This window comes from Bradyrhizobium sp. NDS-1 (assembly GCF_032918005.1).
GTDB lineage: Bacteria > Pseudomonadota > Alphaproteobacteria > Rhizobiales > Xanthobacteraceae > Bradyrhizobium > Bradyrhizobium tunisiense.
On the sequence record NZ_CP136628.1, the window covers coordinates 5,107,963 to 5,165,633 of the forward strand.

At 63.5% G+C, this 57,671-nt stretch carries 24 protein-coding genes (2 of these 24 only partly in view); 8 read left to right on the plus strand and 16 right to left on the minus strand.

Annotated elements, in window-relative coordinates; translation table 11 throughout:
* The 8 genes from RX330_RS24160 to treZ all read right to left on the minus strand — a co-directional run.
* Positions 1-15,945, minus strand: partial view of a non-ribosomal peptide synthase/polyketide synthase gene (locus RX330_RS24160; protein WP_317240085.1) — the 5' portion only. Its footprint begins 492 nt before the window's first position; the window shows 15,945 of its 16,437 coding nt (coding positions 1-15,945); its start codon is at positions 15,943-15,945; the stop codon falls past the left edge of the window.
* Positions 15,938-22,498 (minus strand): non-ribosomal peptide synthetase, encoded by a 6,561-nt coding sequence (locus RX330_RS24165; RefSeq protein WP_317240086.1) that lies wholly within the window; start codon positions 22,496-22,498, stop codon positions 15,938-15,940. Before RX330_RS24165 ends, RX330_RS24160 begins: the two co-directional genes overlap by 8 nt.
* A gap of 2 nt (positions 22,499-22,500) precedes the next feature.
* On the minus strand, positions 22,501-32,247 hold the full coding sequence (locus tag RX330_RS24170) for a non-ribosomal peptide synthetase (RefSeq protein WP_317240087.1): 9,747 nt from the start codon (positions 32,245-32,247) through the stop codon (positions 22,501-22,503).
* A 65-nt stretch (positions 32,248-32,312) separates the two neighbouring features.
* Positions 32,313-33,281 (minus strand): TauD/TfdA family dioxygenase, encoded by a 969-nt coding sequence (locus RX330_RS24175; protein ID WP_317240088.1) that lies wholly within the window; start codon positions 33,279-33,281, stop codon positions 32,313-32,315.
* Entirely contained in the window at positions 33,250-34,005 is a 756-nt protein-coding gene (locus RX330_RS24180) for a thioesterase II family protein (protein WP_317240089.1), read from the minus strand. The genes RX330_RS24175 and RX330_RS24180 overlap by 32 nt, the downstream gene beginning before the upstream one ends.
* A gap of 21 nt (positions 34,006-34,026) precedes the next feature.
* On the minus strand, positions 34,027-34,254 hold the full coding sequence (locus tag RX330_RS24185; RefSeq protein WP_317240090.1) for an MbtH family protein: 228 nt from the start codon (positions 34,252-34,254) through the stop codon (positions 34,027-34,029).
* 360 nt (positions 34,255-34,614) lie between these two features.
* Positions 34,615-36,975, minus strand: coding sequence for a TonB-dependent receptor (locus RX330_RS24190; protein ID WP_317240091.1), 2,361 nt, complete (start codon positions 36,973-36,975; stop codon positions 34,615-34,617).
* 275 nt (positions 36,976-37,250) lie between these two features.
* A complete protein-coding gene (gene treZ / locus RX330_RS24195) occupies positions 37,251-39,293 on the minus strand; it encodes a malto-oligosyltrehalose trehalohydrolase (RefSeq protein ID WP_317240092.1) in 2,043 nt (680 codons plus the stop codon).
* Between the two features lie 187 nt (positions 39,294-39,480).
* Here treZ and RX330_RS24200 point away from each other — a divergent pair, with 187 nt between their 5' ends.
* Both RX330_RS24200 and glgX read left to right on the plus strand, forming a co-directional pair.
* A complete protein-coding gene (locus tag RX330_RS24200; RefSeq protein ID WP_317240093.1) occupies positions 39,481-39,762 on the plus strand; it encodes a hypothetical protein in 282 nt (93 codons plus the stop codon).
* A 25-nt stretch (positions 39,763-39,787) separates the two neighbouring features.
* Entirely contained in the window at positions 39,788-42,025 is a 2,238-nt protein-coding gene (gene glgX, locus RX330_RS24205) for a glycogen debranching protein GlgX (RefSeq protein WP_317240094.1), read from the plus strand.
* A 68-nt stretch (positions 42,026-42,093) separates the two neighbouring features.
* On the opposite strand, the gene RX330_RS24210 is transcribed toward glgX, so the two are convergent.
* Positions 42,094-42,894, minus strand: coding sequence for an SDR family NAD(P)-dependent oxidoreductase (locus tag RX330_RS24210; protein ID WP_317240095.1), 801 nt, complete (start codon positions 42,892-42,894; stop codon positions 42,094-42,096).
* A 68-nt stretch (positions 42,895-42,962) separates the two neighbouring features.
* The gene (locus RX330_RS24215; RefSeq protein WP_317240096.1) at positions 42,963-43,541 is read right to left on the minus strand and encodes a TetR/AcrR family transcriptional regulator; all 579 of its coding nucleotides are present in this window, start codon (positions 43,539-43,541) and stop codon (positions 42,963-42,965) included.
* A 204-nt stretch (positions 43,542-43,745) separates the two neighbouring features.
* Between RX330_RS24215 and RX330_RS24220 the strand changes: the two genes are divergently transcribed.
* The 5 genes from RX330_RS24220 (at position 43,746) to RX330_RS24235 (ending at position 50,568) form a co-directional block, all read left to right on the plus strand.
* Complete coding sequence (locus RX330_RS24220) at positions 43,746-44,849, plus strand: efflux RND transporter periplasmic adaptor subunit (RefSeq protein WP_317240097.1); 1,104 nt, start codon at positions 43,746-43,748, stop codon at positions 44,847-44,849.
* Positions 44,849-47,959, plus strand: a complete 3,111-nt coding sequence (locus tag RX330_RS24225; protein ID WP_317240098.1) for an efflux RND transporter permease subunit — start codon at positions 44,849-44,851, stop codon at positions 47,957-47,959. Before RX330_RS24220 ends, RX330_RS24225 begins: the two co-directional genes overlap by 1 nt.
* Positions 47,960-48,229, plus strand: a complete 270-nt coding sequence (locus tag RX330_RS35795; protein ID WP_375848938.1) for a DUF3551 domain-containing protein — start codon at positions 47,960-47,962, stop codon at positions 48,227-48,229. It abuts the gene before it with no gap.
* A 167-nt stretch (positions 48,230-48,396) separates the two neighbouring features.
* Entirely contained in the window at positions 48,397-49,557 is a 1,161-nt protein-coding gene (locus RX330_RS24230) for an iron-containing alcohol dehydrogenase (RefSeq protein ID WP_317240099.1), read from the plus strand.
* Between the two features lie 132 nt (positions 49,558-49,689).
* On the plus strand, positions 49,690-50,568 hold the full coding sequence (locus tag RX330_RS24235) for an alpha/beta fold hydrolase (RefSeq protein ID WP_317240100.1): 879 nt from the start codon (positions 49,690-49,692) through the stop codon (positions 50,566-50,568).
* Here RX330_RS24235 and RX330_RS24240 read toward each other — a convergent pair whose 3' ends face one another.
* From RX330_RS24240 to RX330_RS24260, 5 genes are all read right to left on the minus strand, one after another.
* Positions 50,569-51,732, minus strand: coding sequence for a lactate 2-monooxygenase (locus RX330_RS24240; RefSeq protein ID WP_317240101.1), 1,164 nt, complete (start codon positions 51,730-51,732; stop codon positions 50,569-50,571). It lies immediately after the preceding gene.
* 160 nt (positions 51,733-51,892) lie between these two features.
* Positions 51,893-52,822: a 2-dehydropantoate 2-reductase gene (gene panE, locus RX330_RS24245; RefSeq protein ID WP_317240102.1), complete on the minus strand. Its 930-nt coding sequence runs from the start codon at positions 52,820-52,822 to the stop codon at positions 51,893-51,895.
* Between the two features lie 120 nt (positions 52,823-52,942).
* Complete coding sequence (locus RX330_RS24250; protein WP_317240103.1) at positions 52,943-54,133, minus strand: ABC transporter substrate-binding protein; 1,191 nt, start codon at positions 54,131-54,133, stop codon at positions 52,943-52,945.
* Between the two features lie 258 nt (positions 54,134-54,391).
* Entirely contained in the window at positions 54,392-55,183 is a 792-nt protein-coding gene (locus tag RX330_RS24255; RefSeq protein ID WP_317240104.1) for a class II aldolase/adducin family protein, read from the minus strand.
* 37 nt (positions 55,184-55,220) lie between these two features.
* On the minus strand, positions 55,221-56,042 hold the full coding sequence (locus RX330_RS24260) for a class II aldolase/adducin family protein (RefSeq protein ID WP_317240105.1): 822 nt from the start codon (positions 56,040-56,042) through the stop codon (positions 55,221-55,223).
* Positions 56,043-56,205: 163 nt separating this feature from the next.
* Between RX330_RS24260 and RX330_RS24265 the strand changes: the two genes are divergently transcribed.
* Positions 56,206-57,153 (plus strand): LysR substrate-binding domain-containing protein, encoded by a 948-nt coding sequence (locus tag RX330_RS24265; protein WP_317240106.1) that lies wholly within the window; start codon positions 56,206-56,208, stop codon positions 57,151-57,153.
* A 44-nt stretch (positions 57,154-57,197) separates the two neighbouring features.
* Here the strand turns inward: RX330_RS24265 and RX330_RS24270 are convergent, their stop codons facing one another.
* Positions 57,198-57,671: the 3' portion of a TetR/AcrR family transcriptional regulator gene (locus RX330_RS24270; RefSeq protein ID WP_317240107.1), read on the minus strand. The gene runs 195 nt beyond the window's last position; only the last 474 of its 669 coding nucleotides appear in the window; its start codon lies off the right edge, out of view; its stop codon occupies positions 57,198-57,200.

Consider the following 57,671-nt stretch of genomic DNA (forward strand, 5'->3'; position numbering starts at 1 on the left):
CGCCTCCTGCCGGCTCGATCCGTCCGGCTGTCGCGGCACGAAGCTGTCGACCAACGCGAGGCGATCGACACGCTCACCGCCACGTTCGAGCTCGGCCGCAACGAGACTTGCCAGCAGCCCTCCCAGCGACCAGCCGACCAGGCTATAGGGGCCGCGCAGCTGACTCCGCCTGATCTCGGCTGCATAGTCCACCGCCATCGCCTCGAGCGAACTGTCGCTCCAGGACGGGTCGACCAGCATCCTCGATTGCAGCCCGATCACCTGCCGCCGCCCTTCGAGCCGACGCCCCAATGGACCATAGTCGAACACCGTGCCGAAGCCGCCATGCACGCAGAACACCGGATTGGCGGTGCGAACTGCGGCGTTGAGAGGCAGCAGCGCCGAAGGTGCGGCCGACGCGGCGGCCCCGCCGTCCGCGAGCAGCGCACGGATCGTGGGCTTCTGAAGAAGATCACGCAGCTTGATCTCGATCCCGAACGTCTTGTCCTGTCGCAGCCGCGCTACGACCTTGAGACACAGAATCGAATTGCCGCCGAGCTCGAAGAAATTGTCGGTGGCGCCGACCTGCGGCACGTCCAAGATGTCGGACCACAGGCGCGCCATCGCGATCTCTGCCGGGCCTTGCGGGGCGACGAAGCTCCGCATCGACGCATCGGGAGCGGGCAATGCACGCCGATCGACCTTGCCGCTCGACAATGTGGGCAATTGCTTGAGCACCATGATCCGCGCCGGCACCATATAGGCCGGCAGGATCTGCTTCAGGAAACCGGACAAGCGCTCGACCAGCGCCTCGGCCGCGCCAGCCGCTGCGTTGCCGGCGACCTTCGGGGCGACATAGGCGACGAGCTGATTTCCGGCCGCCGCCGGCGCAGCCACGACCGCCGCCTGCGCGACCGCTTCGTGACGGAGCAGCGAGGTCTGAATCTCCCCGAGCTCGATTCGGAAGCCGTTGACCTTGACCTGATCGTCGCTACGGCCAAGATATTCCACTGTACCGTCATCGCGCCAACGTGCCAGATCGCCGGTGCGGTACAGCCGCGCGCCCGACACCGCGGAAAAAGGATCAGGCACGAAGCGCTCGGCCGTCATGCCCGCTTTGCCGTGATATCCGCGCGCCAGCCCGACGCCGCCGAGATACAGCTCGCCAGCGACGCCGGCGGGAACGATGTCGAGCCCGCCATCGAGGATGTAGGCGCGGCGGTCTCCGACCGGGACGCCGATCGGCGCATAGGGCGTGTCGCACTCGCCCGCACCGTCGACCTTCCAGACCAGGGGCGTGACAACGGTTTCCGTGGGGCCGTAGCCATTGATTAGGATGCGCGGCTGGAGGAAGCGCTTGACCTTGTCGAACCCCGCCTTCGGCATCGCCTCGCCGCCAAACGAATAGAGCTTGACCGGCGGCGGGTTGCCGCTTCGCTCGACGCATTCCGCCACCTGCTGAAGATAGGCCGGCGGCAACCCGATATGGCTGACGCGATGGGCGTGCAGGTTCTCGACGGTCTGCTCCGGCGTCCACAATTCGGCGTCACGCATCAGCAGCCGCGCGCCGTGAGACAGAACCGTCAGCCAGCGCTCATGAGCGCCATCGAAGGCCAGCGACAGGAAATGCAGCTCGCACGAGCTTTCGTCGATCTCGTAGAGGCCGCCTGTGACGTGACAGTGCATCGCCAGCGGCCCGTGCGCGACGGCGACCCCCTTCGGTGTGCCCGTCGAGCCCGAGGTGTAGATCAGATAGGCGAGATTTTCCGGATGCAGTTCAGGTTGCGGCGGATGGTCGGGTCCCGCGTCGAAGTCGAACGTGGACAGCGCGATCCTTTCGATGCCATCCGGGCTGTCTTCAGTTTCCAGCCGTCCCGTCAGCAGGAATGCGATCGCGGCATCGCGCATGACGAAGGCATGCCGCTCGGGTGGCAACTCCGGATCGAGTGGAATGTAAGCGCCGCCCGCCTTGAGGACAGCCAGCAGCGCAATCATCGTGACTGCGGTTCGCTCGACCACGACGCCGACGCGCTGCTCGGGCTTGAGACCCCGGGCGATGAGGTAATGAGCCAGACGGTTGGCCTTGTGCTCGAGTTTTCCGAAAGAGAGCACCGTGCTGCCAATGGTCAGCGCTGTCCGATCCGGATGACGCTGCGCGTGGTTGCTGATCGCTTCGTGCACCATAGGCAGCGGTGCGCTCGACGTCGCGTGACGATTGCAAAGATCCGCAGGAGCGACATCGAGCTCCGTGACGGGATCGATGCTGCCGAGCAATGCCGTGGCGTCCCGCGTCAGCGCAGCCAGCAGATGCTCGAACTGCGTCTTGATCTGCGCCGCCTGCTCTGTCGTGAAATGGCTCGGCATATAGGTATATTCAACCTGAAGCGTGTCTTCTACGAGAACCGACAGGTCCATGGGATAGTTAGTCACATCGACGTTCTTCAGACCGCTGAACTGGAGAGCACCGGCGCCGCGGTGCATGCTGCGTTCGATCGGATAGTTCTCGAACACGATGATACTGTCGAACATGGTCTGGCCGGCACGACCGGCCCAGCCCTGGATGTCATAGAGCGGTGTGTGCTCGTAATCCCGGATCGCCGAATTGCGGTCCTGCAGCGCGCGCAACCAGTCGCCGATGGAGCTGGCCGGCGGAAGCGTTTCGATCGCGGGCAGTGTGTTGATGAAGAGCCCGAGCATCTGCTGCGATCCGTCGAGACTGGCCGGACGACCAGCGACCGTCACACCGAACGTCACGGTGCTCTGGCCGGTATAGCGCTGAAGCAGCAAGGCCCACACGCCCTGCACAATCGTGTTCAGCGTGATCCGTTCGCGCCGCGCGAACGCCTTCAGCTCAGCGGTCGCCGTCTCTCCGAGACGCGTGTAGCAGCGCTCGTGACCGGAGGCCTGATGGCGGCGCGCACCGAAGGCGTCGGCCAGCTGCGTCGGCTGGTCGAAGCCTCTGAGCTGCTCGCGCCAGAAACTTTCCGCAGCTTTCGCATCCTGAGCCAGCAGCCAGGCGATGTAGTCGCGGTAGCGCGTCGCATTTGCGGCGGGCCTGCCGCCATAATAGCACTCCAGGATTTCTCCGACGAGCCTGGCTGAACTCCAGCCATCCATCAGGATGTGATGATACGTCCAGATCAGCCGGTACAGATCGTCCTGCAGCCGCAGCAGCCGTACCCGCTGGAGCGGCGGTGTCTGGAGATCGAACTCGGCGGCGCGCTCGTCGGCAAGGGCGGCCGCGATCCGTTCGTCACCGACGACCTGCCCGCGCCAGTCCTCCTGTTCGAACGGCGTGACGGCATCATGATAGACGACCTGGAGCGGAGAGCCGGAGAGCTCCCGCCACAAAAAGCCGGTGCGAAGCATCTGATGGCGCTCGCTCACCTCGCGCCATGCTTTGCCGAGACGCTCGGGATCGAGACCTCTGATCTCGACGCTGACCTGATTGACGTAGACGCCACTGCCGGCATCACGCAGGCTGTGAAACAGCATGCCCTGCTGCATCGGCGACAACGGATAGACGTCCTCGATGCGGTTCCAGTCCAGGTCGAGGCGCTCAAGCTGCTCGGCGGACATCCCCGCGAGCGAACCGCGCTCGGATGCCGAGGTGTCCTTGCTGGAGCCGACATCGCGGCCCAACGCAGCCAGCGCCTCGATGGTCTGATGCCGGAACACGTCGCGTGGCTCGATGAGCACGCCTTCGCGCCACGCCCGGCTCACCATCTGCAACGAGGTGATGGAATCCCCGCCGAGCTCGAAGAAATTGTCGGTGACGCCGATGTCGGGCTGGCGCAGCAGGTCGGCCCAGATCGCGGCCAGCGCAACTTCCTCCGGCGTGCGCGGCGCGACATGCGCGATTGATGCCGTGAGCTGATCCGGCGCCGGCAGCGCCTTGCGGTCGATCTTGCCGTTCGGCGTCAGCGGCAGGCGCTCCAGCACCACGACCCGCGCGGGGACCATGTAGTCCGGCAGAGTTGACGACAACGCCGCCCTGAGCGCCGCGCCATCCAAGGCTTCGCCGCTGACATAGCCGAGCAGCTGGCGGCCGGCGCCGGCCTCGCGCGCCACCACCACGGCCGCACGAACGCCAGGCTGGGCCATGAGCCGCGCCTCGATCTCGCCCAGCTCGATGCGGAAACCGCGGATCTTCACCTGGTGATCGGCGCGGCCGACATAGTCGAGCACACCGTCGGACCGCCACCGCGCCACGTCGCCGGTGCGGTACAGCCGCGCGCCCGGTGGCCCGAACGGATCCGGGATGAAACGCTCCGCCGTCAGCCCGCCGCGCCGCCAATAGCCGCGCGCCAGCCCGGCGCCGCCGATATAGAGCTCGCCGGCAACGCCGACCGGCGCAAGGTTGAGATCGCGATCGAGAATGTGCAGCGTGGTGTTGCCGATCGGCCCGCCGAGCAGCGGACGATCGTCCGCCGCATCGAGCCGGTGACGGGCCGACCACACCGTGGTCTCGGTCGGACCATACAGGTTCCAGACCTCGCCGGCCTGCGCCACCAGCCGCCGCGCCAAATCCGGCGGCAGCGCCTCGCCGCCGCACAGCACCCGGCAGCTGGCCGGCAGCGACGGGCCGTCATGATCGAGCAGCATACGCCAGGTCGATGGCGTGGCCTGGATCATGGAGACGCCGTGCCGCTCCACGATCGCCTTGAGCCTGGTCGGATCATGCGCCGCCGCACGATCGGCCAGCACCACGCAGGCGCCGATCGTCAGCGGCAGCCACAGCTCGAGGACTGCGATGTCGAAGGACAGTGAGGTCAAGCCGAGCACGCGGTCGGCAGCCGTCATGCCGGGCTGTTCCGCCATGGTCGCCAGGAAATTAGTCACGGCGTCGTGGCGGACCATCACGCCCTTGGGCAGGCCGGTCGAGCCCGAGGTGTAGATCACATAGGCTAGGCTCTCGCCGTGAACGGCGACATCGAGATTGCCGGCATCGCCGCCCTCGCCGTCCTGCCCGTCGAGCAGCCAGGCCTCGGCTCCGGTCTCCGCCAGCACGGCGGCGAACTGACCTTGCAAGTCCTGCTGCGTCAGCACCAGCGCCGCGCCGCTGTCGCGCAGCATGTGCGCCAGCCGCTCCGGCGGGTAATCCGGATCGATCGGCAGATAGGCCCCGCCCGCCTTCAGCACGGCCAACAGCGCGACCAGCATCCCGGCACCGCGGTCGAGCGCCAACCCGACCACGACGTCGGCCCCGACGCCGCGGTCGCGCAATCGCCGCGCCAGCCGGTTGGCACGCGCGTTCAGTGCCGCGTAACTCAGCTCCGTCTCGCCGGACACCAGCGCGATCGCTTCCGGCGACCTCCGCACCTGCGCCTCGAACTGCGCGACAGTCCCCTTGCGCTGTTCAGATCGTCGCGTGTCATTCGCCCGGGCGAGCAGGACGTCATCCGCGGGATCGCACGCCGCAATCGTGCCGACCGGTCGATCGGCATCGATGCTCAGCGCTTCGATCAGCCGCACGAAGGCCTGCTGTAGCCGCGCGATCTGCGCCTCGTCGAAATGCTTGCGCTGATAGTTGAACACGAGGCGCAGGTGCTCATCGACGCCGACGCTTGCGAACAACGGATAATTACTGGTCTCGACGATCCGGGTTTCGCCGACCTGGATCTGCCGGTTGTTTCCGAGCAGCGCGCGGTCAACCGGATAGTTCTCGAACACCAGGATGCTGTCGAACAGCGGCCGTCCGGGACGCCCCGCGAGGCGCTGGATTTCGTAGAGCGGAGTCGAGCCGAACTCGCGCAAGGCCAAATTGCGGTCCTGCAGCTCGCGCAGCCATGCTCCGACGGTCTGCTGTGGACTGACGTCGTCAACGACCGGCAACGTGTTGATGAACAGGCCGACCATCTCTTCGGCGCCGGCAAGCTCAGGCGGCCTGCCCGACACGGTGACACCGAAGCAGACCGTCCCTTGTCCGGTATGCTGTCGAAGCAGCTGCGCCCATGCCGCCTGCACCAGCGTGTTCATCGTGATCCGCTCGCGCGCGGCAAAGTCCTGCAACCGCCCGGTCAAGGCAGGGTCCAGCTCCAGCGCAAGCATTCCATGGCCGGACGTTTCCGCATCCACTCGCTCGGCCAGGCTGTCCGCCAGGAAACTCGGCTCGTCCAGGCCGGCCGTTGCATCGTGCCAGAATGCCGCCGCCGCGTCGCCGTCGCGCCCCTTCAGCCACGCGATATAGTCGCAGTAACGATGTTGCAAGGCCGGCAGTCGCCCCTCGCCGCTGTGCTGCATCACCTCGGCGATCAACCGCGCCGAGCTCCATCCGTCGAGGAGGATGTGATGGTGCGTCCAGATCAGCCAATGCCTGTCGTCGTCGAGCCGGATCAGCCGGACCCGCTGCAAGGGCGGCTGTGACAGGTCGAACCCGGCGGCCCGGTCCCGCCGCGAAACATCCGCCAGCGCCGCGTCCAATTGCGCCTGGTCCCACGCGACAATCCGAGTCCGCCAGTCCTCCTCCGCAAAAGGCACTTCGGCCCGTCGATAAACGACCTGTTGCGGCGCGCCGGACAGGTCACGCCAGACAAATCCGGTCCGCAGCACGGCATGGCGATCGCTGGCAGCTTGCCAGGCGCGGCACAACCTCTGGGCATCCAGGCCACGGATTTCCGCCGCCACCTGATTGACATAGAGGCCACTCTCGCCGTCGTGCATCGCATGGAACAACATGCCCTGCTGCATCGGCGACAATGGATAGATGTCCTCGATCTCGTGCCAATCGAGCGCAAGCCTGTCGAGCTCGGCCTGATCGAGACCCGACAATGCCACGTCTGATGGCGTCAGGCCGCACACGCCGCCGGTGCAATGACCGACCAGCTCACGCAGTGCATCCTCGTACAACGCGGCCAATCGCTCGACGGTCTCGCGCCGATAGCGCTTGCGGCCGAAACTGAAGGACAGAAGCAGCCGGCCATCGCGCACCGTCCCGTTCACGCTCAGCCAGCGCCGCAGCGCGCTCGATGCATCGCGCGACGGGCCAGCGCTCTCCGCCGCCATCGCGAACAGCGCCGCGTCGGCGTCACCGCTGTCGATCCGTCCGAGATAATTGAAAGCAATCTTCGGCTCTCCGACATGCGCCAGCGCCATGCGTTGCTCTTCGGTGCCGAGATAGCGCAACACGCCGTAGCCCAGCCCGCGGCCGGGAATGCAGCGAAGCTCCTCCTTCACCGACTTGATCAATAGCGAAGGCTCTTGCGAGCCGTCGCGAAGCCGCACGGGAAAGGCCGTCGTGAACCAGCCGATCGTACGCGAGAGGTCGAGATCGCCCGACAGGTGTTCGCGGCCGTGCCCCTCCAGCTCGACGAGGACGTCGTCCTGCCCGCTCCATTGCCAGACGGCGCGGGCGAGGCCGGCGAGAAGAAGATCGTTGATTTGCGTGCGGTAGGCCGACGGAGCGTCCGTGAGCAGCCGCTGCGTCCACTCGCTTTCGAATGACAGCTGGACCTCATCGGCGTCCGCCATGCGATCGACGCCGGGATGATCGTCGTCGCAGGGAATATCCGCGTTCGCGGTGCGGTTTGTCCAGTACGATAGTTCGGACGCCAGTTCGGGCGACGTTGCGTAAGCCTGCAAGCGCTGACCCCACAGCGCGTAAGCGTGGCTCTTCGGCGGTAACGTGACCGTGGCGGCGCCCTGCGCAAGCTGCGTGTAAGCAGAAGCGACGTCCTCCAGCAGAATTCGCCATGACACGCCGTCGACCACGAGATGGTGGATCGCGATCAGAAGCCGCTGACTGCCATCAGCGACGTCGATTCCGACCGCGCGCAACAGCAACCCGCCGGAGATCGACAAGCTCGCCTGCGCCGATGATGCCAGCGCCGTCACGGCATTGCGGTCGATCCCGTGCCGGACCCAGAGCAGCGGGTCCGCGGCCGGAGCGGTGCCATGCTCGGCATGCCAGCTCCCCTGCCTCTGCTCGAAGCGCAGGCGCAGCGCGTCGTGATGATCGACCACAGCACCGAGTGCGCGCCGCATCACGTCCCAGTCGATTCGATCTCTCGGCTGCAGCAGGACCGCCTGGTTCCAATGATCCCGATTCTGCATGTCCTCCGCAAAGAAGCGGGACTGGATCGGCAAGAGCGGATGCGGGCCGATGATCTGCCCTTGGTCGGCGAGCGTCTCCGTGCGCTGCACGGTCCGCGCCGCCTGCGCCAGCGATTCCAGCGTCTGATGCTGAAACACGTCGCGGGGCTCGATCAGATATCCGGAGCGCCGCGCGCGACTCACCATCTGGAGCGAGATGATGGAATCGCCACCGAGCTCGAAGAAATTGTCAGTGAGGCCGACGGCGGGCCGGCCGAGCAGCTCGGCCCAGATCGCCGCGAAGACAATCTCGGCCGGCGTGCGTGGCGCCTGATGCTCCGCACTCCCATGGACCATCTCGGGCGCCGGCAGGGCATGGCGATCCACCTTGCCGCTCGGCATCAAAGGCAGTCGCTCCAACACCGCTATTCTGGACGGCACCATGTAGTCCGGCAAGACGGCCGACAGCGCGGTCCGTAAGCCTGCCTCCGCCAACTCGCCGCTGCCGCTGACGTAACCAACGAGTTGGCGGCTCACGCCGACAGCGCGCGCCACCACGACGGCAGAGCGAACGCCGGGTTGCTCGAGCAGCCGCGCCTCGATCTCTCCGAGCTCGACGCGGAAGCCGCGAATCTTGATCTGATGATCCGCGCGCCCGATATAGTCGATAGCGCCATCAGGCCGCCAGCGCGCCAGATCTCCCGATCGATAGAGACGCTCACCGGTATGCCCGAATGGATCGGGTATGAAACGCTCAGCCGTCAGCTTCTCGCGCCGCCAATAGCCCCGCGCCAGACCCGCCCCGCCGATGAACAGCTCACCGGTCACGCCCGCCGGAACCATGTTCAGATCGGTGTCGAGAATACGAATCGTCACGCCGGGAATAGGCCGCCCGATCGGCACGCGCGCCGCCCCCTCGTCACGGCAGGTCCAATAGGTTGCATTGATCAGGGCTTCTGTCGGGCCATAGCGGTTGTCGAACCGGACACCGGGGAATGCCTGGAGGACGCGCCTCATCAAGTCGAGCGACAGCGCCTCACCGCCGGCAAACAGGCGCTTGAGCGAAGTGCAGCGTGCCACGCTCGGCTCGGTCACGAAATGCTCGAGCATCTGCGGCACGAAATGCAGCGTCGTCACGTCATGAGCGATGACGGCGTCCACCAGCAGCCGAGGCTCGCGATGCGCACCTGGAGCCGCGATCGCAAGCCGCGCGCCGGTAGCGAGCGGCCACAAGATCTCCCAGACCGAGACATCAAAGCTGAACGGCGTCTTGTGCAGCAAGGTTTCGCCGGGATCGAGACAATACTCCGCTTGCATCCAGCCGAGTCGCGCCACAAGCGCGCGATGCAAACAGGCCACTCCCTTGGGCACGCCGGTCGAGCCCGACGTGTACATCACATAGGCCAGGCTGTCCGGATGAAGCTCCGTGCCCAGATTGTCAGAAAGCTCCACGAGGCGAGCGCCGGCCTCTCCGTCGATGGTCCAGGCCTCAGCGCCCGCCTCCCCGATCACCGGCGCCAGGTGCGGAAGCAACTGCTCTTGCGTCAGCACCAGTGCTGTTCCGCTGTCGCGCAGCATGTGCAGCAGCCGATCGGAGGGGTAGTCGGGATCGAGCGGCAGATAGGCACCGCCCGCCTTCAGCACGGCCAGCACGCCGACGATCAGCTCGACGCTGCGCTCGAGTGCCAAGCCGATCAGCCGATCGCGACCAATTCCATGCTGCAGCAACCGCCACGCCAGCCGATTGGCACGCGCATTCAACTCGCCATAATTGATCTGCTGGTCGCCGAAGATCAATGCGGCCGACGACGGCGAAGCCGCGGCCCGAGATTCGATCTGCGCGACGATGCTGTCGTTAAATGACCGCCTTCTTTCGGCACTGCCACTCCAGCCGAGCACTCTCTGCTTCTCGTCGGCATCGAGACCGTCGAGCGCACCAACGGGCCGCGACACGTTCTCCACGATCCTGACCAGCAGCCGCGACAGCGAGGCCTGCAAATATCTGATCTGGTCGTCGTCGAAGCGACCGCGGTCGTAACGAAAGCCCAGATTGATGCCGTCGGACTTCGCGAACACGGCCACCGTGAGCGCATAATTGGTAATCGAGACCTGCTCCGCCCGGCCGAGCCGGCGTCCGCTTTCGCTCTCGCCCCGAAGCGCCTGATCGATCGGGTAGTTCTCGAACACGAGAATATTGTCGAACAGCGCACGCCCGGAGCGGCCGGCAAGGCCCTGAATGTCATAGAGCGGCATCCAGCCGTGGTCGCGCAGATCGATGTTGCGCGCCTGGAGGTCGCGCAGCCACGCTCCCACTTCAGTTTGCGGGCTGGCCTGGTCGACGACGGGCAGCGTGTTGATGAACAGGCCGACCATGTCCTCCGACCCGTCGAGCTCGGCCGGACGGCCCGAGACCGTCGCACCGAAACAGACTGCGCGCTGCCCGGTGTGACGACGCAACAACTGCGCCCAGGCGCCCTGCACCATGGTGTTGAGCGTGACGCGCTCCCGCCTGGCAAACGCCTGCAGGCTTGCCGTCAACTCCGCCGTCAGCAGCAGGTCCAGCGAGCCATGGCCGGAGGCACCGCCGGTTACGGGTCCTCCCAGCGCGTCTGCGAGGAAACTGGGCTCCTCCAATTCCGACAACGCCGTGCGCCAGAACGAAGTCGATGCATCGCGGTCTTGCCCTTGCAGCCACGCGATGTAATCGCGATAGCGGCCTTTGACGACCGGCAAGCGTTCGCCGCGCTCGTGCTGCAAGATCTCGGCCATCAAGCGTGCTGCGCTCCAGCCGTCGAGCAGGATATGGTGGTGCGTCCAGATCAGCCAGTGGCGCGCCTCGTCGAGCCGGATCAGCCGCACTCGCTGCAGCGGCGCCTGCGACAGATCGAACGCTTCTGCGCGCTCTGCTTGCGAGACGCGGGACAGCGCGGCTCGGAGCTCTTCGTCGTCCAGGGCTGCCGCCCGCGCGCGCCAGTCTTCCTCCTCGAATGCCAGATGTGCGGAGCGATAGACGACCTGCTGCGCGGCGCCCGACAGTTCACGCCATGCAAATCCAGTTCGCAACACGGCGTGCCGCGCGCTGACTTCGTGCCAGGCCGCGCGCAGCTTGCCGCCATCGAGGCCGCGGACCTCCAGTCCGATCTGGTTGACGTAATTCCCACTCTCGCCATCACGCAGGGCATGGAACAGCATGCCCTGCTGCATCGGCGAGAGCGGATAGATATCCTCGATCTCGTGGCAATCGGTCGTTGCGACCAGTACGTCGAGATCAGCCTGGTTCAGGTTCGACAACGCGAAGTCGGATGGCGTTACGCCGCGACCGCCACCGGTGCAGTGGTCAACGAGCTCGCGCAGGGCCGCAGCATAATGCGCCGCCAGACGTTCGATCGTTGCCCGCCGATAGCGCCTGCGGCCATAGCTGAACGACAGGCGCAATTGTCCTTCACCGACCTGCCCGTTGATGCTCACCCAGCGGCCCAGCGGCGCGCTATCGCTGCGCATCGGTCCCGCGCTCTCGGGCGCGAGGCGGAACGGTGCGGCCTCTCCCATGCTGGAATCGAACTGGCCGAGATAGTTGAAGACGATGCGCGGTTCGGGACCTGCCGCCAGCGCGCTGCGCTGCGTCTCGTTGCCGAGATGACGCAGAACGCCGTAACCCAGCCCGCGGCTCGGAACGGCGCGAAGTTCCTCCTTGACGGCTTTGATCAGCGCGGCATCGTCTCCCGAACCGCCCGGCAACCGCACCGGAAAGGCCGTGGTGAACCAGCCGATGGTGCGGGATATGTCGGCACCGTCGAACACGTCCTCGCGGCCATGACCTTCGAGCTCGACGACCAAATCCTCGATTCCGCTCCAGCGCGACACCGCTCGTGCAAGTGCTGCCAGCAGGAGATCGTTGACCTGCGTACGGTAGGCGGACGGAGTTTCCTTCAACAACCGCGCCGTCAAGCCAGCGTCAAATGCCAGCAGGACCTGCTCGCCATCGGCAACCCGGTCGACCCCGTCATGATCATCGTCGCAGGGAACCGCAGCATGCGCTCCGCGCTCGAACCAATAATCGAGCTCGGCGGCCAGCTCGTCCGTTCGAGCATAGGCCTGCAACCGCGCGCCCCAGGATGCATAGGAGTCGCTCCTCGCCAGCGCAACCGAACCTGCGCCTTGGCCGAACTGATCGTACGCCGTCGCCAAGTCTTCGAGGAGCACGCGCCATGACACGCCGTCGATGACGAGATGATGCACGATCACCAGAAGCCGCTGGCTGCCGCCCGCGAGATCCATGCCGACCACGCGCAGCAGCGGCCCGGCCAGCGACAGGCTGGCCTGGGCCGACGCTGCAACTTCCGTGACCTCGGCTGCATCGCGAACGTCGGGTCGAATCCAAAGCAATTCCGACACCGCCAGCGACGAGCCATAGGTCGCGCGCCAGCCGCCATCAATCCTCTCAAAGCGCAGACGCAGAGCCGCATGATGAGCGACGAGAGCGGCGACCGAGGACTCGACAACTTTCCAGTCGAGCCGCGACTTCGGCATCAACAGGACGGCCTGGTTCCAATGATGACGGTCCCCCGCATCTTCGCCGAAGAACCGCAACTGAACCGGCAGCAGCGGATGCTCATGGCCTTCGATCTCGACTTCCGGGGCGACATGACCCGCCCTGCTCTCACTTCGCGCGACCCGCGCCAAATCCTGCAAGGTCTGATGCCGGAACACGTCACGCGGTTCGATCAATAAGCCCGCCTGGCGGGCGCGGCCGACCAGTTGTAGCGAGATGATGGAATCGCCGCCGAGCTCGAAGAAATTGTCCTCGACACCGATGACGGGCTGGCCGAGCAGTTCGGCCCAGATCGCAGCGAGCACCATCTCGGCCGCAGAGCGCGGCGCCACGTGCGCAGCGATTGCGGTGGGCATCTCGGGGGCCGGCAGGGCATCGCGATCGACCTTGCCGTGCGCGGTGAGCGGCAGCCGCTCCAGCGGCACGATACGGGCTGGCACCATGTAATCAGGCAGCTCGTCCGAGAGCGCCGCGCGCATGGTTGCCTCGTCGAACGGTCCGTCGCCGGCGACATATCCGACCAGTTGGCGACTGACGCCGGCGTCGCGGGCAACGACGACAGCCGACTGCACGCCGGCCTGCCGCATCAGCCATGCCTCGATCTCGCCGAGCTCGATCCGGAAGCCGCGGATTTTCACCTGGTGATCGGAGCGGCCGACATATTCGATCACCCCGTCGGCGCGCCACCGCGCCAGATCGCCGGTGCGATAGAGCCGCGCCCCCGGCGCACCGAACGGATCAGGGACGAAGCGTTCAGCCGTCAGCTCGGCGCGCCGCCAGTAACCACGCGCCAGTCCCTCGCCGCCGATGAACAGCTCACCGGTCACGCCGACCGGGACGATGTTGAGATCACTGTCCAGGATATAGGCAGAGCGGCGGCCCACGGGGCGGCCTATCGGCGCGTAATTGCCTTCAATCTCTTCGTCGGCATCGACCTTCCAGACCAGCGGCGTCACCACGGTTTCGGTCGGCCCGTAGCCGTTGATCAATGTGCGCGGTTTGAGCGCGCGCTTGACCTTGTCGAAGCCCGCCTTGACCATCGCCTCGCCGCCGAACGAATAGAGCTCCACGGGCGGCGGATCGCCGCGCCACATTGCGAAGTCGGCGAGCTGTTGCAGATAGGTAGGCGGGAATCCGGCGTTGGTGACGCGCTGCCGGCGGAGAACGTCGAGGGTCTGCTCGGCCGACCACAGATCGGCATCGCGCATCACGAGCGCTGCGCCGCAGGTCAGCGCGGTCCAAAGTCGCTCATGGGCCCCGTCAAAGGTGAAGGACAGGAAATGCAGCTCGCGCGAGTGCCGGTCCATATCGTAGAGCCCGGCCGTCACCTCGCAATGCATCGCGAACGGGCCGTGCTCGACCGCAACACCCTTCGGGATACCGGTCGAGCCGGAGGTGTAGATCACATAGGCAAGGCTCGTTGGCGCCACCGCGATCTCGGGATCGCTCTCGCTCTCCTGCACGAGGTGGGTCGCATCGAGTGGGATGACGTCGATGCCGGCGGGCGGCGGCGTCAATACCGAGCCATCCGCGTCAACCAGAACGACATTCGCGCCCGCATCGCTCAGGGTGCCGATCTGTCGCCTGGCCGGATGTTCGGGATCGAGCGGCAGATAGGCCGCCCCCGTCTTCAAGATCGCGAGCAGCGCCACGATGAGATGCGGCGAGCGTCGTGCCGAGACGCCGACGAGGTCGGTGGGCCCGACACCCCGGCCGATCAAGTGATGCGCGAGGCGGTTGGCGCGACGGTTGAGCTCGGAATAGCTGATGTCATCATCGCCGAAGACCAGCGCCGTCGCGTCGGGCCTTGCGGCCGCCAGCCGTGCCACCGTCAGGTGCACCGGTGTGAACGGTGCATCCTTCGTTCCAGCATCCGCATCGTTCCATTGGCGCAGCTTCTCCAGCTCCTCTTCGGAGAGCAACGGCACATCGGCGATGGATTGCATGTCGTCGGCAACCATCGCCTTCAGAATCGTGGTCCAGTGCGCCGCCAAGCGCTCGATCGTCGCGCCTTCGAACAGCGCCGTCGCGTAGGTGAGGATCGCCCGGATCTCGCCCGATGGCCCCTCGTCCGTGTCGAGCGCGAGGTCGAACTTGACCGTATCGACCTCGGCATCGATGGTTTCGATCTGAAGTCCGGTCCGATCGGGCGGACCGCCCGACGCCCGACGGCGCTGGTGATTGTAGAGGACCTGGAAGAGCGGATTCTGGCTCAAGCTGCGCGTGGGCTGGAGGATCTCCAGCAGCCGCTCGAACGGAAGGTCCTGGTTCTCCTGTGCCTCTACTGTGGCCGAATGGACTGCCGCAATGAAGGCGCCGATCGCCGCCCGGCCGTCGATCTGCGTACGAAGCACCTGGGTGTTGACGAACAAGCCGATCACGTTGCGTGTTTCGTCGCGGTGCCGATTGGCGACCGGCACGCCGATGTTGATGTCGGATTGGCCCGTATAGCGGTAGAGCAGCAGCTTGAAGCTCGCCAGCATCACGACGAACGGTGTCGTGCGGTGGCGCCGCGCCAGCGCGCGCAAACCGTCTGCCAGCACCGGATCAAGTGGAATGCGGCGCGCTGCGCCCGCAAGATCGGGCACCGCCGGCCGCGACCGGTCGATCGGCAGTTGGAGCACGGCCGGGTCGGCAAGACGTTTGGTCCAGTAATCGACCTGCCGCGCGCCGTCGACCGCACTCATCCAGAGCCGTTGCCATTCGGCGTAGTCGGCATATTCGATCTCCGGCTCCGGCAAGGCCGGCGTTTCACCGCAGGCAAATGCCGCGTACAGCGTCCAGAATTCATCGACCAGCACGCCCATCGACCAGCCGTCGGTCACGATATGGTGCAGGCTGACGACGAGGAAGTGGTCGTCCTCGTTCAGCGTCAGCAACGCCGCGCGCATGAGCGGACCGGATTCAAGATCGAACGGCAGCGAGGCTTCCTGTCGCGCCAGCAAACGCGCCCGTCCTTCCCGGTCATCGCCATCGAGGGTCACGTGTCGCAATGCGACCGGTTGCGGATCGCCTATGAATTGCTCGGCGACTTCTTCTCCTTCCTGTCGAAATACGGTACGGAACGCTGTGTGACGCGCAACGAGCGCATCGAACGCCTGTCGCAGCGCGCGTGGTTGCAGCTGGCCGCGCACGCGCAGCGTCGCCGAGATGTTATAGGCGGCACTGCCCGGGTCCATCCGCCACAGGAACCAAAGGCGGGATTGCGCAAAGGACAGCGGCGCACGTTTGCGCTCCTGGCGCACGATCGGCAACATGGCGAGGTTGACGCCCTTCGCCGCAAGCTGCGAGAGGAACGCGTGCTGCTTGCCGGCATCGAGGCGCATCAAGCGCCGTGAGATGTCGCACAGCTGCTGCTTTTGCGTGCTTGCCATGTCACTCATCAGACAGTTCGACTTCCTTCAACATGTCGAGCATCGCGGCGATGTCGTCGCCTCGCTTGTCGGTTTCGCTCTCCTGGCCCAGCGCAGCCGCCATGGTTTCAACCGTCGTCATTTCGAATAGACGGTTGAGCGGCAGGTCGTGGCCGAGATCGCGCTTGATGCGGCTGACGAGCTGGACGGCGATCAGGGAATCCCCGCCGAGCTCGAAGAAATTGTCGGTGACGCCGATGTCGGGCTGGCGCAGCAGGTCGGCCCAGATCGCAGCCAGCGCAACTTCCTTCGGCGTGCGCGGCGCGACATGCTCGGCTGACGTTACAAGCCGGTCCGGCGCCGGCAGCGCCTTGCGGTCGATCTTGCCGTTCGGCGTCAGCGGCAGGCGCTCCAGCACCACGACCCGCGCCGGCACCATGTGGTCCGGCAGGGTTGACGACAACGCCGTCTTGAGCGCCGCACCATCCAAGGCTTCGCCGCTGACATAACCGAGAAGCTGGCGGCCGGCGCCGGCCTCGCGCGCCACCACCACGGCCGCGCGAACGCCAGGCTGGGCCATGAGCCGCGCCTCGATCTCGCCCAGCTCGATGCGGAAACCGCGGATCTTCACCTGGTGATCGGCGCGGCCGACATAGTCGAGCACACCGTCGGACCGCCACCGCGCCACGTCGCCGGTGCGGTACAGCCGCGCGCCCGGTGGACCGAACGGATCCGGGATGAAACGCTCCGCCGTCAGCCCGCCGCGCCGCCAATAGCCGCGCGCCAGCCCGGCGCCGCCGATATAGAGCTCGCCGGCAACGCCGACCGGCGCAAGGTTGAGATCGCGATCGAGAATGTGCAGCGTGGTGTTGCCGATCGGCCCGCCGAGCAGCGGACGATCGTCCGCCGCATCGAGCCGGTGACGGGCCGACCACACCGTGGTCTCGGTCGGACCATACAGGTTCCAGACCTCGCCGGCCTGCGCCACCAGCCGCCGCGCCAAATCCGGCGGCAGCGCCTCGCCGCCGCACAGCACCCGGCAGCTGGCCGGCAGCGACGGGCCGTCATGATCGAGCAGCATACGCCAGGTCGATGGCGTGGCCTGGATCATGGAGACGCCGTGCCGCTCCACGATCGCCTTGAGCCTGGTCGGATCATGCGCCGCCGCACGATCGGCCAGCACCACGCAGGCGCCGATCGTCAGCGGCAGCCACAGCTCGAGGACTGCGATGTCGAAGGACAGTGAGGTCAAGCCGAGCACGCGGTCGGCAGCCGTCATGCCGGGCTGTTCCGCCATGGTCGCCAGGAAATTAGTCACGGCGTCGTGGCGGACCATCACGCCCTTGGGCAGGCCGGTCGAGCCCGAGGTGTAGATCACATAGGCTAGGCTCTCGCCGTGAACGGCGACATCGAGATTGCCGGCATCGCCGCCCTCGCCGTCCTGCCCGTCGAGCAGCCAGGCCTCGGCTCCGGTCTCCGCCAGCACGGCGGCGAACTGACCTTGCAAGTCCTGCTGCGTCAGCACCAGCGCCGCGCCGCTGTCGCGCAGCATGTGCGCCAGCCGCTCCGGCGGGTAATCCGGATCGATCGGCAGATAGGCCCCGCCCGCCTTCAGCACGGCCAACAGCGCGACCAGCATCCCGGCACCGCGGTCGAGCGCCAACCCGACCACGACGTCGGCCCCGACGCCGCGGTCGCGCAATCGCCGCGCCAGCTGGTTGGCACGCGCGTTCAGTGCCGCGTAACTCAGCTCCGTCTCGCCGGACACCAGCGCGATCGCTTCCGGCGACCTCCGCACCTGCGCCTCGAACTGCGCGACAAACGACCCGACTCCCGGATATTGCGCCCGCGTCAGATTCCACGCCTCCAGCAAAAGCTGTCGTTCCTCGGGAGGCAGAATGTCGAGTTGTCGGACCGGCGTGCGCGGCGCATGTTCCAGCACCTCCGCCAATTGATCGAGTGCCTGCTGCATCAAGGCGCAGATGCGATCGGCCGAATGCGGACGGATGATCTGAGCGGTTAAGCCAAGCGTCTGGCCGTAATCCTCGACAGCCAGCATCAAGGGATAATTGGTGCGCTCTTCGCCTCCGATCCATTCGGTGCCGGAGCCGTCCTTGTCGGTCAACTCGGCTCGCGGCACATTGTGTCGATAGTTCAGGATGGCGCTGAACAGAGGCGCCGGCGCCGCGACGCCACTGCATCGTTGCGCAAGCGCCAGCGAAGCGTGCTCATGCGCCATCAGCTCGGTCAGCCGATGATGTGCATCGCGAACACTGTCCTCGACCGCGGTGTCATCGAGATCGAGGCGCAGCGGCAAGGTGTTGATGAACAGGCCCATGGTGCGATCGCCGCCGGCGCCAGCCCGCATGCGGCCGAACAGAACGGTCCCGAACACGACACGATCGCGCCCGCTGGTTCGCGCCACCACCTGTCCCCAGGCGAGATGGCAAAGGCCGGCGAGGCTGACGCCGAGCCGCCGCGCCTGAGCACGAAGCCTTACACTCAAGATTTCGGGCAAGACCCGCCGCGCTTCCACGACGCCGCCGCCGTCGCCGTGCACCCGGTCCAGCCCAAACGGCGTGGTCGGTTCGTCGATGTCGGCGAGCATGCCGCGGAAGAAGCACTCATGATCCGCCGTCGCCGCCGATCCGCGCGCCTGCGCCACCAGATTCCGGAACGGATATGGCGGCGGCAGTTCGTGACCTCGCCCGGACAAGATCTTCCCGACCTCATCGTGCATCACCTCCAGCGTGGAGTGGTCACCGATCAAGTGGTGCATCAGGACGAGAAGCAGCCAGCGCTCTCCACGGGGATCAGCCGCAACGGCAAATCGCAGCAGCGGCGGCTGTCCGAGATCAATCCGATGGTGACGCGGATCGAATCGCCGCCTGAGCTGCTCGTCAGCGCCGCTTTCGCCGTCCAGCACGACCTCGCTGACGACCAAAGGCGCATTCCTCCAAACCACCTGCGCTGGCGTGGACAAGCCGTTCCACACGATGGACGTTCGCAGAATGTCGTGGCGGTCCACCACCTGCCTGACCGCATCGAGATAGCGGTCGAGCAGATCGCGGCTGGCAAATGCCATCCGGCCGACCAGCAGGTAAGGATCACCGTCCTTCGACAACAGGTGATGGAAGAGGATGCCATCCTGAAGCGGCGACAGTCCGTAAATGTCCTGGATGTTGGCGGCGCCGCCGGGAACGCCGGCCACGATGCCGTCGATGTCAGATTGCGTCAAAGCGACCAGCGGCAAAAGTTCGGGCGTGATTGCCGTCGTCTGCGGCAAGATCCGGTTCACGGGAACGTCGGCTTCTCCGCCATCGTCGAGGCCGGCCGCAAAATCGGCCAGCACCGGCTTTGCGAACAGCATGCGCGCGTCCGCGCTGAGTGCATGCCGTTGCAGCCTTTCCAGCATGCGGACTGCGAGCAACGAGTGGCCACCGAGCTCGAAGAAGTGGTCGCTGCGCCCAATCCGATCGACGCGCAAAAGCTCGGCCCAGACCTGCGCGACGATCTGCTCAACCTCGCCTCGCGGCGGCTCGAAACCGCGTCGCGCAAACGCATCATCCTCCGGCGCCGGCAACGCCTTGCGATCGATCTTGCCGTTCGGCGTGAGCGGCAATGCATCGAGGCGCACGAAGACCGACGGCACCATGTAGTCCGGCAGGCACGTACGCAGGTGATTGCGCATCGCGCCGGCAAATTCATTGGCATCGAGCCCCGCGCCATTGCCACGGCGTACGGCGACATAGGCGACCAGCCGCGCGTCACCACCGTGATCCCGTTGCACCAGCACGACGGAATCGGTCACGTCGGTATGCTCGTTGAGCCGGAACGTGATCTCGTCGAGCTCGATGCGGAAACCACGAATCTTGACCTGGTGGTCGTTGCGGCCCAGAAACGCGATATTGCCGTCTGGCAGATAACGCCCGAGATCGCCGGTGCGATACATGCGCGCATCCGCATCGCCGCAGAAGGGATCGCGCACGAAGCGCTCCGCCGTCAGATCGGCGCGATTGAGATAACCGCGCGCAACGCCAACGCCGCCGATGTAGATCTCACCCGCCGCACCGATCGGAACGGGCGCACCAAATCGATCCAGAAGATAGATCCGCGCATTCGGCAGCGGACGACCGATCGGAGCAGCGCCGCTGTCAAAGCCCTGATGCCGCAACCAGCTCGTCGCGCAGACCGTTGCTTCCGTCGGACCATAACAGTTGAAGACGGCGATGCCAGCAGGCAAATCCTTGACTAGCTCGGCCCTCGGTAGTTCGCCGGCCAGGACAAGGACTCGCAGAGAGGCAAGGCGATCGAGATCGGTCCGCCCGTGCAGCATGGCCGGTGGCAGGGTCGCATGCGTGATCGCCTTGTCCGCGAGGAAGCCGAGCAACTCCGAAACGTCCTGATGCTCTCGCGGGCCGGCCAGGAACAGCACGGCACCCGAGCACAGCGCCATGACGATTTCCCAAATGCTGGCATCGAAGCTGAATGAGGCAAACTGCACGACGCGGCTGTGCGAATTGAGCTCGAACAGCGCCCGCTGCGCCAGTGCCAAATTCACCAGGCCACGGTGCTCGACCATCACCCCCTTGGGCCGGCCGGTCGAACCGGACGTGTAGATGATGTAAGCGAGGTTTCGCGAGGTTAGCCCTGTGACGAGATCCCCAAGGCCCGACGTCGCCTGCGGTGTGACGGTCGATACGTCCGCTTCGGGGTCGATGATCTCGCAAGCCCTATCCGGGAATATCGCGCTTCCCGCTTCGTCGGCGATCAGCACGCGCGGCCTGGCATCCTCGACAATCTGACGCAGTCGCGCCGCCGGATAAGCGGGATCGAGCGGCAGATACGCACCGCCCGCCTTCAGCACGGCCAGCAGGCTCACGACCATGGCGATACCACGCGGCAAGCAGATCGCGACCGGCTGGTCCGGCACCACACCCAAAACCATCAAGCGCCGCGCAAGCCGGTCGGCGCGGGCATCGAGTTCGCGATAGCTTAGGCGAACGTCATCGTAGGCCAGCGCAATGGCGGCCGGCGTCCTTCTCACCTGCTCCGCAAATAGTTCGTGGATGCAGCTTTCGGCGGGAAACGGTGTGGCGGTCTCATTCCACGTGTCGAGAACGCGCCTGGACTCCTCGGCGCCAACAACGTCGATTCGATCGACTATCTGGTCCGCATCGGCAACCATGGCCCGGAGCAAGGTCAATAGATAGTCCCGATGGCGCCTGATCGTCGCCTCGTCGAAAAGCGCCGTCGCATAGTTGAGGGAGCCGACGATACGTCCGTCCATCTCGCCGAGACCAAGCTCGAGATCGAACCTGACCTGCTGGAGCGGGATATCGACGGGCTCGGCCTTGAGGCCCGGCAACTCGAGAGCACCCGTTTCGTTGCTCTGCCAGCCGAACGCGACTTGAAACACCGGCGTGTGCCCCAGCCCTCGCAGCGGCTGGGTGATCTCGACGACCTGCTCGAACGGCAGATCCTGATGATCCTGCGCGGCGAGCGCCGCGGTGCGCACGCGGCGGAGCAGTTCGGCGACGTTGGGCTCCGCCGAGAGATCGATGCGGACAGCGAGCATATTGACGAAGAACCCGATCAGGCCCTCGATCTCGGGCCTGTTTCGGTTGGCCGTCGGGGTGCCGATCACGATATCCGTCTGCCCCGAGAGCCTGGACAGCACCGCCGCCCAGGCCGCCAGCACGATCATGAACGAACTGGCGTGGTGCGACTGACCCAGCCGCCGGATGCCGGATGCCAACTCCGCATCGATCTCGATCGGCAAGGACGCGCCGGCGAGCGACCTGACCGCCCCACGCGGCCGGTCCGTCGGCAACTCGAGCACGGCCGGCGCATCCGCGAGTGCCTTTCGCCAATACTCGACCTGCCGCTGCAATCGCTCTCCCGACAGCCATTGTCGCTGCCAGGCGGCGTAGTCCGGATACTGGATGGCCAATGGCCGCAATGGATCGTCCTTGCCTGCGACGAAAGCCCGGTAGAGCGCACCGAGCTCTCGCACGAGCACGCCGATCGACCAGCCGTCGGAGACGATGTGATGCTGGGTGAGCAGGAAGAGATGGTCCCGTTCCTCCGTCCGGATCAGTCGGCTACGGATCAATGGTCCCGTGGCAAGATCGAACGGCGTTGCAGCCTCCACGCGGCAAAGGCGCGCGAGTTCCTCCTCACGGTCGTCACGGCCGCGTAGGTCGTGTTCGAGCAGGGGAACGCGTTCGTGCGCGGGCAGCAGCATCACGCGCGGCTGTTCGTCGACCACGCGAAAGACGCTGCGTAGCGCTTCGTGGCGCGCGAACAAGCGATCGACGCTTCGACGCAACACTTCGACATCGATCTGGCCCGAAAGCCGCAATGCACCGCGAATATGATAGCCGGAATTGGCACCATCGAGTCGCGCCAGCAGCCAAAGCCGCTGCTGCGCAAAGGACATCTCCAGTGATCCGTCGCGCGGCGCCACGGGGATCGCGCCGCTCTTCTCGGCATTTCGGCCGCGGTCCCTGGCCAGCGCGACGAGTTTTCTCATCTGCGCGGGATCAAGGTCTCGCAAGCTCGGCTTTGCCGTGTCTGCCATGCTCACTGTTCCGCTCCGACCAGTTCCCGGAGCTCTTCGGCGTCGAACTCCTGCTCGATCAGCCTGATCGACACGACGCGTGAAAATGACGCGAGATCGGGATGAGCGAACAGATCAGAGACCGCGATCGACACGCCGATGTCCTGCGACACGCGGCTGAGCACCCGCACCGCAAGCAGGGAATGTCCGCCGAGCTCGAAGAAGTGATCGTTGCGCCCGACCCGGTCGACATCGAGCAGCTCCCCCCAAATTTTGGCGAGTGCGAGCTCGATCTCATCCTCGGGCGCTTCATAGGAGCGGCGCGTCAACGCATCCTCGCCCGGCGCCGGCAGTGCCCGCCTATCGATCTTCCCATTGGGAGTGAGCGGCAACTGCTCCAGCACCGTCACGGCGGCCGGCACCATGTGGTCGGGCAGAATGGCGGATAGCGCGTCGCGCAAGGCGCGGCCGTCGAGCGATGGATCACCACTCGCATAGGCGAGCAATTGGCGCCCGGTCCTGCCCTCGCCCGCCACCACGACCGCCGCACGCACGCCACGCTGCTCGAGCAGTCGCGCCTCGATCTCTCCGAGCTCGATGCGGAAGCCGCGGATCTTCACCTGCTGATCGGCCCGGCCGATATATTCGATCACGCCGTCATCGCGCCAGCGCACGAGATCGCCGGTGCGGTAGAAGCGCGCACCGCTGTCGCTGAACGGATCGGGGACGAACCGCTCCGCAGTCAACGCACGCCGGTTCAGATAGCCGCGGGCTTGGCCAACGCCGCCGATGAACAGTTCGCCGGTGACGCCGACGGGAACGATGTTGAGGTCGGAATCCAGGATGTGCGCGGACCTGGCACCGACAGGACGTCCGATTGGCGCGGGCTCGTGAGACGTCAGCGCGGCATCATCAACGATCCACGCCGTCGGCGCGATCACCGTCTCGGTCGGGCCGTAAGCGTTGACCAGAAGTTCGACATCGGCAGACGCGCGAAATGCCTTGATGCCGCTATCCGACCAGGCTTCGCCGCCGACGATGCATGCCCTGATCGCCAGCCTCCGACCGGTTTGCCGCAACGCCGCGCTCAATTGATCCGCATAGGCCGGCGGCAGAAAGATCGAGGTCACCGAATTGCGGGCGATCTCGCTGACGAGGTCGTCGACCAAGAGGCCGGGCTTCGAAGGTAGGACCAGCGAGCCGCCGGTCATCAGCGGCACGAGCCATCGCTCATGGGCAATATCGAAATTGAACGATGCCGTTTGGAACTCGCGATCGCGCGAGGTCATGCGGTACAGCCGGCCGATCGCTTCGCAATGCATGGCGAGCGGCCCGCGCGCAACGGCGACACCCTTCGGCATCCCCGTCGATCCCGACGTGTAGATGACGTAGGCAAGGCTATCCGGATGGATTTCGACGTCGAGATTCCCACCGTCGTCACCGGCGGACGGCATCAGCTCGTCGATACAGAGCCCTTCGACCCTGGCTTCGCGCAGCACAGGTGCGAGCCGCTCGAGCAACGCGCTTTGCGTCAGGACAAGCGCCGCGCCGCTGTCGCACAACATGTGGCCGAGCCGCTCAGTCGAATAATCCGGATCGAGCGGCAAATAAGCGCCACCGGCCTTCAGGACCGCGAGCAGCGCGATGATCATGTCCGGACTTCGGCTCAAGGCAGTGCCGACCAGCCGGTCGGGGGCCAAATTCCAGAGCCGAAGCCGCCGCGCAAGCGCGTTAGCACGCGTGTTCAACTCGCCATAGGAGATGCGCTGGTCGCCCCATAGGACGGCAACGGCGGACGGCGCCTGCGCGGCCTGCGCTTCGAAATGCGCCACGACGTCGGCACAGGGTGATGCCGAGTTCAGCTGCGCTGCGCCGCTCCATTCGAGAGTTCGTCGCGCGTCCTGCTCAACTGCCGCAGAGAGATCACCGAGCGCACACTCCGCGTTTGCCGTGATCTGTTGCAGCAGACCGTGCAGAACGTCGCGAACGCGCAGGATGGCAGCCTCGTCAAACCGGCACCGGTCATAATTGAACTCGATGTTCAGCCCGTCACTTGCGGCAAACACCGCGACCGCTAGCGCGTAGTTCGTCGGCGTCACATGTACCACGCGGCCGATCCGAGGACGGCCCTCCCCGCCCCGGTGCAATCCCTCGTCGATCGGATAGTTCTCGAACACCAGGATGTTGTCGAACAGCGGCTGGCCGGCTTGGCCTGCGAGCCGCTGAATTTCGTAGAGCGGCGTCCAGCCGTGCTCGCGCAGGGCCAGGTTCTGGTCCTGCAGCCGGCGCAGCCAGTCGCCGACGATGGACTGCGGGTTCGGCGCATCGATGATGGGAAGCGTGTTGATGAAGAGGCCCACCATCTCCTCCGAACCGGGCAAGTCGGCCGGACGGCCCGATATGGTCACGCCGAATGAGACCGCGGACTGGCCTGAATGCCTGCGCAGCAATTGTGCCCAGGCGCCCTGTATGACCGTGTTGAGCGTCACCCGCTCGCGCCTGGCAAACGACTTCAGGAGCTCGGTCAGCCGCGCATCCACCGCAAACCCGATACTGGCATGCCCCTCGGCCCCGGAGGTCCTGCTGGACACCAACGCATTCGCGAGCAATGTCGGCGTTTCGAGTGCTGCCAGCACCTCGCGCCAGAACCTGTCAGCGCTTTCGCGATCGCGGCTCATCTGCCACGCAATGTAGTCACGATAGCTGCCCTGTATGGCCGGCAGCGTGTCGCCGCTCACGTGCTGCAAGACCTCCGCGATCAGCCGGGCCGAGCTCCAGCCATCGACGAAGATGTGATGATGGGTCCAGATCAACCAATGACGATTGTCGTCGAGAAGGATCAGGCGAACGCGCTGGAGAGGCGGTTGCGAAACGTCAAAGCCCTTCTCGCGGTCGCGCCGGGATATCTCGGCCAGCGCGGATTCCAGATCCCCACACGCGCCGTCGCGCCAGTCCTCTTCGACGAACGGCACCGTCACATGGCGATGCACCACCTGCTGCGTCGCGCCCGACAGGTTCTGCCAGACGAATCCGGTCCGCATCGCGGCATGCCGGTCGCTGGCCGCCTGCCACGCGGCTCGCAGCTTGCCGGCATCGACGCCGAACAGCTCGAGCCCTACCTGATTCACATAGGCATCGTTGGGACCGTCACGCAGCGCATGGAACAGCATGCCCTGCTGCATCGGCGAGAGCGGATAGATGTCCTCGATGCCGCGAAGGTCCAAGGCCATCGCAAGCCGATCGAGGTCGGCCTGAGCAAGCCCGGACAACGGAACATCCGACGGCGTGAGGCCGCACGCTCCGTTGCAGCAATGCGCGACCAGTTCGCGCAGCGCAGCCTCGTAATGCGCCGCCAGCCGTTCGATCGTGGCGGACCGGTAGCGCTTGCGTCCATACCCAAAGGACAATTCCAGCCGACCGTCACGCACGAGGCCAGTGACGTTCAGCCATCCGCGCATCGGCGCCATGGCACTGCGCGAGGGACCGGCGCTCTCCGGTGCGAAGGTAAAGAGCTGGGTGGTGCCGACGCTCGCGTCGAACCGGCCCAGATAGTTGAAGACGATCTGCGGCTCCGCCAGTTGAGCGAGGACATGACGCTGTTGCTCGGAGCCGAGATGGCGGAGCACGCCATAGCCGAGACCACGCTTCGGAATCGCGCGAAGCCTTTCCTTGACCGCCTTGATCAGCGAGGCCTCGTCGCTGTCCACATTTTTCAGCCGGACCGGGAAGGCCGTCGTGAACCAGCCGACGGTACGGGATACATCCGCGTCCGCGAAAATGTCCTCGCGGCCATGGCCTTCGAGCTCTACCGTCACCTCGTCGCGCGGGCTCCAGCGCGACACCGCCCGCACCAGGGCAGCCAGCAACAGGTCGTTGACCTGGGTCCGATAGGCGGCAGGTGCCTGTTCGAGCAGCCGGGCAGTCAGGTCGGCCCCGAACACCAACGACACTTCGCCGCCGTCGCCGACGCGATCGACGCCGCCATGCTCTTCGTCACATGGCAGAGGCGTGCCGGCACCGCAATCGCGCCAGTGCGGCAACTCCGCCGCAAGCTCTGCGGTCGACGCATAGGCGCGCAGCCGCTCGCTCCACGAAGCATAGGGATCGCTCTTTGGCGGCAGCGTGACGGAGTTGCCGCATTGCAGCTGGTTATAGGCCAACGACAGATCTTCCAGCAGGATACGCCAAGACACGCCGTCGACGACGAGATGATGAATCACGAGCAGCAGCCGTTGGCCGCCGTCGGCCCGATCCATGCCGACCGCGCGCAACAGCGGCCCCGAAGATAGCGAGAGGCTTTCCTGCGCGGCGCGGGCCAGCTCCGTGATCTCCGTCGCGCTGCCCACGCTTGCACGCAGCCACAACAATTCCGACGGCGTCAGCGGCGGGCCCTGCTCCGCCTGCCAGGCACCGTCAACTTGCCTGAACCGCAGGCGCAACGCATCGTGGTGCTCCCCGACGGCCAAGAGCGCGCGCCGTAGCGTCTCCCAATCGACCCGTATCTGAGGTCGCAGCAAAACCGCCTGGTTCCAGTGATCCCGGTTGCCGATGTCTTCAGCGAAGAAGCGCGCCTGGATCGGCATCAGCCGACGCATGCCAGATGCAACATCGCCGCTGGTCGACATCGTCGCGTCCAGCTTGCCTTTTCTTGCGGCCGCCTCCCTCGACACGACGGCGACCGCCGCCAGCCCGGCAACTGTCTGCTGGCTGAAGATCTGCTTCGGCGTCAGGCGGATACCACGCTTGCGCAGGCGGGCAATGATCTGGAGGCTGAGGATGGAGTCGCCCCCGAGCTCGAAGAAATTGTCACTGCGACCGACATGCTCGCGACCGAGCACCTCGCACCAGACCGCCGCGATCGCGACCTCAATGTCGCCCGCAGGTGCGGCATAGCCGGCCGAGGCCTCGTCTTGCGATGGCTCCGGCAGCGCACGGCGATCGACCTTTCCATTGGGCGTCAGCGGCAGTCGCGCCAACAGGACGATGTGCGACGGCACCATATAGTCCGGCACGATCGTTGCCAGCTGTTGCTTGATCGCATCGGCTTGCAGACCAGCGCTGATCGCGGGCACACAATAGGCGACAAGCTCCTGGCGCTGCGCGCTTCCGTCGATCGCGCGCGGGACTACGACTGCATCCTCGATCCCCGGCAGCGCCCTGATGACGCGCCCGACCTCGCCGAGCTCGATGCGATAGCCGCGCAGCTTGATCTGGTCATCGGTGCGGCCCAGGAATATCAGCCGGCCCGCGCCGTCGCAGCGGACGAGATCCCCGGTTCGGTAGAGCCGCTCGCCTGTCTCTCCGAACGGATCCGGCACGAAGCGTTCCGCAGTCAGGCACGCCGCGCCGCGATAGCCCCGTGCCAACCCTGCACCGCCGATATAGAGCTCGCCGGCAACGCCGATCGGTACCTCGTTCAGCGCGTCATCCAGGACATGGGCCCGCAGATTGGCAAGAAGCAGTCCGATTGGAATCGGACTGTTTTCCTGTTCAACCGCGCACTCATGCGTCGCCACACCGACGGTAGTTTCCGTAGGTCCGTAGTGATTCAGAATCCGGCACCCCGGCCGCAAGCGTCGGACTTCGTCCAGCAGCGCGCCATCGCAAGCCTCGCCACCCAGGACGAGCGCATCGCGGGGCAAAAGATCGGCCGACCGCGACGCCTTCAGCAATCCTCGCAGATGGCTCGGGACGATCTTGAGGATGTCGACCTCGCCTTCGCGCATCGCTTGCGCGAACCCATCCGCATCGAACACGGCCTCCGGCGATAGCAGATGCAGCGTCCCGCCGGTCGCCAGCGCACCGAACAGGACGGTGTGGCCGAGGTCGGCCGCCACCGTCGATACCATCGCCATGTTCGCCGACGGACGCGGTCCCAGGCGTTGCAGCAGCCCCTGCACGTAATTGGCCAAGGCGCTGTGCGAGACGCTGACGCCCTTGGGCGCGCCGGTCGATCCCGACGTATAGATGACGTAGGCGGTCTGCTCCGGATGGATCGTCGTGTCGACCGCCCGGCTCGAAACCTCCGCGCGCACGGCTTCGGTCTCCGCATCGAGCAGCAGGCAATCGAGCCCACGCGCGTCCGCCAATGTCTCACCCGCCGCCAGCACGATCTCGATGTTGCCGTCGGTCAAGATACGGCGAATACGTTCCAGCGGCCATTTCGGATCCAGCGGGACGTACGCGCCGCCGGCCTTGAGCACGCCGAGCAAGGCGACGACAAAGGCCGGCGATCGTTCGATCCACAGCGCGACCGGCGTCTCGCGCGCCACGGCCTTGGCGATGAGGACACGTGCGATACGGTTCGAGCGCTGCTCGAGTTCCGCAACGGTCAACTGATCCCGGCCGCATCGGATGGCTACGGCGCTCGACCTATCGGCGCTCGATCCACGGTGCAGGCTGAGCACATCGGTGTCGCGGAACGTCGCGGCTTCACTTGGCACGATCTGCCGGTGCTGCTCGTCGATGACGAAGTCCGATATCCGCCGTTCGGCATTGTCGACAATCTGGCGCAGGATCGAACCGAATTGTGCCGCCAGCCGCGCGATGGTTGGACGATCGAACAGATCGGTGGCGTAGTTGAACGTGACCTTCATGCCGACGGCGCCATCGATCACGTCGAGCGCGAGATCGAAATGCGAACCCGCGAGATCGACGATGTCGATTTCGGCGGCGAGCCCCTCGACGCCGGCGAATCCTTGCGGCGCCGTCATGTAGTTGAACTTCGCCTGGAACAGGGGGTTGTGCCCCCCGCTGCGTTCGGGCTTAAGGCCGTCGACCAGCATTTCGAACGGGAGATCCTGGTACGATAGCGCCCCGACCACGGATTCTCTGACCTGCTGCAACAGGCTCGGGAAGCCTGCTTCGCCGGCAATCTCGGCCCGCAGGACCAAGGTATTGACGAAACATCCGATCAGCCTTTCGAGCTGCGCATGCCGACGCCCTGCGACCGGCACGCCGACGCGCAAATCGTTCTGCCCGGTGTAGCGATGCAACAGCACCTGATATGCGCCGAGCAGCAGCATGAAGACGCTGACACGCTGCTTGGCGGCGATCTCCCGGAGACGGGACGCGAGCGCGCCGTCGATGGCAAGTCCAATGGAATCGCCGGCATGGCTCTGGACCGCCGGACGCGGTCGATCGTGCGGCAACGCCAGGACCGGATGAACGTCGCCGAGCGTGCTGCGCCAATAGGCGAGCTGCCGATCGCCCTCGCCTGCCGCGAGCCAGTTTCGTTGCCAGGCTGCGAAATCAGCATATTGAATTGCCGGAATCGACGGCCCGCCCGCGCCCTGGCCGATGCCGCTGCGGTAGAGCGCGGCCAGCTCTTCGAGCAACACGTCGAGCGACCAGCCATCCACGACGATGTGATGGGCCAGCAGCAGCAATTCGTACGCATCGTCGGTCTGCTGCAGCAGCACCGCGCGCAACAGCGGCCCGTTCACGAGATCGAACGGCTTACCGAGCTCCGAACGCTTCAGTGCTTCGGCGCGCTCGGCGCGTTCCCGTACCGAATAGAACCGGAGATCCTCGTGCCGAATGCCAATGTTCATGGCATCGTGGATGAACTGCGTTCCCCGGCCGTCCCTGGCGGTGAAGGTGGTGCGCAAGATCTCGTGACGGCGGACGATCTCGTCAAATGTACGCGATAGCACGGCCTGATCGACCCGCCCCTTCAGGCGGATCGTACTTGCGACGGTATAGGCCGTTCCGCCCGGATCCATGTTCCAGAGGAACCAGAGCCGCTCCTGCGCGTGCGACAGCGTCGCACGCTCGGCCGGTGCCGCCCACGGGATTGGCGGCAGCGCCCGGCTGGCACCGGCGCCTGCCAACGCATCGATCCGGCCAGCAAACGCCGCCAGCGTCGGCGCGTCGAAGAAGAGTCGCAGCTCCACTTCCACGTTCAGGCGATCGCGGATCGCAGCAGCAGCCTGGCCGGCGGCAATCGAGTTTCCGCCCAGCACGAAGAAATCGTCCTCGCGATGGACCACTGCGACGCCAAGCGCGTCGCACCAGATCGCGGCGACGGCGCGCTCGGTCGCGCTCGCCGCCGCCGTGAAGGATACCGCGCCGCGGCGACGGCCCCGCTCGAATACCATGAAACTGTCCAGCGTGTTGTCGGCGAGGCGCGCCGCGCAGGCCGATCGTTGCAGCTTGCCACTCGTGGTCAGCGGCATCGCCTGCGGGTTCAGCAGCACGATCACGGCCGGATATTCCTGTGCCTGACGCCGCACCGCTTCGCCGATTGCATGCGCGAGCGCTTCCGGATCGCTGCGCTTGAGCACCGCGCGGCTGAACTCCGCCGCGACGCCGATGGCCTCACGCCCATCGATCTCGACTGCAAAGGCGGCCACCCGCCCGCTGCGAACGGACTCGACCTCGGCTTCGACAGCCTGCTCGACATCCGTCGGGTAGACGTTCTGCCCGCGAACGATGAGCAGGTCCTTGAGGCGTCCGGCCACGACCAGTGCGCCATCGCGAATGAAACCCACGTCGCCGGTCCGCAGCCAGCGCGTGCCATCCCGCTCCACGAACGCCTGGTGCGTCGCCTCGGGATTGTTCCAGTAGCCGAGCGCGACGCTGGGGCCGGCGACCCAGATCTCTCCGACCTCATTTGCCTCGGCCGCAGCCGAGCCGTCGACCCGCATGATGCGCGTGTCGTGACCTGCGGCGGTTCGACCGCATGCCACGAGATCGGTGCCTGCGCAGGCACTCACAACGCGGCCTGCGGCGAGCTCCGCGGTGTCGAGCGAATAGCTGACCGTATCGGCACCGATGTCGCCGGCGGTGACCAGCAGCGTCGCTTCGGCAAGGCCATAGCAAGCCGTCAACGCCCGTTGATCGAACCCGGCTCGCGCAAACCGGTTGCCGAACTTCTCGAGGGTGGTCCGGCGGACAAACTCCGACCCCGAGAATGCGAATTTCCACCGGCTCAAGTCCAATCGACTGATCGTGTCATCCGAAATGCGGTCGGCGCATAGCGAGTACGCAAAGTCGGGGCCACCGCTCATCGTGCCGCCGTGACGATCGATGGCCTCGAGCCAGCGTCGCGGCCGCTCGAGAAAGTTCCGCGGCGACATCAGGACGCCTGTAAAGCCCGTGAACAACGGATTCAGAAGTCCGCCGATCAGTCCCATGTCGTGATAGAGCGGCAGCCAGCTTACAAAGACGTCGTCCGGCGTTCCTCCAGCAGCCGCTTCGATGGCGCGCTCGTTGGCCGCCAGATTGCCATGAGAGACGCAAACGCCCTTCGGCCGCGAGGTCGATCCGGATGTGTATTGGAGGAACGCGATGGCATCGGCCGCAAGCCTGGTCTCGCGCCACTCCGCTGCGAGCTCGGGCGGAATCGCATCCACCGCAACGACTTGCACGTCGCCCAATGCGGGCAGCGTTGCCTCGATGACATCGCGCAGAGCCGTTTCCGACAGGATGAAGCGCGGCGCCGCATCCCGCAGAATGCCGTTGAGACGCCCTGCATAACGCTCGGGACCGCCCTCGGGCGGATACGCCGGAACGGCGATCACGCCCGAATACAGGCAGGCATAAAACGCGACGGCATAATTGATCCCGCTCGGAAGAAGAATTACCGCCCGCTCGCCTGCACCGCCCATCTGCCGCAGCCACGCCGCGAGCGCCCTGATCCGAACGTCGAGCGAAGAATACGTCAGCTCATCCGCGACGCCGTCGCCTTCCAGGAACCGCAACGCCACCTTCTCCGGCTGCAAGGCGGCATGCTCTCGCAGGCGTTCGACGAGGTTGGCTCTATCCATGTTCTCGAATCCCTGTCCGGCCACAAGCCCGAAATCCTCACCGCCCGAATCACGAGTGCTGCCGGTCATCCCTGCCGATGAGCTTCGGCCATTGCGACGATCACCTTGCGCGGTCCCTTGAATGGAGCGCGCGCATGCGCGGTGAGCATGTTGTCGAGCATCACGACGTCGCCGGCCTGCCAGGGAAAGCTGATCTTGTGCTTCTCGAGAACTGTCCGGACGATCGACAACGTCTCGTCCTGGATCGTCGAACCATCGCCGTAGAAAACATTGCGCGGCAGATCGGCTTCGTCATCGACCACATCGAGCAGACTCTCGCGGACTTCCGGCTCGAGATTGGAGACGTGGAACAGATGTGCCTGGTTGAACCAAACCCAATCGCCCGTGGCCGGGTGCCGCGCCATACCCTGACAGACCTGGCGCGTACGGAGCTCGCCATCCTCTTTCCACTCGCATTCAATGTCGTGGCGAGCACAGTATGTCTCCACTTCCGACCTGGAGTCGGTGCCGAACACTTGCTGCCAGTCGACATCGAGGCCGTTGCCGTAGTTCCGCACATACATCACACCCTTGTCCGCGAACCGTTCCCGAATGGCTGGTGGCATGTCGCGATAGATGGCGCGGCTGTCGGCGATCGGTGTCTCCCCGCCCTCCAGCGCCGGCTGCATGCAGTAGAACCATATCTTCATCGGCCAATCGCGGGTGTAGGCCTGCTCGTTATGCAGCGGGATATGCTGATGCGGCGGATATTCCGTGGACGTGTAGACTCCCGAAGTCACCTGCGAACGCGGCGTCGATCCGAACTCGTAGGTGAGCAGCGGATGACCGAAATCTGCCGCGAAGGCCCGGAACGCGTCGGGACCATCGAGCGAGAAATCACGGAACACGATGCCGCCGCTGTCGGGAAGGTATCGGTCAATCGTCTGGCGCAGCATGGGAAGGGCTTCGCCGAGCGGCTGCCCGGCCTCACCTGCCTTGAGCAGCAGGGGCAGGGTTTTGCCTTCAATGAATGGCTGGACGGAGAACGCGCTCATGATCCTCGCTCCGATGCAAATCAATCGATCGACCCGCTTGCCGAGCCAGCGCCGCACCGATGCGGTCGACCAGCTCGGCTTGCTGCGTGTGAATGAAGAAGTGATGCCCCGGCAGCATATCGAGCGTGAATGACGCCGAGGTCTCCTTGCGCCAGGCCTCGAGCGCTTCACGGCCGGTCTCGTCGTCCGTTCCGGCGAAGACATGGACGGGGCAAGGAAGCGGACGACGCGGCTGGTAGACATAGGCTCCGCACATCAGGAAGTCGGCGCGAAGCACCGGCAGCGCGGATCGCATCAGCTCCGCATTCGACAACGCCTCGTCGGGCGTACCCTGAAGATTACGCAGCTGCTGCATCAGCGCCTCGTCGCTCAAGGGCTCGCGCCACTTGCTGCCGTCCCGAACCGCTGGCGCTTCCGCACCCGAGGCAAAGAGAACGGCCGGTGCCGGCGCGCCGCGGTCGAGCAGGCGATGCGCAAGCTCGAACGCGATCACCGCACCAAGACTGTGCCCAAACAACGCGTAAGGCCTGTCGAGCTGCGCGCCGAGCTCACCGGCGAGCTGCGCTGCCAATGCACGCGGATCGGTCGTCAGCGGCTCGTCCATCCGCGCGCCGCGCCCGGGCCATTCCACCGGCCGCACGTCGATCCATGTCGGCAGAAGCCTTCGCCAGCGCGCATAGAACATGGCACTGCCGCCGGAGTAAGGCAGACAAAGAAGCCGCATCGAAAGACCAGGCTCCGCCGACTAGGATGACTGCCGAGGTGCCGCGTCATCCATGAACTTGCGCAAGCTGAGTGGGCGCATGTCGGTCCACACCTGTTCGATGTGATCGAGACATTCCTTCTTGCTGCCGGTCTTCCCCACCGACTTCCAGCCCACGGGAATCTCCTTGAACGTCGGCCAGATGGAATATTGCTCTTCGTGATTGACGACGACGGTGAAGGTGACGTCGTCCCTGTCGAACACCATCATGACTCAGTCCCTCTTCGAAAAGCGAAAGCAGAGATGTTTGACTAGGTCAGAAGCAGACGAGGGTCAAAGCAATATCGACGCCGCATTTTTTAAGAGCTCAAAACTGGCGACAGACGTACACAATGCAACCTCCACGCTTGCGCGCCAACACGCGGGAAAATATCGAAATTTCAGGACACGTCGCCGATTGCTGCAATTCTAAGCGCGCCAGCAGGAACTTTTCCGATACGCCGTGATCGCGAGTTTTGTCACGGGTGGCGCTCCATCGCACCGTGATCAATTGCGACGAATGGCTCATGACGAAACAGTGCCGCCGCGGATCGACCGCGGCGGCATGAATTCCGGCTCTAAGACAGCGATTCAGAAATTGAAGGTGGTAGACACCAAATAGGTCCGAGGCGCACCAAGCGTGATAACACCGCTATATGCCGAAGCCCAGTAGGCTTTGTTTCCGACGTTCTCGATATTGGCGCGCACGACGATCGGCTTTCCGTTCCAGGGGGATATAAAGGTATATCGCGCCCCGATGTCGACACGCGTCCATTCGGGCAAGGTCAGCGTATTCGTGACGTTGACGTATTGCGACCCCGTATAAATGACCCGGCCCGTGAACGTGAGACCACGCACAAACGGCGTATCCCATTCCGCGCCCATATTGACGTTGACGACCGGCACGCCGACCGCCTTCTTTCCATCGTTGGTCCCGCCTTGGGTCTGCTCCTGTACACCGTCAATCAGCGCAATACCGCCGAGAAGGCGGATATCGGGCGTGATCTCGCCGAACACGTTGATTTCCGCGCCCCGATTGCGTTGTCTGCCGTTGAGTTGCTGGGTTGCGGAAACGCCAGAGCCCACAGTGATGATGCCGGGCTGACTAATGTCGAAAAAGCTTAGGGTGGTCGTTAATCGACCTGCGTCGATCTTAATGCCGCCCTCAACCTGCTTTGTCTGGGCTGGAGGGAACACGGTGCCACGATTTGCAAAAGTTCCGCCTACCACTGCGGGCGTTTGGAGACCTTCAATGTAGTTTGCATAGAGTGAGATGTTTTCGACTGGCTTGACGAGGAGCGCGTATGCTGGACTCCAGACGGAAGTGTCTTGCTCCGGCCGGCTCAACGTAGACGAAAGGAAATTGGTTACCTCGGCTCCGGCCGTCTGGCGACGAACGCCAACCGTGAATTGGACGCGCTTGTTCCAAAGCGACATCGTGTCCGAAATTCCAACGCTCTTGAGATTGACATTCGTCCACTGATCAGCCGCAAGATTGTTCAGCGCTGGTTGCGGAATATTTGTTGGTTCGTTGTAAAGGTTCCAGTAGATGAGATTATTAGCTGGAAGTGCGCTACGATTCCAAACCTGCTGCCGATAGGTTCGGTCGTTGATTGAGTAGTTGACGTTCACCGCGTGATTGAGGGGCCCAGTGTCAATGTTGGCCCGAACACCGGCTTCCCCGGCGAGCGTTTCAAACGTTTCCTTACCCCGTATTGGCTGAGAAGACAGGCCTCCCAGTTGCGGGACACTGGGTGGCGCGCTCAAATTCGTAATAATCGGCGACGGGTAAGTGTAGTTGATATTGCTGTCGTGATAACCGAACGCTGCATAGGCTGTCGCCCAGTCAGTAATATCGACTTCACTGCGCGCGGTGGTGAAGAAATCTGTTGGGGCGTAATAGGCCCAAGGGACCTGGAAATTCAACCCGGCTTTCGGCGGCGGGGGAATGACTGTCGTGGTGGCCGGAACTGAGAAGAAGCGCAGCGGCGGATTCAGATTATCGGCCTGGTAGCCAATATCGACTGCAGCGCGCACGCGCTCGCCGCGGTAATCGAGACCTAGAACCGCGTTGCCGAATTCATCGGTCTGACGGTTCCAGGGCGTATTGCCATTCGAGTAGGTGCTGTTCAGCCGAACACCCCACTCTTTGTGCTCACCGTAGCGACGGCTAACGTCTATATTCTCGCCAAACTGCGATTTTGAGACGTAGGTTGCCGTGAGCTGCGTAATGTCGATGTCGGGCGCGTGCTTGGTGATCAGATTGACGCTTCCGCCGACCGCACCACCGCTCGCAACGCCAGTGCCACCGGTCGTCATGCCGTTGAGCAACGCGCTCGGGCCCTTCAGCACTTCAACGCGCTCCACGTAATTTGCGCCCGAAGAATAATATGGAGCGATTCCGTAGAGGCCATTCAGCCCATAGTCGCCGCTGTCGTAATAGAAGCCGCGGATAAACAGACTGTCCGCGCCACCGCCTGCCGCCTGGACGACGCGAACCGAGGGATCATTCGCCAGGACGTCGCGGATGGTGCGCGCCTGCTGGTTCTGTATCAGCTCCGCCGTATAGCTGGTCTGGTTGAACGGCGTGTTCATGACGCCGCGATTGCCGAGAAGACCCAGGCTTCCGCCTGTTGCGACCTGGCCGCCTGCATAGGCGGGTGGCACCGTGCCGATGGTACCGGTCGAGGGCACCACATAGGGAACGGGTGCCGCCTGGCGCGGAGCCGCCGCGGCGACGGATCGCTGTCCTCGCGAGGCGCGGGTCGACTGCGATCTCTGGATCGGCTGACGAACTCTTGGCCTGGGAGCATCGACGGTCACCGGCGGCAAATTCGTTTGCGCAAGCACCTGCTGAAATTCACCCGACGGTTCCAGCGACAGCGCGAGATAGCTCACCGCTCCCAGCGACAGCGTCCGCACGATCTTCCTGGTCGAGAGTTCACGCCTCATTCCTGCACCCCAATTTCCACTCGCAAGCACGTCCCCACGCTTCCTAACATGCGAGGGTGCTGCGAGAAGGAATTGAGAACTAGAAATTATCTAAGGTTGCACGACAAAACCGTCGCGATTGGAGGATCGATTTTCATTCCAATTGCGTCATCCGATTTTTAATTCTTCTATTTTGTAATCGTTGTAATCGTCGAGCCGCATACGGCACGTCGACGACACTTTGCGTCAAACCGGCGGCGAGCTCCCATGGCCTGGACTGGCAGCTTCCACGCCCGTCAGGCTTCCCGATAGAGTCGAACGACGATGTCATTTGGAAACAGCACGTTGGCCGAGTCGGCCCGTGATCGCCACAAGACGATTCCGTCGACAGGTGCCGGCATCGGAAGCTCGCACTCGGCAAAGCTCGCCACAATCTGCAGCGTCTCGCCGCCACCCGTCCGCCAGCGGATATCGAGACCGCCATTCTGAATCGTTCCACGCGCGGCTGAGACAAATCCCTCCTTGATCAGCGGAATGATCTTTTCCCGCCGAATCCTCAGCAGCTCGGCCGTCAGCGCCCGAAATTCGGATGCGCTGTCGATGCCCGCCCAGTTCAGCTTGGAAGCGAGGAATGTTCGATCGTCACAAGGATCCGGAATCCGGGCGCGCAACTCCGGCGTCGAGAACGCCTTGAAATGCGCGAACTCCCTGCGCCGGCCCTCGCGCGTCAGATCCGCCGCCTCGCCGGACCAGTCCGCAAAGAACAGAAATGGTGTGTCGGCGGCTGCCTCCTCTCCCATGAACAGCATCGGGACGTGAGGATTGAGCAAGACGAGCGCAAGAGCCTGCCTGAGCTTTTCGGAACTGACCAGCACCGATAGCCGCTCTCCCAGCGCGCGATTGCCGATCTGATCGTGGTTCTGGGCGAAGAAGATCGTGGCCTCCGGCGGCAGGTGCGCACTCGGCTCTCCGCGCGGAGCATCGTGCAGCGGAAAGACCTCGCCCTGATAGGCAAAGCCCTCGGTGAGGGAGCGCGCAAGATGGTCGAGCGGCTTGTCTGCGAAGGCGCGGTAATATCCCTCGTTCTCTCCCGTCAGCAGCACGTGGAGCGCATTGTGGAAATCGTCACCCCACTGCGCATCGTAGTGCGCGACCCGGCCCTGCCGGCGATCGAGAAGGTGCGCCTGGTTGGCCTCGTTCTCCAGCATCAGATGCACGCGCCGGCCTGCCAGTTGGCCGCGCACGGTCTCTGCCAGCTCGATGAGAAAATGACGTTCGGAATCGTCCTTCAAGGCATGCACCGCGTCGAGACGAAGTCCGTCGAAGCCGTAGTCGCGAAGCCACATGAGCGCGTTTTCGATCAGGAACTCGCGCACGAACGCGCCATCACGGCCTTCGAGGTTGACGGCAGGGCCCCAACCCGTGGCATGGCGCTTGGTGAAGAAGTTCTCGGCATAGCTGTGCAGATAGTTCAGTTGCGGCCCGAAATGGTTATAGACGACGTCGAGATAGACCATGATGTCGAGGGCGTGCGCAGCGCGCAGCAACCGTTTGAGATCCTCCGGTCGGCCGTAGCGTGCATTCGGCGCGTTCAGCAGAACGCCATCGTAACCCCAATTGTGCCGGCCCGGGACATCGTTGAGCGGCATCAGCTCGATCGCGGTGATGCCGAGATCGCGCAGATAGGGCAACCTTTTCTCGACGCCGGCATAGGTACCCTCCTCGCTGAAGGCACCGACATGCAGCTCGTAGATAACGGCTTCCGGCCACGGGCGGCCCGGGTATAGAATCGGGTCCCGCAACAGCGCCGTGTCGATCACTTCACTGGGCTGACCAACATCGTCAGGCTGGAAACGGGAGGCAGGATCGGGAACGGTCAGATCGCAGTCGATCCTGAACTGGTAGCGCGTCCCGGCACGTGCGGTCGGACTGAGCAACTGATGCCACCCCTCATCGTCGCGAGGCATGGAGCGTGGCGGCTGGCCGACTTCGAGTAATTCGACAGACCGAGCGGTCGGCGCCCAGAGATTGAACGAGACCCCGTGGTCGATGATTTGAGGACCATGACGCCGGGCCTGTTCGGCTATTCCCAGTCTTTGATTCAACCTGCTCGCCTTTCGCCAGCATGCCCGGAGCTTTGACATTCTCCGGGAGGCTCGATTCACGATCGCCTTAAGCATGCTCAGCACGGGAAAGCTGAGATGCACGCATTCGTTCCTCGAAGACGGCATCGGATTGGGGGTTGGGAGCTGTGTGCACTTTTGGACCGAAGCTGGAAGAAAGCCTCTCGGTGGCACAACTTGGGGAAGTCCTGGCCTGGCGTTCTCGACCTCCGGCATGAATGACCGCTCGATCACATGCGGTGGGCCACCATCGGCCGGGCCTTCGGTCGGGTGGATTCAGCGAGCTTATACGAAGCCTGTACCAGGCATCGATCCAGATAAGCGCGCCTCCGTGCATTCAGCAGGCTGTTCTGGAACAGAACGGCCGGCCGGGCGGTTGCTCCCACAGACAGGAGTCGTCCCCATGCAGCGCGCGAAACGGCCGCCGATCCGCAACAAGCTGGACCTGACCGATCGGGCTCAGGTGCGCCTGGTCAAGAAGCGACTGCGTCTTTCCGACGCCGAGCTGACCGCGATCGTTGGTCGAATCGGCAACTCCATTTCGGCAATCAACAAGGAAGCCGAGCAGCAAAGGGCCCGGGCGCTGACGCCGTCGGCCGATGCGTCTGCTGCCGCGGTGATCGCCCCCGTAGCCGCCACGGACCAAGCGGTTGGCGAGGCCGCGACAATCGCGCCGGCGTCCTGACGGACTCAATTCCTGGGGGAAAGAGATGGATCGGCCAGTACATTCAGACGACGCCCTGGCGAGGGCGGTATCGAGCCTACGCCGTTCCCGGATCACCGAGGGCAGACCGTTTCCGCTCGGTGCCACCTGGGACGGCCTTGGCGTGAACTTCGCTCTGTTTTCGGCCCACGCCACCAAAGTCGAGCTCTGCCTGTTTGACGATAGCGGCGAGACCGAGCTGGAGCGGATCGAGCTCCCGGAATACACAGACGAAGTCTGGCACGGCTATCTGCCCTCTGCCCGTCCCGGCGCCGTCTACGGCTACCGCGTCCATGGCCCCTACGAACCAGATGCCGGACACCGCTTCAATCCCAACAAGCTCGTGCTCGATCCCTATGCCCGCCAGTTGATCGGCCAACTGCGCTGGGGGCCCGAGTTGTTCGGCTACATCCTTGACCATGCTGACAAGGATCTGTCCTACGACGAACGCGACAGCGCGCCTTTAATGCAGAAGTGTGCGGTCATCGATCCGGCCTTCACCTGGGGCGCAGCGCGCAAGCCGGAAGTGCCGTGGGAACGGACCATCGTCTACGAGATGCACGTCAAGGGTTTTACCCAGCTCCATCCGCTCGTCCCCGAGGCAGACCGCGGCACGTTCTCGGGGCTCGCGCACTTCGAAATCCCTGCCTATCTGCGCTCGCTCGGCATCACCAGCGCCGAGCTGTTGCCGATCCACGCCTTCGTCGACGACAGCTACCTGGTCGAGAAGGGCCTGCGCAACTATTGGGGCTACAATTCCATCGCCTTCTTCGCACCGGAGCCGCGCTACCTCAAGACGCCGGCCGCGAACGAATTCAAGGCCATGGTCAACCAGTTTCATGCCCATGGCATCGAGGTCATCCTCGACGTCGTCTATAATCACACCGCGGAGGGAAACGAGCTCGGCCCGACGCTGTCGTTCAAAGGCATCGACAACGCCAGCTACTACCGCCTGCTGCCGGACAAGAAGCGCTACTACATCAACGATACCGGCACCGGAAACACGGTGAACCTCTCACACCAGCGCGTGCTCCAGTTGGTCGCCGATTCCCTGCGCTACTGGGCCACCGAGATGCGGGTCGATGGCTTCCGCTTCGACCTGGCAACCATCCTCGCGCGAGAGCCCTACGGCTTCGATGAAGGCGGCGGCTTCCTCGATGCGTGCCGCCAGGATCCCGTACTCTCCAGTGTGAAGCTGATCGCCGAACCCTGGGACATCGGGCCGGGCGGCTATCAGGTCGGCCAGTTTCCGCCGGGATGGGCAGAGTGGAACGACAAGTTCAGGGACACCGCACGTTCCTTCTGGAAAGGCGATCCGGGCACGATCGCCGACTTTGCCAAACGTATTTCCGGGTCGGGTGATCTCTTCAACAAGCGCGGCCGCCGGCCCTGGGCCAGCGTCAACTTCGTCACGGCCCATGACGGCTTCAATCTCAACGATCTCGTATCGTATAATGAGAAGCACAACGAGGCGAATGGCGAGGACAATCGCGACGGTCACAGCAACAACCATTCCTGGAATTGCGGTGCAGAGGGGCCGACCGACGACCCCGAGATCACGGTGCTGCGCGAGCGCCAAAAACGAAATCTGCTCGCGACGATGCTGCTCTCGCATGGCACGCCGATGCTGCTCGCCGGTGACGAATTCGGGCATACGCAAAAAGGCAACAACAATGCCTATGCGCAGGACAACGAGACCACCTGGCTGGACTGGATGGGCATCACCGCCAATGGTCGCAGCCTTCGCGAATTCGCGCGCAAGCTGATCGCCACACGCAAAGCCTTCCCCATTCTCTACCGCAGCCGCTTCCTGGTCGGCTCGCACAACGAAGAGCTCGACGTCAAGGACGTGGCCTGGCTGTCTCCATCCGGCGAGGAGATGACGACGGAGCAGTGGCAGGACGGCAACGCCAAATGCTTCGGCATGTTGCTCGACGGACGAGCGCAAGAGACCGGAATCCGGCGCCGCGGCTCGGATGCCACCATGCTTCTGGTCTACAACGCGCACCACGACGTCGTGAACTTCACATTGCCCGCCGTCGCCGACGGTCTGAGTTGGCTGGGCCTGATCGACACCAACCGGCCGGACGAGCGGATGGCCGAGTTCGAGTTCGGGCACGCTTATGCCGTGACGGGGCGATCGCTGCTGGTGTTCGGGCTTGCCAACGACAATATCGCCACGCGCCGCTTACGCCAGGGTCTTGGCGCGCTGCTGGATATCGCTGACACACCTCTGTCCGGCTAGATCAACGATCTCGGTTGCAGTCAGGGCCTACGCTGTTTCGATGAGCGCCCACACGTGGCCGCTCCAGGTCAAGCGTCCATTATCTTTTTCATAGTGGCTCTTTGCATTGATCGCGGCGTCAGGCGATTTGAAAAGGCAGCCATGTTGTTCGCCAGGCCCGGGATCACCATGGCCTTTGCTTGCATGAGCGCCCGAATACCCGTCTCGGCGACCGGACGCGGCTTCATGGTGAGGAGGCGCAGCAAGCCCGAGGCGGTTGCGCCGGCAGCCGCATCGAAACCCGTCGCGGTGTGCCCAGGGCAGAGACTGGTGACGACCACGCCGTGAGGGCGGAGTTCGTCATGCAGGGCCTCGCCAAAAGCGAGTACATAAGCCTTGGTTGCTGCATAGGCTGCGTAACTGGGAACGGCCTGAAAGCCGAGAAGGCTGGCGATGAGAAGAATATGGCCGGATCGCCGCTTGGCCATGTCCCGGCCGAACAGATAGGTCAGCTCCGTGACGGTCGTGATGTTGAGCTGGATCATGTCCGCGGTGCGCTCGATTGGCGTGTCCAAAAAATCGCCGTGCAAACCGTATCCGGCATTGTTCAGCAAGATGTCGATCGCCACCGACTTCGCGTCGAGATTGCTCTTGAGGCGGCTAGCCGCGCCCGGCGCCGCAAGGTCGATCGCCTCGACCAGCACATCCACCCCGTATTTGCGGCGGAGATCGGAGGCAAGCTTTTCCATGGGAACCTGCCGTCGGGCCGCCAAGACGAGATTGACCTTCTGCGCCGCCAGCAGATCTGCGAATTCAAGGCCGAAGCCGCTTGAGGCCCCCGTGATCAGAGCCCATTTTCCGGCGAAGCTGTTCATTGCTTCATGCGACATCGTTCTCGTCCTCATCTATTTGAAATGGAGCTCGGGCACATTCTCAATCAGAATGCCGGCCCATCCTTTCAAGCGGCAGCGGCGTCTCGAACCTGTTTCGCCGCGGCATCCAGAACGGCCTGAGCCAGATCAGGATCGTTGATCGTGCGCGATAGCGTCACCGCGCCGACCATCGTCGCGAGAATGGCCATGGCCTTGCTGCGGGAGGCCTCGTCGCCAGCTCCGCCGAGAAAGCGGTCGAGCACGTCGAGATGCGCTTTGATTCCTGCTTCGAATTCCGCCTTCACCTCGGGGCCCTGTCGGGCGGCATCCGAGCCGAGGGCCACGATCGGGCAGCCGTCCATCTTCTCTCCGCGATGATCGCCGCTGAGGTAAAACCCGATCACTGCGCCGAGTGGATCGTCAGGATGTGCCGCGGCCGCGTCCGACCATCGGCCGGATGCGCTTTCCAATGCGCGCCTGGACGCCTCCACCGCCAGATCCTCTTTTGATGCGAACTGCTTGTAGAAGGCGCCTTGGGTCAGCCCGGCCCCCTTCATCAGATCCTTGAGGCCGATGCCATCAAAGCCGCGCTCCCTGAAAAGGCGGCTGGCCACATTGATCACGGTTTGGCGGTTCTCAGCCGCCTGTGTGCGACTCACTCGCATCGTGGATCTCCATTGGATTTCGTACGACCTCTATATCCAATTTAGAGTTCATTTGCAATCTATCAATCCAAATCCAGGTGTCTAAACACCGATATCCGGCACCAGGGATCACGCTGCCGTTATCGCTTGAACTTTTAGATTGTGATCGAAATCTAATTTAGATATAGAGTTCGTATGAAATCTAATTCTCGAAAGGAGACGGTCATGAAAAGGGGTCTTGCGGTGCTCGCGGGTATTCTGGTCCCAGCTGGGGTGGCAACCTTCATTGCTCTCGCGATTCCCTCCCATGAAGCCTCCGCGGTCGTTGACCCCAGGCAGGAGGCCCCGATGGTCCGTCTCGTCACGGCCGCGCGGGTCAGCGGATCCGAACGAGGGTTTACCGGCACGATCGGCGCGCGCGTGGAGAGCAATCTCGGTTTTCGCGTCGCCGGTAAGATCGTCGAACGGCTCGTGAATGTCGGTGAGCAGGTCAAATCCGGGCAGCCCTTGATGCGGATCGACGAAACCGACCTGCGCCTCGCGGTCACAGCGAAGCGCAATGCGGTCGCCGCGGCGCGTGCAGTTGTCGTTCAGACCGACGCCGACGAGCGGCGCTACGCCAACTTGGTGAGCGACGGATGGACTTCGAAGCAGCGCTACGAACAGGCGAAGGCCGCATCGGACACCGCCAAAGCGCAGCTTGCCGCGGCGGAAGCCGACGCAGAGGTTGCGGAGAACCAGGCGACCTATTCGGTCCTGGTGGCGGATGCGAACGGAACGGTCACCCAGACGCTTGGCGAGCCGGGGCAAGTCGTCGCCGCCGGCCAGGCGGTGGTTCGGCTGGCACAGTCCGGTCCTCGCGAAGCTGTGGTCGCGCTTCCCGAAACGATCCGGCCGGCGATTGGTTCGCTTGCCGATGCAAGCCTCTATGGGAGCGATGGGCGCCGCCACAGCGCGCATCTGCGCCAGTTGTCGGATTCCGCAGATCCCCAGACCCGCACCTATGAGGCCCGCTACGTGCTCGATGGTGAGGCTGCGGCGGCACCGCTCGGCGCAACGGTCACTATTCGGCTTGCAAGCCAGGATCATCAGCCGGAGGTTCAGGTGCCGCTAGGAGCCGTGCTCGATGACGGCCGAACGACCGGCGTTTGGGTCTTCGACAGCGCGACCTCAACCGTTCGCCTGCAGCCCGTCAAGCTTCTGCGTGTGACCAGCGAAACGGCCGTTATCTCCGGATCGAAGTCCGGTGACCAGATTGTTTCCCTCGGCGCACATCTTCTGCACGAGGGCGCCCGCGTCAGGACCGCGCCGGAAAACAGGAGCAACTGATGAGCTTCAATCTCTCCGCCCTCGCCGTTCGCGAACGCGCCGTCACCCTGTTCTTCATCCTCTTGCTGGCAGCCGCCGGCGCCTATGCCTTCTTCATGCTCGGGCGGGCCGAGGATCCGTCCTTCACCATCAAGACCCTGACGGTCACGACGGTCTGGCCGGGCGCGACGGCACGCGAGATGCAGGATCAGGTCGCCGAGCCCCTGGAGAAGCGAATTCAGGAACTGACCTGGTATGACCGGGTGGAGACGACGACGCGGCCCGGCTATGCCTACATGACGGTGACGCTGAAGGACAGCACGCCGCCATCGAGCGTGCAGGAAGAGTTCTATCAAGCCCGCAAGAAGCTGGGAGATGAAGCCCGCAAGCTGCCCTCCGGCGTGCTCGGCCCCTTCGTCAACGACGAATATTCGGACGTGAGCTTCGCCCTTTACGCGCTCAAGGCCAAGGGCATGCCGATGCGCGAGCTCGCCAGGCAAGCCGAGACCATCCGTCAGGACCTCCTGCACGTGCCCGGCGTCAAGAAAATCAACATCCTCGGCGAGCGTCCCGAACAGATCTTCGTCGAATTTTCCTATGCCAAGCTGGCAACCCTCGGCGTATCAGCAACGGATATCGTTGCCGCTTTGCAGCGGCAGAACACGTTGACACCGGCAGGCTCCATTGACACCAAGGGGCCGCAGGTCTTCATCAGGGTCGATGGCGCTTACGACAGCGTCCAGGCGATTGCCGACACGCCGATTGTCGCGGCCGGGCGGACGCTGAAGCTTTCCGACATTGCCGAGGTCCGCCGCGGCTACGAGGATCCGCCCACCTACATCATCAGGCACCAGGGTGAGCCTACCATCATGCTCGCAGCGGTGATGCAGGAGGGCTGGAATGGTCTGGCGCTTGGCAAGGCGCTGGAGGAACGGTCCGCAGCCATCGCCGGGACACTGCCGCTCGGGATGAGCCTGGCCAAGGTCAGCGACCAGGCCGTCAACATCACCTCGGCGGTCGACGAATTCATGATGAAATTTGCGATGGCGCTCGGCGTGGTGCTGCTGGTAAGCCTGCTGAGCCTCGGCTGGCGTGTCGGCATCGTCGTGGCGGCGGCAGTGCCCCTGACGCTCGCCGTCGTATTCCTCATCATGCTGGAAACCGGCCGGTTCTTCGACCGCATCACGCTCGGCGCCCTCATCCTGGCGCTCGGTCTCCTCGTTGACGACGCCATCATCGCGATCGAGGTCATGGTGGTGAAAATGGAAGAGGGCATGGACCGCATCTCGGCGGCGGCCTATGCGTGGAGCCACACCGCGGCGCCGATGCTATCTGGAACGCTCGTGACGATCGCGGGCTTCCTGCCGGTGGGTTTTGCGCGCTCGACGGCCGGCGAATACGCCGGAAACATCTTCTGGGTCGTGGGATTCGCCCTCATCGTCTCCTGGATCGTCGCGGTGATCTTCACCCCGTATCTTGGCGTCAAGATGCTGCCGGCGATCAAGCCGGTCGAGGGCGGCCACCATGCAATTTACGGCACGCCCAACTATCGGCGCTTGCGAGGTCTCATCACCCTCGCCGTCCGCCACAAATTCCTGACCTGCAGCATCGTCGCCGTCGCCTTCGCACTTTCCATCGTCGGCATGAGTGGCGTCAAGCAGCAGTTCTTCCCGACCTCGGATCGCCCGGAAGTGCTTGTGGAGGTTCGCCTGCCGGAAGGCACCAGCATCGAGACGACGACGGCCACCGTCGAGAAGCTCGAGCATTGGTTGCACGATCAACCCGAGGCCAAGATCGTCACGAGCTATGTCGGTCAGGGTGCGCCCCGCTTCTTCTTCGCGATGGCGCCCGAGCTGCCCGATCCGGCCTTCGCAAAGATCGTCGTCCTGACGCCTGACGCAGAGGCGCGCGAGGCTTTGAAGCACCGGCTCCGACAGACCCTGTCACAGGGCCTCGCACCCGAGGCCAATGTGCGCGTCACCCAACTCGTGTTCGGACCTTACACGCCCTTCCCGGTGGAGTTCCGGATCATGGGACCGGATCCCGCTCAATTGTATGCCATCTCTCAGAAGGCTCTCGAAGTCATGCGTGGCGTTCATGACGCACGGCAGGCAAATCGGGATTGGGGCGATCGCACGCCCGTGCTCCGCTTCATCCCGGATCAGGATCGGCTGAACCTGATCGGCCTTTCGCCGGCCGAGGTCGGCCGTCAACTCCAGTTCCTGCTCACCGGCATCGCCGTGACACAGGTTCGCGAGGACATCCGCAATGTCCCCATCGTGGCGCGTAGCGCTGGCGGCGAACGGCTGGATCCGTCGCGTCTGGCGGATTTCTCATTGATGAGCAGGGACGGCCGCGCGATTCCGCTCGACCAGGTCGGCCATTCCGAAATCCGGCTCGAAGAGCCGATCATGAAGCGGCGCGATCGCACGCCGGTCGTCACAATTCGTTCTGATATCAATGAGGCGACCCAACCTCCGGAGGTCTCCAAGGAAATCAGGACGGCCCTCCAGCCCCTGATCGCCTCCCTTCCCGCCGGGTATCGTATCGAGCTGGGCGGATCGATCGAGGAGGCAACCAAGGCCAACGACGCGCTCGCGACGATCTTTCCGGCCATGATTGCCGCCATGCTGATCGTCATCATGCTGCAGGTGCGATCCTTCTCGATGATGGCCATGGTCGTTCTGACGGGACCGCTCGGCCTCGTCGGCGTCGTGCCGGCACTGCTCCTCTTCAACCAGCCGTTCGGATTCAACGCGATCCTAGGCCTGATCGGACTGGCCGGCATCCTGATGCGCAACACTCTGATCCTGACCGAACAGATCAAGGAAAACCTTGCCGCCGGACTTGACGACTATCACGCCGTCATCGAGGCCACCGTGCAACGCACCAGGCCCGTGATCCTCACGGCGCTTGCTGCGGTGCTGGCCTTCATCCCGCTCACGCACTCCGTCTTCTGGGGATCGATGGCTTACACGCTGATCGGCGGCACCGCAGTCGGAACGGTGCTGATCCTGCTGTTCCTCCCGGCGCTCTATGCCGCGTGGTTCCGAGTCAAGCCGACCGCTGACGGGACGCATGCGGGAACGACGGAAGAGGCGCATGCACAACCGGCAATGGCTGCCGAATAGATGACGGCTCGAGCGCAGGAGACCATATTGAGCAAGCTCTTCACTCTCCTCTCGATTGTCTTCGCCGGCTTGGCTGGCGCAGACTACTTGAGCGTTGCACCGGCGGCTTCAACAAACGCCTACGGATACTGTCTTCAAGACCATTCCTCCGACACGCCGAAATGCAGCTTCGATACACTCGAGCAGTGCATCATCCTCATTTCCGGTCGCGGTGGGAGCTGCGCTCGCCACCCGTGGCCATCCGAGGGATCCGCCATGGCGGCGGACTGAACCAAAGGCTGTCCGCCATATTTTGGTCGAGCCGGGCTTCGCCGAGGCGGAGCTCGGCTCGCAACCACATGACTGGCCTCGATCCGGCGCCAGAAAAGATGGCCGTTGCGCCCAGTCACTATTAATACTAAAGTGACTTACATCAACAAACAATCCAGGGGAAACGAATGCGCAAGGTTGGGATACACCACTTTCCCGAAATCGATCGTGTAGTCTACGGCAAGCCTGCAGCTGAGGCCTTGAATGATGAAGCCGTGCGGCTGAATGCCAACCGCGTTTTCCTCCTGGTCAGCCGTACCTTGAATACGAAGACCGACGAGATCGAAAAGATTCGCCGCGCGCTCGGCAACAAGCATGTGGCGACCTTCGACGGAATTGCGCAGCACACGACCCGAAAACAAGCTGCTGAAGTCGCGTGTCAAGCGAACGACGCTCAAGCTGATCTGATCGTTGCCGTCGGTGGAGGTTCTGCCGTCGACCTCGCGAAGATCGTCATCATGGCCATGGAACATGATATCCGCGATGAGGCAGGTTTCGACCCGTTCGTTATGGGTCCCGGCGTGCCCTTCTCTCCATTCCGCGCGCCCAAGGTGCGGCAGATCGCAGTGCCATCGACGCTGAATGGCGGCGAATACAATGCCGGAGCGCTCGTCACGGACGAGCGCACCAAGCTGAAGCAGATATTCTTCCACCCGCAGATGTCACCCGTGGCAGTCATCCTTGATCCCGACCTGAGCCTCAATACGCCTATGAATCTGTGGATGGGATCCGGGACACGCTCGATGGATCACGGCATCGAAGCCCTGTGCTCGCCGGCTGGCACGCCATTGGCGGATGAAGTGGTCTTGGCGGGCATCCGTCTTTTGCGCGAGGGCATGCTCCGCACTCTGCAGCATCCGGATGATCTGGAAGCGCGACGCCAATCGCAACAAGGCTCGTGGCTCGCCGCTTTCGGTCTGCAGGCACGCGTTCCGATGGGGGCAAGCCACGGGATCGGACACGTGCTTGGCGGCACTTTCGATGTTCCTCACTATTACTGCACGCCCGTCATCATGCCGAGCCTGCTTCGGTACAACAAAGCCTTTACGGAGGATGCGCAGAAGCGCTTGGCGGCAGCTCTCGGCAGCCCCGATATGGAAGCTGGAGATGCTTTCGCCGGCTTCGTCAAAGCCCTCGGACTACCTACTCGTCTGGCCGACGTCGGCGTCGGCGAGGACAAGTTCGAGAAGATCAGCAAGATTGCGATCAATCACCGCTTCGTTCAAGCCAATCCGCGCCCGTTCAAGAGCGAAGCGGATATCGTCGATCTGCTGCGAATGGCCGCTTGACTGAACCGGTTTGCGCGATCCATGGGGCCGCGGTGCGTGCGGTCGGCAGAGGATCGGCGGGAGCCAGTTTGATGCAGGCCCTTTGCAGACAGCGTTCACGTATCTTCGAGCCACTCTTGATACGGAGTGAAGATGACTGCTCTCGCTGATTTATTCCCCGGCTTTGCGTCGGTGAATGCCGAAACAAGTTCGGGTCGCATCTTTGCGCGCGTTGGCGGCAAGGGGCCGCCGCTTCTCCTGTTGCATGGATTTCCTCAAACCCATGCGATGTGGCATCATTTGGCGCCGGCGCTCGCCGAACGGTTTTCGCTCGTCATCGCCGACCTTCCAGGATACGGCGCATCCGACGTTCCCACGACTGATGCAAACCATACTCCCTACACGAAACGGGCAATGGCCCGAACGATGGTCGAGGTGATGGAAAGTCTCGGCCACTCTCGTTTCTCCTTGGCCGGCCATGACCGGGGAGGACGTGTCGGCTATCGTTTGGCGCTCGATCATCCGGAACGACTTTCGCGGCTCGTCGTCCTCGACATTTTGCCTACTTACAATTACTGGACGAATCTAAGCCGTCTTTCGGCGCTTCGCATCTATCATTGGACGTTTCTGGCTCAGCCCCATCCTTTACCCGAAACGCTGATCTCGCGAGACCCAGACGGATTCTTCGGCCCGGTGTTCGCGGAGGGTTTCGATCCCAGGGCCGTGGAACACTACCTAAGCGCGTTGCGCGATCCCGAGCGCGTGCATGGGCTTTGCGAAGACTACCGAGCCGGCGCCTATGCGGACTTCGAGCATGACAAGAGCGATCTTGATGCCGGTCGAAAGATCACGATGCCCCTTCATGTGATCTGGGGAAGCCGAGGTATCGCCGCGGCGGGCGCTCAGCCGCTGATCATTTGGAGCCATTGGGCAAAGCAGGTCACAGGAGAAGCAGTCGAGGCCGGTCACTTCCTGTGCGAGGAAGCTCACGACGCCACGCAGAGAGCTATCCTGAAGTTCCTTGCGGGTTAATCAGCGAACCGCCAGCAGCGCGGACGGTTGAAGATCGGCGATTCGAGGGTATCCATCGACGGCCATCAGCAAGTCCGCCTCCGCCAAAATGCATCGCAGCACGTGAACGATCCCGTCGACTCCATCAAGCGCGAGTCCGTAGGCATACGGTCGGCCGATTCCGACGGCCGTCGCGCCCAGAGCCAACGCTTTAACAACATCCGTGCCTGATCGTATCCCAGAGTCGAACAGAACGGGCGTGTCGCCGGAGGCCCTGACAATGCCGGGCAGCAGATCCACCGCCGCAATGCCGCCGTTTGCCTGGCGGCCGCCGTGGTTGGAGCAAAAGATGCCGTCGACCCCCGCATCGATCGCACGCCGGGCATCATCAGGGTGGCAGATGCCTTTGAGCACGAGGGGAAGCTTGGTCAGGGAACGCAACCAGGGAAGATCGTTCCAAGTCAGAGGATTTCCGAAGATTTTCCCCCATTGCATGATTGCGGCCGGAAGATCTTCCTCGGGAGGCTTCTGCAGCCTGCCGCGAAACACGGGATCCGAAAAATAGTTGCTAAGAACGTCCCCGTGAAACTGAGGGAAATTCGCCAGGTCGAGGTCCCGCGGGCGCCACCCGGTGATCCATGTATCCAAAGTGACCACGAGCGCCTTGAATCCTGCCGCCTCGGCCCTACGGACCAGGCTCTCCGCAACTTCCCGATCGGTGGGCGTATAGAGCTGAAAGAAACCCGGCGTATCTCCGAATTCGGCGGCCACCGTCTCAAGGGGATCGATGCTGAAGGTCGACGCCATCATCGGCACGCCGGCCTTATGCGCGGCCTTCGCGGTCGCAATGTCACCGTGCATGTCTTGCGAGCATAATCCGATGACGCCGATTGGACTCAAGAAGAGCGGAGTAGGAAACCGCATCCCGAACAGATCGATTGACAGGTCTCGCTTCGCAGCACCAACCAGCATGCGAGGCATCAAACCCCATTGCTCAAATGCCGAGACATTGACGTTCTGCGTATGCTCGTTGCCGCAGCCGCCGGCTACATAGGCCACGAGCCCGGGAGCCATCGCCGCATGCGCGCGGGCCTCCAATTCGCGGAAGCCGACCGGCAGTTTCGGCAGCTTGCCGCCGAGACCGCCGAAATAGATTTCGGTCTGATAGTCGCCGTAGTGACCCAACGAGTTCTCCCCCACTGTTGATCGGCGTGACGGCAGCCTGCGTGAACGGATCCCCTTCGGGCGACGCTCCCACGCGCTCGATTTTCCTTTCGCGCCCCACAGATGGGACGTCCGAACCGAATCTCGGTCGATCGCAAGAGCGGTACGACCTCCTGCTCTTCTACTTGAGGGCTTCTCTCGTGCGACGCGCCTCGTAAGACTTCACATGGGTGTAGGCCGCGCTGAGAAACACGGCATCCGCGCCATGTTCCGCCCGTCCCAGGAGGTCGCCCAGAACGTGGTCGCCTTCTGTCCGCGATCCTTTCTCGATGTCGCGCAGCATGGACGCCATCAGCGGAGATCCGGGCGCCGTGAGGAGCGGTCGCGTGCGCTCCAAATAGGCTGGACGAGGCGCAAAGCCGGCGTCCGCGGCAATCTTGGTGCATTCATCGAGAAGCTTCACGATAAGTCCCGAAGCACCGGCGGCGACGATGTCTCCGATCGAGGCGCGCATCAGGCAGGTCACGCCCGCGGCGGTGGCGATGAACACCCATTTCTCCCACATGTTCTGCAGGATGTCATCGCTGCCTTCGGCATCGAAATTCGCGTTCGATAATGCCGCGAAGATCTTGTCGCGGCGCTTCGATCGCTTCCCGTCCTGCTCGCCGAAGCTGAGCGTATGCAGATCGACGAGATGGAGTATCTCGCCGTTGCTGGAAAGTGCCGCGGAGATGGCGCATTGACCTCCGAACACCTTCTCCTTCCCAAAGCGGGCGTTCAGTACGTCAATATGACGCAGGCCGTTCAAGAACGGGATGATGACGGTGTCGTCTCCAACCGCAGGCGCGAAGGACCGTATTGCATCGTCGAGATCGTAGGCCTTGCAACTCAACAAGATCAGATCGTAGGGCCCCTCGAGCCGTTCGGAGATCACGGTCGGCGGGGATACCAGATATAGATCGCCGGTCCGGCTCTTGACCTCGAGCCCCTTCTTGCGAAGCGCCTCCGCGCGAGCTGGCCTGACGAGGAAAGTGACATCGCGCCCGGCAGCCAGGAGCCTTGCTCCGAAATAGCCGCCTAGGGCTCCCGCTCCGATTACCAGTATCCGCAAGATTCATCTCCTGTTTGACGTGGAAGATCGTCGTTCCGTGCTGACGGCGGGACCCGACGTCTGGCTCCGCAGCGCCGAAGGTTACGCCTCAGCGACCGTCACCGGTACCGACAGGCCTGACTAGTCCACGGCGCTGACGAGCTTCCCGAAAGGAATCCAGCTTTTCCCGTCGAAGCTCTCGAACTGAAGTGACGTCCACGCCTGGTTGTTTTTCTCGCTGGTATTGATGGCGCTCCCCGGGAGCGCCATCGAAGGCGAGAAATTCCTCAAGTTCAGCGCCTGCTTCATGATGTTGCCGCGCGTCAGATCATCGCCGCATTGCTGAAGGATCTTCTCGAGCATTTCACCCTGGACGACACCAGCCACGTAAAGTGTCTCTGCCACGTCGCCCGTTGGAATGTACTTGGCAAGAAACGCACGATAGCTTTTGACTGCCGGGTCGTGCTCCCACGTCGGATCCATCGGATCTTTCAGGAACGTGCTTGATACCACCCCTTTGGCGTTGTCGAGTCCCGCGGCTGCAAGGGTCCCCGCGACCGACGTGGTGGAATTGATGATGACCGTCAGAGGGCTCCAGCCGATTTCGCGGATTTTACGGAGAGCTTGCGCCGTGAACTTCGGTGATCCGGCGATGAACAACGCTTCTGATCCCGAGCTCTTGAGCGACACGACCTGAGAATCGACTGTCGGATCGGTCGCTTCGTAGGACTTTGTCACGACCAGCTTGCCGAAATCGTCCTTCATGTATGAACGGAACGCGCCGACAAAATCCTTCCCGAGATCATCGTTCTGATAGAGTATGGCAACGCGCGAACCGGGCATCTTTTTAGTTATGAATTTCGCATACACCTTGCCCTCGGTATCATAGCTCGGCAGCCCGGTCGTGGTGTAAGGGTACTCGGCATGATTGGTGAATTTGTTCGCGCCTGAGAGAACGAAGAGGTGCGGCACCTTCTTGGCATTGGCGTATTTCACGTTCGCAGAAATGCTCGCTGTCCCAAGCGGGCTGAACAGAAATGCGACCTCCTCGCTTTCGACCAGCTTGCGGGTTTGCTCGACGGATTTGCTCGGTGAGTATGCATCGTCGAGGGCAATCAGCTTGATCTTGCGGCCGTTGATACCTCCCTTGTCATTGATGAACTCGACATAGGCCATCAATGCCTTGCCTACGTTGCCGAGCGCCGAGGCAGGGCCACTGAAGGGAAACGTCGATCCGACCTTGATCTCCGTCGCGGTAACCCCGACTGGCTCCTCGGCCTCGGCCTTCCGCGCAAACGCCAGTGCAGTTGCAAGCAGCAGCGTCGCGAGCATGACTTTCCCCTGCCACATCGATCTTTTCCCTCCAATGAGACGCTCACGGCGTCGAATGGCGTTTCCGTTCTGCGCCCCGCATCTGACGCCGGGGTCACATTTGAGATCGGCTTTGACTCGCCCTTGCCTGGCTTCCGGCAGCAGCACTCGGCGTCCTCTCGCGTGAAACAGTCGCGGTAGGCGTGCCGGACGATGAATGTTGTTTGATCTTGCGATGCGAAAGCTGGCCGCGTCCAACCAGCCCGCGCCGGTTACGTTCTAGTCTCTGTAGCGCGAGCCCCTTGCATCAAGAGCACGACGATATGCCTCGAACGAATCTTGCCCAAAGGAGGTTTTTTCGTCGAAGCCCTTTGCAACCTCGCTCTGCATCTGCCGCGTCGTGCGACGCAAAATCTCTTCCGGCAGCGGCCGCCAGCCCTTGCCGAAAGTTGCAGCGGCGATCTGCACTTCGCACGCGCGTTGCAGGACCGTCATGCGGAACAGCGCCTCCGCGGCCGTCCTCCCACACGTCAGAAGACCGTGGTGTCTCAAGATCATGTAGTTCTTGTTGCCCAGAGACTTCACGAGGCGCTCGCGCTCGCCGAGATCCGTCGAAATACCCTCGAAATCATGGTACGCAATTTGCTCATAGAGCATCGCGCCGTAGAAGCTGTGATGCGAGAGCCCCTCTTCCGTGCAAGCAACAGCGACACCGGCCGTCGTGTGCGTATGGGCGATGAAATGGGCATCATCGCGCGCGGCATGAACCGAAGAATGGATCGTGAAGCCCGGCGCGTTGACACGCCCCGGAACGTCCATAACCTTGTTCCCATCAAGATCGATCTTGATGAGATTGGAGGCTGTGACTTCGTTGTACGCCAGCCCGAACGAATTGATCAGAAAGTGCTTATCAGGACCCGGCACGCGAGCCGTGATATGATTATAGATGTGCTCGCACCAACCCAGATCGAAGAAGACATGATACAGCGCAGCGAGATCCTGACGGACCAGCCGCTCTTCGGCGGCCATGGCGTTGTGGCTGATGTTTCCTGGTGAAGTCTGGACGTTCATACGATTCCTCCGAGAGACTTTATCGCTGGTCGGCACGTCAGTTGAGCAGATCCGGCTGCTCTTTCACGATCTTCGAATAGAGCGTCTGGAACTGAAACCATCCAGTCCTCGGTGAGCCGAGGATAGAGAAAGCCTGCTTCGCAGATTCCTCGGGAATGATCTTGAGAGCCTGGCCGGTTCGCGCCGCCGCCGCTTCGGCAAGCAGTTGAACCTGGCACGACCGCTCCATCGTGATGAACCACCAGACCGCCTCATCCACGCTCTGTCCGACAGTCAGAAGTCCATGGTTCTGCAAGATAGCCGCCTTGTGCGGCCCCAGCGCCTGAGCGATTTGCTGGCCTTCGTCCACTTCGACTGCCACGCCACCGTAGTCCTCGTATAGAGCGTGATCGTTGTAGAAGGCACAGGCATCTTGCGTAATCGGCTCCAGTTTCCGAGCCAGCGTTGAGAACGCCCGGCCATGGGTGGAGTGCGAATGCGCTGCACCAATCGAATCCGGACGAGCCGCATGAACACTTGCGTGAATCGCGAAAGCGGCGGCATTGACGGGGTAGTTGCCCTCGACGACTTCGCCTTTGTGGTTGACCCGAATGAGGTCTGAGGCCTTAATCAACCCGAAGCTCATCCCGAAGCCGTTCACCCAAAACGTGTCCGTGAACTCCGGGTCACGCACGGTGATGTGGCCCGCGACCCCCTCGTCGAATCCGAATTTCGAAAAGAGCCTCAATCCAGCAGCCAGGCGCTCCTTTCTGTGCCGTCTCTCTTCAACCAGAGTCTTGAAAACAGGAGGTTGTGGCAGGCCCACGCCGATCTTCGCTACGGCTCCGGCATGTCGATCTTGAAGGGGGTGCTCGCTCATCGTTTTGCCTTCGTATTCAATATGCCGCGTAAGCCCACGGCACAGTGACGGGAATTGTTCGACGCGGCGCTGATATGAGGTTAAGTTCGGAGTGTCCGCGGCTACCATTAGACTGGCAGTGAGCCGCGGAAAAACAATTGAAATCGATTGTGGATCGTTGAATTTGGCTCAGCGCAAAATGTCGAATGCCCGATCAACCCTTCCGCCCTTGGCAAGCCTTCGTGCGTTCGAAGCTCTCGCACGGTCCGGTAGCGTCAAGCTTGCTTCCGAAAGTCTAAACCTCACCCCATCTGCGATCAGCCATCAAATTCGTACGCTGGAGGCGCACTTCGGCGTTCAACTCGTGCGACGCAGCGGCCGGAATGTCGAACTCACCGAAAGCGGCGCGATTTACGCCAGCGCCGTGCTCAGCGCCTTCGACGAACTGTTTCGCGCCAGCGACCTCCTTGAGGATCGCAAGCGCGGCCCGATCGTCAGGGTCAGCGTAACGCCGACGTTTGCGATGCTCGCTGCGCTCCCGCACCTCGAGAGATTCCGTATCGATAATCCGGGGCTTGATCTGAGGCTGGAGGCCAAGAATACCCCGGCCGATTTCGAGCGAGACAATATCGACGCCGCGGTCCAGTTCGGCGAGCCTCCTTTCGGTAACCTGACCTATCATCGGCTGCTCAGGTCGCGCGCCGCCCCATGCGCTGACCCGAAGCTGTTGGACCGCCGCGGTCCCATTCGGCATCCGGAAGACTTGACGAGGCTGCCGTTGATAAAGTTCGCCACTGCGCCAGACCTTTGGCAGAGATGGTTCGCGGAGTACGAACCGCAAGTCGCGACGAAGGAACCGGACCTCGTCGGCGACAGCCTCTTGACGGCCATACAGATGGCCAGGTCATCGATGGGCGTAGTCCTGGCGCCTTTCCCTCTGATCGCTCCGCTGGTCAGCAGCGGCGCTTTGACGGTCATAGCGCACTGGGGCTCGAAAAGCATCGCGCTGAGGGACTTTTACTTTACCCATCGGAAGGTCGATGGCTCGTCCGAGAAGATCAAGGCTGTCCACAAATGGCTGAAAGTCGTGGCCAAGGCCTTGGAAACCGATGCTGGAAAGCTCGGAGTGTAGAACACTGCCACCGTTGGAAGTGCGCTCCGGTGACAAACGGGGCCTCACGCCAGATGATTGGATCTCTTGCGCTTGTGGGGCCTTTTCGAACCCGGGGGCCTGGTCCGCACCGAGGATTTACGGGATGCTTTCGTAGTTCCGAGGAGTTGCCGCTCGTTGCCGAGGACATGTTCGCGAGCCACGCTCATGATTTCCGAGGCGAACTCCCGATGATCCGCCGCGCGGGCCAACAGCAATGCGCCCACGATTTCAGACACGATGGCGATCGCTTCTCGCTTCGATGGGCCGTTCATGTCCTCGGACAAAATGGCGATCATCTCTCTCAGACCGTTTGAAAACGTCCGTCTGACGCCGGCGCCGGTCCGGGAAACCTCGGCACCGAGCGCCGGAAGAGCGCAACCGTTCGCGACATCGTCACGGTGTCGGTCCGTGAGATAGTAATCGACGATATTCAAAAGGCGTTCGCCGGGACTGGATCGATCGGCCAGCTTCCGCCATTGCTCTACCGATACGTTCAT

What these genes read in the sequence shown, in the direction of transcription:
- RX330_RS24200 (WP_317240093.1), top strand. Translation starts at nt 39,481, where the DNA reads ATGCAGCGCGCGAAACGGCCGCCGATCCGCAACAAGCTGGACCTGACC.
- RX330_RS24170 (WP_317240087.1), bottom strand. Translation starts at nt 32,247, where the DNA reads ATGGATAGAGCCAACCTCGTCGAACGCCTGCGAGAGCATGCCGCCTTG.
- glgX (WP_317240094.1), top strand. Translation starts at nt 39,788, where the DNA reads ATGGATCGGCCAGTACATTCAGACGACGCCCTGGCGAGGGCGGTATCG.
- RX330_RS24260 (WP_317240105.1), bottom strand. Translation starts at nt 56,042, where the DNA reads ATGAGCGAGCACCCCCTTCAAGATCGACATGCCGGAGCCGTAGCGAAG.
- RX330_RS24250 (WP_317240103.1), bottom strand. Translation starts at nt 54,133, where the DNA reads ATGCTCGCGACGCTGCTGCTTGCAACTGCACTGGCGTTTGCGCGGAAG.
- RX330_RS24190 (WP_317240091.1), bottom strand. Translation starts at nt 36,975, where the DNA reads ATGAGGCGTGAACTCTCGACCAGGAAGATCGTGCGGACGCTGTCGCTG.
- RX330_RS24215 (WP_317240096.1), bottom strand. Translation starts at nt 43,541, where the DNA reads ATGCGAGTGAGTCGCACACAGGCGGCTGAGAACCGCCAAACCGTGATC.
- RX330_RS24175 (WP_317240088.1), bottom strand. Translation starts at nt 33,281, where the DNA reads ATGAGCGCGTTCTCCGTCCAGCCATTCATTGAAGGCAAAACCCTGCCC.
- RX330_RS24185 (WP_317240090.1), bottom strand. Translation starts at nt 34,254, where the DNA reads ATGATGGTGTTCGACAGGGACGACGTCACCTTCACCGTCGTCGTCAAT.
- RX330_RS35795 (WP_375848938.1), top strand. Translation starts at nt 47,960, where the DNA reads ATGACGGCTCGAGCGCAGGAGACCATATTGAGCAAGCTCTTCACTCTC.
- RX330_RS24230 (WP_317240099.1), top strand. Translation starts at nt 48,397, where the DNA reads ATGCGCAAGGTTGGGATACACCACTTTCCCGAAATCGATCGTGTAGTC.
- RX330_RS24180 (WP_317240089.1), bottom strand. Translation starts at nt 34,005, where the DNA reads ATGCGGCTTCTTTGTCTGCCTTACTCCGGCGGCAGTGCCATGTTCTAT.
- RX330_RS24255 (WP_317240104.1), bottom strand. Translation starts at nt 55,183, where the DNA reads ATGAACGTCCAGACTTCACCAGGAAACATCAGCCACAACGCCATGGCC.
- RX330_RS24235 (WP_317240100.1), top strand. Translation starts at nt 49,690, where the DNA reads ATGACTGCTCTCGCTGATTTATTCCCCGGCTTTGCGTCGGTGAATGCC.
- treZ (WP_317240092.1), bottom strand. Translation starts at nt 39,293, where the DNA reads ATGCCGGAGGTCGAGAACGCCAGGCCAGGACTTCCCCAAGTTGTGCCA.
- RX330_RS24225 (WP_317240098.1), top strand. Translation starts at nt 44,849, where the DNA reads ATGAGCTTCAATCTCTCCGCCCTCGCCGTTCGCGAACGCGCCGTCACC.
- RX330_RS24165 (WP_317240086.1), bottom strand. Translation starts at nt 22,498, where the DNA reads ATGGCAGACACGGCAAAGCCGAGCTTGCGAGACCTTGATCCCGCGCAG.
- RX330_RS24210 (WP_317240095.1), bottom strand. Translation starts at nt 42,894, where the DNA reads ATGTCGCATGAAGCAATGAACAGCTTCGCCGGAAAATGGGCTCTGATC.
- RX330_RS24220 (WP_317240097.1), top strand. Translation starts at nt 43,746, where the DNA reads ATGAAAAGGGGTCTTGCGGTGCTCGCGGGTATTCTGGTCCCAGCTGGG.